The sequence below is a fragment of the Cyclobacterium sp. L-R genome (genome assembly GCF_056859355.1).
Genome location: NZ_JBSXOH010000053.1, coordinates 1 through 57,671 on the forward strand (window position 1 = coordinate 1; position 57,671 = coordinate 57,671).

The 57,671-nt window shown below is 38.7% G+C and carries 52 protein-coding genes, 2 tRNA genes and 1 pseudogene (1 of these 55 running past the window's edge); 29 read left to right on the forward strand and 26 right to left on the reverse strand.

Features of this window, described 5'->3' with window-relative positions; all coding sequences use genetic code 11:
• Positions 1-131: 131 nt before the first annotated feature.
• From AC13EX_RS06615 to AC13EX_RS06710, 20 genes are all read right to left on the reverse strand, one after another.
• Positions 132-206: transfer RNA gene (locus tag AC13EX_RS06615), tRNA-Val, on the reverse strand.
• A gap of 221 nt (positions 207-427) precedes the next feature.
• A tRNA-Val gene (locus tag AC13EX_RS06620) sits at positions 428-502 on the reverse strand.
• Between the two features lie 639 nt (positions 503-1,141).
• Positions 1,142-2,623, reverse strand: coding sequence for a Do family serine endopeptidase (locus AC13EX_RS06625; protein WP_339711051.1), 1,482 nt, complete (start codon positions 2,621-2,623; stop codon positions 1,142-1,144).
• 525 nt (positions 2,624-3,148) lie between these two features.
• Positions 3,149-5,707, reverse strand: coding sequence for a sodium:solute symporter family protein (locus AC13EX_RS06630; RefSeq protein ID WP_482892054.1), 2,559 nt, complete (start codon positions 5,705-5,707; stop codon positions 3,149-3,151).
• 31 nt (positions 5,708-5,738) lie between these two features.
• Entirely contained in the window at positions 5,739-6,725 is a 987-nt protein-coding gene (locus tag AC13EX_RS06635) for a Gfo/Idh/MocA family protein (protein ID WP_482892055.1), read from the reverse strand.
• Positions 6,726-6,745: 20 nt separating this feature from the next.
• On the reverse strand, positions 6,746-7,618 hold the full coding sequence (locus AC13EX_RS06640; RefSeq protein ID WP_482892056.1) for an SMP-30/gluconolactonase/LRE family protein: 873 nt from the start codon (positions 7,616-7,618) through the stop codon (positions 6,746-6,748).
• A 5-nt stretch (positions 7,619-7,623) separates the two neighbouring features.
• Complete coding sequence (locus AC13EX_RS06645) at positions 7,624-9,111, reverse strand: M81 family metallopeptidase (RefSeq protein WP_339711061.1); 1,488 nt, start codon at positions 9,109-9,111, stop codon at positions 7,624-7,626.
• On the reverse strand, positions 9,101-9,481 hold the full coding sequence (locus AC13EX_RS06650; RefSeq protein WP_048642104.1) for a RidA family protein: 381 nt from the start codon (positions 9,479-9,481) through the stop codon (positions 9,101-9,103). Before AC13EX_RS06650 ends, AC13EX_RS06645 begins: the two co-directional genes overlap by 11 nt.
• Before the next feature lie 285 nt (positions 9,482-9,766).
• Positions 9,767-10,678: a dihydrodipicolinate synthase family protein gene (locus AC13EX_RS06655; RefSeq protein WP_048642103.1), complete on the reverse strand. Its 912-nt coding sequence runs from the start codon at positions 10,676-10,678 to the stop codon at positions 9,767-9,769.
• 14 nt (positions 10,679-10,692) lie between these two features.
• A complete protein-coding gene (locus AC13EX_RS06660; protein ID WP_482892057.1) occupies positions 10,693-11,787 on the reverse strand; it encodes a pyridoxal-phosphate dependent enzyme in 1,095 nt (364 codons plus the stop codon).
• On the reverse strand, positions 11,784-12,608 hold the full coding sequence (locus tag AC13EX_RS06665) for an SDR family NAD(P)-dependent oxidoreductase (RefSeq protein WP_482892058.1): 825 nt from the start codon (positions 12,606-12,608) through the stop codon (positions 11,784-11,786). The genes AC13EX_RS06660 and AC13EX_RS06665 overlap by 4 nt, the downstream gene beginning before the upstream one ends.
• 10 nt (positions 12,609-12,618) lie before the next feature.
• The gene (locus AC13EX_RS06670; RefSeq protein WP_482892059.1) at positions 12,619-13,512 is read right to left on the reverse strand and encodes a succinylglutamate desuccinylase/aspartoacylase family protein; all 894 of its coding nucleotides are present in this window, start codon (positions 13,510-13,512) and stop codon (positions 12,619-12,621) included.
• 5 nt (positions 13,513-13,517) lie between these two features.
• Positions 13,518-14,279: an SGNH/GDSL hydrolase family protein gene (locus AC13EX_RS06675; protein WP_482892060.1), complete on the reverse strand. Its 762-nt coding sequence runs from the start codon at positions 14,277-14,279 to the stop codon at positions 13,518-13,520.
• Positions 14,280-14,342: 63 nt separating this feature from the next.
• A complete protein-coding gene (locus tag AC13EX_RS06680; protein ID WP_482892061.1) occupies positions 14,343-15,485 on the reverse strand; it encodes a sialidase family protein in 1,143 nt (380 codons plus the stop codon).
• Between the two features lie 103 nt (positions 15,486-15,588).
• Positions 15,589-16,755, reverse strand: a complete 1,167-nt coding sequence (locus AC13EX_RS06685) for a sialidase family protein (protein WP_482892063.1) — start codon at positions 16,753-16,755, stop codon at positions 15,589-15,591.
• Positions 16,756-16,766: 11 nt separating this feature from the next.
• A complete protein-coding gene (locus tag AC13EX_RS06690) occupies positions 16,767-17,882 on the reverse strand; it encodes a sialidase family protein (RefSeq protein ID WP_482892064.1) in 1,116 nt (371 codons plus the stop codon).
• Between the two features lie 27 nt (positions 17,883-17,909).
• Positions 17,910-18,716, reverse strand: coding sequence for an SGNH/GDSL hydrolase family protein (locus AC13EX_RS06695; RefSeq protein ID WP_482892065.1), 807 nt, complete (start codon positions 18,714-18,716; stop codon positions 17,910-17,912).
• Between the two features lie 124 nt (positions 18,717-18,840).
• Positions 18,841-20,001: a sialidase family protein gene (locus AC13EX_RS06700; protein ID WP_482892066.1), complete on the reverse strand. Its 1,161-nt coding sequence runs from the start codon at positions 19,999-20,001 to the stop codon at positions 18,841-18,843.
• A 36-nt stretch (positions 20,002-20,037) separates the two neighbouring features.
• Complete coding sequence (locus AC13EX_RS06705; RefSeq protein ID WP_482892067.1) at positions 20,038-21,525, reverse strand: RagB/SusD family nutrient uptake outer membrane protein; 1,488 nt, start codon at positions 21,523-21,525, stop codon at positions 20,038-20,040.
• Positions 21,526-21,552: 27 nt separating this feature from the next.
• Positions 21,553-24,774 (reverse strand): SusC/RagA family TonB-linked outer membrane protein, encoded by a 3,222-nt coding sequence (locus AC13EX_RS06710; RefSeq protein ID WP_482892068.1) that lies wholly within the window; start codon positions 24,772-24,774, stop codon positions 21,553-21,555.
• Positions 24,775-25,531: 757 nt separating this feature from the next.
• Between AC13EX_RS06710 and AC13EX_RS06715 the strand changes: the two genes are divergently transcribed.
• Positions 25,532-26,233: a FadR/GntR family transcriptional regulator gene (locus AC13EX_RS06715; protein WP_048642093.1), complete on the forward strand. Its 702-nt coding sequence runs from the start codon at positions 25,532-25,534 to the stop codon at positions 26,231-26,233.
• A gap of 59 nt (positions 26,234-26,292) precedes the next feature.
• Here AC13EX_RS06715 and AC13EX_RS06720 read toward each other — a convergent pair whose 3' ends face one another.
• The 3 genes from AC13EX_RS06720 to AC13EX_RS06730 are packed head-to-tail and all read right to left on the reverse strand — an operon-like array spanning position 26,293 to position 28,854.
• Positions 26,293-27,153 (reverse strand): fumarylacetoacetate hydrolase family protein, encoded by an 861-nt coding sequence (locus AC13EX_RS06720; RefSeq protein WP_482892070.1) that lies wholly within the window; start codon positions 27,151-27,153, stop codon positions 26,293-26,295.
• A 23-nt stretch (positions 27,154-27,176) separates the two neighbouring features.
• A complete protein-coding gene (locus AC13EX_RS06725; RefSeq protein ID WP_482892071.1) occupies positions 27,177-27,935 on the reverse strand; it encodes an SDR family NAD(P)-dependent oxidoreductase in 759 nt (252 codons plus the stop codon).
• 43 nt (positions 27,936-27,978) lie between these two features.
• Complete coding sequence (locus tag AC13EX_RS06730) at positions 27,979-28,854, reverse strand: PIG-L deacetylase family protein (RefSeq protein ID WP_482892072.1); 876 nt, start codon at positions 28,852-28,854, stop codon at positions 27,979-27,981.
• A 166-nt stretch (positions 28,855-29,020) separates the two neighbouring features.
• Between AC13EX_RS06730 and serS the strand changes: the two genes are divergently transcribed.
• Positions 29,021-30,298, forward strand: a complete 1,278-nt coding sequence (gene serS / locus AC13EX_RS06735) for a serine--tRNA ligase (protein WP_482892073.1) — start codon at positions 29,021-29,023, stop codon at positions 30,296-30,298.
• Between the two features lie 87 nt (positions 30,299-30,385).
• Here the strand turns inward: serS and AC13EX_RS06740 are convergent, their stop codons facing one another.
• Positions 30,386-31,411 (reverse strand): dihydrodipicolinate synthase family protein, encoded by a 1,026-nt coding sequence (locus AC13EX_RS06740; RefSeq protein ID WP_482892074.1) that lies wholly within the window; start codon positions 31,409-31,411, stop codon positions 30,386-30,388.
• 180 nt (positions 31,412-31,591) lie between these two features.
• Here AC13EX_RS06740 and AC13EX_RS06745 point away from each other — a divergent pair, with 180 nt between their 5' ends.
• From AC13EX_RS06745 to AC13EX_RS06765, 5 genes and pseudogenes are all read left to right on the forward strand, one after another.
• Positions 31,592-32,257: a heme exporter protein CcmB gene (locus tag AC13EX_RS06745; RefSeq protein WP_048642088.1), complete on the forward strand. Its 666-nt coding sequence runs from the start codon at positions 31,592-31,594 to the stop codon at positions 32,255-32,257.
• 587 nt (positions 32,258-32,844) lie between these two features.
• Positions 32,845-33,009: pseudogene (locus AC13EX_RS06750) on the forward strand (hypothetical protein); the annotation flags it as partial.
• A gap of 93 nt (positions 33,010-33,102) precedes the next feature.
• Positions 33,103-33,684, forward strand: coding sequence for a Crp/Fnr family transcriptional regulator (locus AC13EX_RS06755; protein WP_048642087.1), 582 nt, complete (start codon positions 33,103-33,105; stop codon positions 33,682-33,684).
• Between the two features lie 83 nt (positions 33,685-33,767).
• Positions 33,768-34,658 (forward strand): MBL fold metallo-hydrolase, encoded by an 891-nt coding sequence (locus AC13EX_RS06760; RefSeq protein ID WP_482892075.1) that lies wholly within the window; start codon positions 33,768-33,770, stop codon positions 34,656-34,658.
• A 68-nt stretch (positions 34,659-34,726) separates the two neighbouring features.
• Positions 34,727-35,116: a nuclear transport factor 2 family protein gene (locus tag AC13EX_RS06765; RefSeq protein ID WP_482892076.1), complete on the forward strand. Its 390-nt coding sequence runs from the start codon at positions 34,727-34,729 to the stop codon at positions 35,114-35,116.
• A gap of 300 nt (positions 35,117-35,416) precedes the next feature.
• Here AC13EX_RS06765 and AC13EX_RS06770 read toward each other — a convergent pair whose 3' ends face one another.
• Together AC13EX_RS06770 and AC13EX_RS06775 are read right to left on the reverse strand one after the other, a co-directional pair.
• On the reverse strand, positions 35,417-36,184 hold the full coding sequence (locus AC13EX_RS06770; protein ID WP_482892077.1) for a sialidase family protein: 768 nt from the start codon (positions 36,182-36,184) through the stop codon (positions 35,417-35,419).
• A gap of 30 nt (positions 36,185-36,214) precedes the next feature.
• The gene (locus tag AC13EX_RS06775) at positions 36,215-36,580 is read right to left on the reverse strand and encodes a sialidase family protein (protein WP_482892078.1); all 366 of its coding nucleotides are present in this window, start codon (positions 36,578-36,580) and stop codon (positions 36,215-36,217) included.
• 420 nt (positions 36,581-37,000) lie between these two features.
• Here AC13EX_RS06775 and AC13EX_RS06780 point away from each other — a divergent pair, with 420 nt between their 5' ends.
• The 22 genes from AC13EX_RS06780 to rodA all read left to right on the forward strand — a co-directional run.
• Positions 37,001-37,528: a Crp/Fnr family transcriptional regulator gene (locus tag AC13EX_RS06780; RefSeq protein ID WP_482892079.1), complete on the forward strand. Its 528-nt coding sequence runs from the start codon at positions 37,001-37,003 to the stop codon at positions 37,526-37,528.
• An 83-nt stretch (positions 37,529-37,611) separates the two neighbouring features.
• Positions 37,612-38,019: a DoxX family protein gene (locus AC13EX_RS06785; protein WP_482892080.1), complete on the forward strand. Its 408-nt coding sequence runs from the start codon at positions 37,612-37,614 to the stop codon at positions 38,017-38,019.
• 599 nt (positions 38,020-38,618) lie between these two features.
• Positions 38,619-39,059: a thioredoxin family protein gene (locus AC13EX_RS06790; protein WP_303615122.1), complete on the forward strand. Its 441-nt coding sequence runs from the start codon at positions 38,619-38,621 to the stop codon at positions 39,057-39,059.
• A 1-nt stretch (position 39,060) separates the two neighbouring features.
• Positions 39,061-40,041, forward strand: a complete 981-nt coding sequence (locus AC13EX_RS06795) for an FAD:protein FMN transferase (RefSeq protein WP_482892082.1) — start codon at positions 39,061-39,063, stop codon at positions 40,039-40,041.
• Positions 40,038-40,250, forward strand: a complete 213-nt coding sequence (locus AC13EX_RS06800) for a DUF4266 domain-containing protein (RefSeq protein ID WP_048642079.1) — start codon at positions 40,038-40,040, stop codon at positions 40,248-40,250. Before AC13EX_RS06795 ends, AC13EX_RS06800 begins: the two co-directional genes overlap by 4 nt.
• A 13-nt stretch (positions 40,251-40,263) precedes the next feature.
• Positions 40,264-41,577, forward strand: a complete 1,314-nt coding sequence (locus tag AC13EX_RS06805; RefSeq protein ID WP_482892083.1) for a DUF3570 domain-containing protein — start codon at positions 40,264-40,266, stop codon at positions 41,575-41,577.
• A 101-nt stretch (positions 41,578-41,678) separates the two neighbouring features.
• Positions 41,679-42,602 carry a VOC family protein gene (locus tag AC13EX_RS06810; protein ID WP_482892084.1) on the forward strand — a complete coding sequence of 308 codons (924 nt, stop codon included), beginning with the start codon at positions 41,679-41,681 and terminating at the stop codon, positions 42,600-42,602.
• 79 nt (positions 42,603-42,681) lie between these two features.
• Positions 42,682-42,975, forward strand: a complete 294-nt coding sequence (locus AC13EX_RS06815) for a 4Fe-4S dicluster domain-containing protein (RefSeq protein ID WP_048642076.1) — start codon at positions 42,682-42,684, stop codon at positions 42,973-42,975.
• A 747-nt stretch (positions 42,976-43,722) separates the two neighbouring features.
• On the forward strand, positions 43,723-44,397 hold the full coding sequence (gene ccsA, locus AC13EX_RS06820) for a cytochrome c biogenesis protein CcsA (protein WP_048642075.1): 675 nt from the start codon (positions 43,723-43,725) through the stop codon (positions 44,395-44,397).
• Between the two features lies 1 nt (position 44,398).
• Positions 44,399-44,641, forward strand: coding sequence for a CcmD family protein (locus tag AC13EX_RS06825; RefSeq protein WP_482892085.1), 243 nt, complete (start codon positions 44,399-44,401; stop codon positions 44,639-44,641).
• A 3-nt stretch (positions 44,642-44,644) separates the two neighbouring features.
• Positions 44,645-45,061: a cytochrome c maturation protein CcmE domain-containing protein gene (locus tag AC13EX_RS06830; RefSeq protein WP_048642073.1), complete on the forward strand. Its 417-nt coding sequence runs from the start codon at positions 44,645-44,647 to the stop codon at positions 45,059-45,061.
• 40 nt (positions 45,062-45,101) lie between these two features.
• Positions 45,102-47,630 carry a cytochrome c biogenesis protein CcsA gene (gene ccsA, locus AC13EX_RS06835; RefSeq protein ID WP_482892086.1) on the forward strand — a complete coding sequence of 843 codons (2,529 nt, stop codon included), beginning with the start codon at positions 45,102-45,104 and terminating at the stop codon, positions 47,628-47,630.
• A 74-nt stretch (positions 47,631-47,704) separates the two neighbouring features.
• The gene (locus tag AC13EX_RS06840) at positions 47,705-48,487 is read left to right on the forward strand and encodes a Rossmann-like and DUF2520 domain-containing protein (RefSeq protein WP_048642071.1); all 783 of its coding nucleotides are present in this window, start codon (positions 47,705-47,707) and stop codon (positions 48,485-48,487) included.
• A 92-nt stretch (positions 48,488-48,579) separates the two neighbouring features.
• On the forward strand, positions 48,580-49,452 hold the full coding sequence (locus AC13EX_RS06845) for a geranylgeranylglycerol-phosphate geranylgeranyltransferase (RefSeq protein WP_048642070.1): 873 nt from the start codon (positions 48,580-48,582) through the stop codon (positions 49,450-49,452).
• A gap of 28 nt (positions 49,453-49,480) precedes the next feature.
• Positions 49,481-50,422 (forward strand): glycosylase, encoded by a 942-nt coding sequence (locus AC13EX_RS06850; protein WP_482892087.1) that lies wholly within the window; start codon positions 49,481-49,483, stop codon positions 50,420-50,422.
• A 79-nt stretch (positions 50,423-50,501) separates the two neighbouring features.
• Entirely contained in the window at positions 50,502-51,059 is a 558-nt protein-coding gene (gene purN / locus AC13EX_RS06855; protein WP_482892088.1) for a phosphoribosylglycinamide formyltransferase, read from the forward strand.
• A 133-nt stretch (positions 51,060-51,192) separates the two neighbouring features.
• Positions 51,193-52,719, forward strand: coding sequence for a bifunctional phosphoribosylaminoimidazolecarboxamide formyltransferase/IMP cyclohydrolase (gene purH, locus AC13EX_RS06860; protein WP_482892089.1), 1,527 nt, complete (start codon positions 51,193-51,195; stop codon positions 52,717-52,719).
• Positions 52,720-53,105: 386 nt separating this feature from the next.
• Positions 53,106-54,134 (forward strand): rod shape-determining protein, encoded by a 1,029-nt coding sequence (locus tag AC13EX_RS06865; RefSeq protein ID WP_048642066.1) that lies wholly within the window; start codon positions 53,106-53,108, stop codon positions 54,132-54,134.
• Between the two features lie 7 nt (positions 54,135-54,141).
• The gene (gene mreC, locus AC13EX_RS06870) at positions 54,142-54,975 is read left to right on the forward strand and encodes a rod shape-determining protein MreC (protein WP_482892090.1); all 834 of its coding nucleotides are present in this window, start codon (positions 54,142-54,144) and stop codon (positions 54,973-54,975) included.
• Positions 54,972-55,493: a rod shape-determining protein MreD gene (locus AC13EX_RS06875; RefSeq protein ID WP_482892091.1), complete on the forward strand. Its 522-nt coding sequence runs from the start codon at positions 54,972-54,974 to the stop codon at positions 55,491-55,493. Before mreC ends, AC13EX_RS06875 begins: the two co-directional genes overlap by 4 nt.
• Entirely contained in the window at positions 55,494-57,296 is a 1,803-nt protein-coding gene (gene mrdA, locus AC13EX_RS06880; RefSeq protein WP_482892092.1) for a penicillin-binding protein 2, read from the forward strand.
• Positions 57,297-57,671: the 5' end (the start) of a rod shape-determining protein RodA gene (gene rodA, locus AC13EX_RS06885; protein WP_482892093.1), read on the forward strand. The gene runs 900 nt beyond the window's last position; 375 of the gene's 1,275 nt are visible here — the first part of the coding sequence; it begins with the start codon at positions 57,297-57,299; its stop codon lies off the right edge, out of view.

Genomic DNA, 57,671 nt, shown 5'->3' on the forward strand with positions numbered 1-57,671 from the left:
AGAAAACAATATGTAAAAATGGCATGACATAAAAAAAGCCTTATTGAAAGGCTTTGTCTGGAAGTTGAAGGTCTGATACAGCCTCCCCTTCGGATGATAATCGAAATGCACTGAAGACTTAGGCCTTAATGTGGGAGTTGAGGGATTCGAACCCCCGACCCTCTGCTTGTAAGGCAGATGCTCTGAACCAACTGAGCTAAACTCCCAATATTTTAATGTTTTTATCTTTTGCATTACCGGTTCTTTTACCGGTAATAATTATTACTCTTAAATCTATATATTCTCAAAGAGTTTGCAGCTCGAACCTACGACCCTTCCGATCCAAATCGGAATGCTCTGAACCAACTGAGCTAAACTCCCAATATGCTACTAACAATTTACATTGAAAATCCGGTACTTTTACCAGAAAAATGATTTTTAAATATTGTGGGAGTTGAGGGATTCGAACCCCCGACCCTCTGCTTGTAAGGCAGATGCTCTGAACCAACTGAGCTAAACTCCCAATATTTTAATGTTTTTATCTTTTGCATTACCGGTTCTTTTACCGGAATAATTATTACTCTTAAATCTATATATTTTCAAAGAGTTTGGAGCTCCAGCCTACGACCCTTCCGATGCAAATCGGAATGCTCTGAACCAACTGAGCTAAACTCCCAATATTTTAAAATTCTGTTCGAAGTAACGTTTAACTTCGGTGTAATTCAATACCGGACAAATGAAATTTAAACTAGATTTCAAAAGTACTCGTTAAGCACTTTCTTGTGATAATTCGCCCGATTGGGAATGCAAATGTAGGGTTAAAATTTAATGTTACAAAAATTAGCCAGTGTTTTTTTTCTAATAAAAACAGAAATTAAAGAACTTAAATCAAGATGGAAAAACATATCGTTTTACACCTATTCAAATTAGCATCTATACTTCATAGTATTAAACCCCTAATTCACAATACATAAACAACAAAATCCCCCTAGATTTTTCTTGCAGATTATTGAATTTAATGCCCAAGTCACACCCTTAGAACAAGGGAAGCAGCTGCATAATTAAAAAAAACAAATGGAATAGAAAGCATAACCACCAAAAAAGTTAAGGCCACCCGATGGGTGGCCACAGTTCATATATTGATTATTATATCTTCATGAGATTATAGATCCAGCTCATAGTAAGAGCGCTGTCCATTTGGATAAACTCCCAAAATGATTACCTCTTCGCCTTTATAATTTTTAAGGGCTTTGATCACATCTTCACCACTAAGGATTTTGGTTCTACCTATTTTAGTGATAATAAAGCCTTCCTGAACACCAGCATCTTTCCATAACTTGTTATCTATAGAGGTAATTGTTGCTCCACCCTCCAATTCAAGCCTTTCTTTATAATCCGCTTTTAGGTCTTCAAATACCACACCTTCAAACTCAGTGATTTTAGGGAGTACCTTAACTACCACCTTGGTATCACCAGATACATTCTTAAGTGTAGCCATTGCAGTCATTTCTTTACCGTCACGAAGGAATTTAACATTGATTTTGTCACCAGGTCGCTTCCTTGCTACTCTTTCCTGAAGAGTAGAAGTAGTGTAGGTATCTGCTCCATCAATGCCAATGATAATATCGCCTCTTTGCAAACCAGCTTCTTCTCCTCCACTACCTTCTCTAACTTCCTCAACGAACACTCCTCTGTCTGCTTTGATTTCCTCACCTATTGATTCTTGAAGGTCTGCATTTACATCCCTAATAACCACACCTAATAAGCCTCTTTGAACAGCTCCAAATTCCAAAAGATCATCCATCACCTTTTTAGCAATGCTACTTGGAACTGCAAAAGAATATCCGCTAAAGCCACCAGTTCTGGAGGCTATGGCTGTATTGATACCAATAATTTCACCATTAAGATTTACCAAAGGACCACCTGAGTTGCCAGGGTTTACAGCAGCATCCGTTTGAATAAAGGACTCAACTTGTAAATTACTCTCATCTCTAAGAATTCCAATATTTCTTGATTTTGCACTTATAATACCCGCAGTGACCGTTGAATTCAATTCATATGGATTACCTACTGCCAAAACCCATTCTCCAATTTGAGCCTGATCAGAGGAACCAAAAGGAATAAAAGGTAAATTATTAGCTTCAATCTTTAATAAAGCAAGATCTGTTGTTGGATCTGTACCGATAACCCTGGCCGTAAACCTTCTATTGTCTTCCAATGTAATTTCTACCTTGGAGGCATTCTCAATTACGTGATTATTGGTTACGATATATCCATCTTCAGAGATAATTGCACCAGAACCTGTACTTCTGCCTTCTCTAGGCTTAGACTCGCCTCTAGGGGACCTGAAGCCAAATAACTCCTCCATTGGGTCTACCCCTTGCTGGCTTCTACTCATCGTCACTGTACTCCTGACATGAACAACAGCTGGCGTTACCTGGGCTGCTGAAGCCACAAAATTAATCCCTTCTGGAACCACGAACTTGTCATCATTAAGCCAATTCACCAAACTGGTATTTTGCTTTTCAGTAAAGTTTGTAGATGATTCTTGATTTGTTTGTAAAAACCCAACACCAAGCACAGCTACTAATCCTCCAATTAAAGAAGCTAGCACGATTCCCAGGAAAAACTGTTTTCTATTCATTGTATACCTTTCTTTTAAATTATATCAATTAACACAAATTTTGTTTCTTATGTTACTTCTAAAACGATGCCAATCGGAAATTAGGTTTGCTATTTAACAGCATTTAACAAAAAAAGAAAAATTTCTTTTAATTTATTCTTAAATAAGTACTAATTACCAAATAAACAATACATTCATCGTAACTAAGACTGCTATCCTGTCACTTTTAAACAACAATTTGTCATAAGAAAAAGTTAAATTAATCTGAATTTAATTTCCAAGACCTATTAATAATGCCTCCACAGGTACTCAATGAGGATTTAGACTAGTAAATTCTATTATAGAATTACCATTGTAAATCATTACAAATTAAGTAGCACTCACCAGCTAAACAAAAAAAGCTATTCTGAAAGGCTTCAGAATAGCTTTTTTTAAGTCTGATAAAAGTACCCAGTTCAGGTTAGCCCTTATTATCCATGGATCCAGATCAAAATGCCCGATCAACAACTTTAATATATTAATCGTGCGCCACCAAAACTTAGCTTCTTACTTTTTAATTATTGACTTGAAGGTCAGCCCCTGTGGTTGACTTTTGCTGTTGGGGAAAATCAAACTAAAGAGGAATCCAATTATCACACAACTCAATACTCCTATAGCTCCATAGAGGTATCCATTAACATCTGTGAATTTGCTTACCAGAAAAGTAATACCTGCACCTGAAAGAGTGCCAATAATCACCCCAAGAGAATTGGCCCTTTGACTGAAGATCGCTAGAATAAAAACTCCGGCCAAACAGCCTCCAATCATCCCTAATAACTTCTGAAACAAATCAAAGATAAAACCTACCTCAGTAGCTGCAATCCAGACAGCTGTCAAGGTGCCAAAAACACCCATAATTATGGTTATTGTCTTAGCTAATTTCAAGTATTCTCTGTCTTTGAGTCCAGGTTTTATGTATTTGTGGATATCCGTAATATAGGCAGTAGCGATACTGTTCATGCTACTGTCTAGAGATGACATACTCGCAGCAAAGATCCCGGCTATGACCAAGCCTGCAATTCCTATCGGAAGTTCAGCAACAATATAGTAGGGTAAAAGCTCCTCAGGATTAGCGCTACCTATTTTTTCAGGATTGGTAAGGTAGTAGACGAAGAGAACAGTTCCCAAGCCAAAAAACAAAAATATACCTGGAATAGTAATAAGACCATTTGTCCATAAGCTCTTCTCCGCCTCTTTTTCATCTTTCACGGTCAAATACCTCTGAATCACCACTTGATCTGAAGAATAAGGGATTAAATTTAAAAAGAAAAAGCCTATAATGGCCACCCAAAAAACAAGCTGTGTATAATCCCATGACCAATCTATAAGTTTAAACTTCTCAAATTCCATTCCCACCTCTATCACAGTAGAAAAACCTCCGTCTATATTGGCTATTGCTATGAAAATGGAAAGAAGCGCTCCCCCTAGCAATACCACAACCTGAATAACATCAGTCCAAATTACAGCTTCCATGCCTCCCATTACGGTATAAATGGTACTGAACACGCCCATAATGGCAATACATAGAAAAATATCCATATTGGTAACCGACGAAATTGCAATGGCAGGAAGATAAAGCACTACTCCCATTCGGGCCAATTGAAGCAAAATAAAGGTCAGACTTCCTAACAAACGAACCCTGATATCAAATCGTAATTCCAAGTATTGATAGGCCGTGGTAATGTTTAGTCTTCTAAAAAAAGGTAGATAATATTTAATGATTAAGGGTACGATCGCTAAAATCATAAATGAACCAACTGCCAAGCGCCAATTGGTGGCATATACGATGACAGGTACTGCCATAAAGGTAATGGCACTTAATTGCGTACCATATATACTCAAGCCTGCGGCCCACCATGGAATTCGCTTTCCGGCAAGGAAATATTCCGTGGTCGTATTTTCTCTTTTGGAAAAATAAAAACCAATTCCGAGCATACAGGCCAAATAAGCCCCTAAGGTAGTCCAATTGGCCCATCCAAATGGGTTTTGCGTCTCTAAAGCCATCACCTTAGGCGACCTAACTCCAGGTCCTTTTTCCCCATTTGGAACTACCCAATAACCTTCCCAATAAGTAGAAGGAGCAGTCACTCTGGATGTACCCTCTGGCATATCTCCCATTTCCACCCATTCCTCAGCATTGGTATTGTAAGCCAGCATTTTATCCAAAAAGCCAGGATGGCTTGCAGGATCTGTATGCAATAAGGTTTTTTCATCCAAACCTCCTGCAATTAAAATATGATCTCCTCCCAGACTGAAAGCCGGTGAAGGTGCTGCGGCAACTCCTCTAGGCAAATCTTCTAATTTCTTCCAAGTCCCTTGATTGGGTAGATCTCCGGGTGTAAACTTATAAGCATCCTTTAGCAATGTTCTGCCTAAACTTTCGTCTGCATTTTTAAACAGCCCAAAACCACTAAAAATATAAAAAGCCTCTTTATGTGAAGCGGCCACGGCTTGGATCCTGGCTTCTCCCGGAAATTGAGGCCCTTCTTCCCACTTCATCTCGCTCCTTTTTTTCTTTAAATCAAGAAAATAAAACTTAGCTTCTGCAAGACCGGTAGGCGTTTTCTGTCCCCCCAACACATAAAACACACCATTCACAATAGTGCCCGTCATGCTCGCCAAAGGCACAGGTAGCTGGGGATAATCATTTTCCAAAACTACTTCTCCATTCCTATAAGTCAGGCTAATAACCAAATTAGTGTGCCCCTGAGCATCATTCCCACCTATTACCCAAACCTTATCATTATAACTTCCTGAAACTGAATAAGCGAGAGGTTGAGGTAGCTTTTGCGCGGAAAGTACCCAGCCAGTCTTTTTGCTTTCAATAAAGAAGATCTCCTCATACCATACTTTCTCTCCACCTTCCCAAGGCCTTTTATCTGGAAAGTTAGCTCCTCCACCTACCAATAAGGCACCGTTACTTACTCCGGCAAACATACCCGCAAATCCCTCTTTATCCGGAATGGAAGGCAATTCCTCCCATTTCACTTCTTTACTAACTGCTTGAAAAACTACAAATATTAAAAATAGGCTGACAAATAAGGATTTTTCCAGAGCTGAATTCATTTGACTTTTAATTATTGATTTTTTTTTAAAATTAGTGTAGACTTATTGGGTTCCCTGTAGAAGCAGAGTCAAAAGCAGCAAATACTACTTCCATGACTTTTAAAGTCTGCCTACCAGATGCTGCTGGCTCTCTATTTTCTATGATGGCATTCGAAAACTCCTCCCATTGTTGAACCAATGCTTCATTCATCCAATCCTTGGAAAATGAAGCTGGGAGAAATTGATAATTTTGATCCTTTCCCAAGAAAGCACCTTTGGTATTGTCTATTTTCAAACTCCCTTTATCTCCATTAAAATCAATGCAAATATCATTTACACCATTTTTAAACCCAGAGTAATGCAGAGATGCTTTCTGCCCATTTTTAAAGTCCAGTAAAATTACTCCGCCATCATCTACCTCATCTTCATGAAAAACATTGGTCATTGTAGCGTACACCCGACTAACCTCAGAGGGAATCAATGCACAAAGGGCGTCAAGTTGATGAATGGCTACGGTGAGCAAATACCCGCCCCCGGAGGCCTTCTTCAAATGCCAATCCTTCCGATCTCCATGTTTCCAAAAGGATATTGAGGTCGCTTTGGTCATGAATATTTCACCTATTTCACCTGAAGCGATGCATTTTTTCGCAGCTATAAATGATGGAGAAAATTGGGCTACTTGCCCTATCATTAACTTTACGCCTGATTTTTCACAAGCTTCATAAATGGCTTTACAATCTGAATAGGTTGAAGCCATGGGCTTTTCCAGCAAAATATGCTTACCTGTTGCAGCTGCCTCAAGCGCAATCTGTGTGTGCAAATGGTGAGGAGTAGCTATAAGGACAGCGTCTATTTCTGGGTTATTAATTATCTGATGGTAATCTGTGACTCCCTTGAGTTTGTATTTGTCTGTAAGCAGGGCTAAAGAAGCCGCATCTCTTCTACAAATAACTTTCAAGGACAATGAAGGGATTTTTTCTATGGCCTCAATATGTCTTGAGCTAAAATTCCCTGCGCCTATAATTCCTATACCTATCATTTTCCTTTGGTTCCGTAAATTCAATTCAATGGCATACCTTCTATACCAATATTGATCCTGCTTAACCTACCCGGACCAGGCTCTCCAAAGCCGCCTGTAACCCAAAGATCTCCTCCGCCAAAGCAGAGATTACTGGTAAGAGGAATACCTGAATCATAACTCGCTAACAATACTCCATCTTCCGACAGCACTTGAATGGCCTGCATCCCATAATGAGCAACCCACAGCCTACCGTCTTTATCCATCGCCAAACCGTCCGGAAGATTTCCTATCTCCTTATTGGTGTCGTTATATGGTAGGGTAGCCATCACGGTCAGGTAATCAGCACTTGACGATGGAAGATTTAGGTTGATTTTAAGTATTCTGTTTTTGTAACTTTCAGCGATATACAAAAGATGGTTTTCTATATTGTAAACAATGCCATTGGGGAAATCTATCCCGGTGGCAACAACCTTAGCATCTCCATTCCAAGCTACAAAATACACATGCCCATTGTCTCTTATTGAATCTGTGAAAAAGAAACCTTGGTCCGTATACACTGCAATATCATTCGGACAGGTAATTTTCACCCCATCAATTCGATCAGGGGATACTTCTCCTAACAATTTTCCTTTATGGTCATACCTGACTATCCTTCCCGTTAAACTATCACAGAGTAGGTGATCTCCGTTGGCCATGATTGCTTGTCCATTAGGACGTTTTCCTTTGGCCCACAATTTGGGTTCCCCGTCTTGATAACGGTAGATCCCTTCCCCTGCAAGATCAGTATAATAAAGGAAACCATCTTCGCCAAAGACAGGCCCCTCCGTATAAAAATCCAAGTCCAATATAATTTGCGCTTTGATATTTTTCGGATCAGGGAGTTTATTGTGTAAATGGTTTCCTTCATTCATTAAGCTTATATTTTATCCAATGGAAACAATGGTTTTCTACGATGCTTATACGTTAAGCTAGCCATATCTGCTCTGGTCACACCTGGAGTGTTGGCCCTCAATATGGTTTTACAAACTGACTGATAAGCGGCCAATGGTGCGTTGACTCCTTTGGCGACCAATACATCATAAGATGCTGGATCTATATCAAAATGAAGCAATTGCTGAAGACTGAATGGAACAATACGTAAAGAAGTCAACATAATTGTTTGGCCAGATTTACTGGTAACAATGGCTGTTTCCCCCATATTGAAGTTGACTTGCCCACCATGTCTCGGTTCTTTTTCGGTGAATTTTCCATCAACGATTCGCTCCAATTTAACTTCCAAAGACATGGTTTCACCATGTAGTTTGTCTGTTTTTGCCCCTATATCTATAGCGTAATAGCCTTCTGGATTAACCGATTTTAATTCAGCGACTGCTTCTGGATCATAAATACATACAAAACCTTTAGTACCTGGACAGGATTCCAATACTTGAAGCAAGAAGGTACTGTCTGCAGGTGACCCCCCTCCTACATTATCTCCCATATCCAATATCAATAGCGGTTTTTCGGCCTTATCGATATGTGCCGGCAGCTCTTCCAAACCAATTTTCTTTCCAGAAAAATCTTCGTGGTTTTTAAGCAAATATTCGTTTAATATCGCCGCTTTATTTTCTGCTAGGTATTTATCATTATTGGTAATCACAATAAAGCTGGTTCCCATTTCTGGAACATCAGCATAAGGAAAACCTAACACTACATTCGTTGACAATACCCCTGGATCATCCTGAACCTCTCTTGCAAAGGCAAATAAGGTCTTGCAAGGGTCTGACCCTGTATGCTGCATTTCAATGCTTATTGCCACTTTAGTCTGCAAAAGGACCATTTCTGGCTTGATTTTACCTTTAAGCGTATCCACCATTAGGACAGCCGCAGCTTTTCCTACGTCTCTCTGATCCACATGCGGGTTGGTTTTATAAGCTACAAGCGCATCCACTGCTTTCACCATGGCCTTACTCAAGTTGCAATGTGGGTCTATGGTGCCAATAATAGGCATGTCCTGCCCTAGAATCTCACGAACCATGGTTAACCAATGCCCATCAAAATCCAAATAAGGCACACTTACTCCCGCTCCATGCGGTACAACCATCAAGCCATCTAATGCTGGAGCTTCCTTCACAGTACGCTCCACTTCTTTGATTAAGCGATTAGCTGTTTCTTCCTCAATAATTCCACCTGGAGTGGCTTCCCCATAAAACAAAGGAACAAGTTCTATATCTTCTTCTGCACTTAAGATTTCAACCATTCCTCCAATTTCATGAAAGGCATCTCTATATTCATCAATGAGATCCTGTCCATACATAAGGTGGCCATTTACAAAGTCCTTCCAGGTAGTCTGCTGATCCAAAAAGGTATTGGACTCATGGTAAACACCAACAATACCAATTCGTTTTTTCGAACTATTTGACATAAGCAACTAAGTCTACTTCAAATTTTAAAAGAGTTCCCAAACAACCAATCAAGGTAGTTCTAGCAGGGAAAGGAGCCTGAAAATATTCCTTATAAATGGCGTTAAACTCGGCCAGGTCCTCTTGGTTTCCTACGTAGTTTCTCACCTGAACCACATCACTAAAATCTAACCCAGCTGCAGCTAGAATTTTTTTAGCGTTATCGAATGATCTTCTAACTTCATTTTCAAATGTGTCGTTTACGATTTTTCCATTTTCATCAACAGAAGCCTGGCCAGAAACGAAGACCATATTGTTTACTTTTAATGCTGGAGAAAAAGGCAATGGACTACTTGGAACACCTTCTCCTGAAATAACTTCTTTATTTACCATAATTTCTTAATCGTTTTTCTATGATTTGTTTTACCCTAATTTAACCGGGTGAATTTTAAATACAATTTACAAATCTGATCAGTCATATATTATTTTAAAACCAGATTATACAAATTAATTCTTTATAGGCCTGTCCTGAACTTTTCTCAGGGCCTGCCCTGAACTTTTATCAGGGCATGTCCTGAACTTCTCTCAGGAAAATGATAAAACCACATGAGAACCAGACTATATACCTGATTCTCATGTGATTTTACCATGTATTAGGAGCTATACCCTAATTCGAGTTTAAGCACCTATTTTTGCTGCTTTTACAACTCTATCAATCAATTCTTCCACTTTCTTGTCTTCCCAGACTTTATTGGTATTGCCAACTGGTGCTATAGAAGCCCCAATATCTACCCCATACCTCATTTGAATGGCTTGTCTAAAGAAGGTCCAGATATTTGGTAATGTTTCAGCAATTACCTCCTGAAAAACCAGCATGAAGTCTGTAGCCAATGCCACATCCCCTTTTATAAATGCATCTCGAACATGCTTACACTCAGGTTCGAAAACATTATAATAAGAGCCAATAGCACCATTTGTACCACATAAGACTGCATGGCACATCAATTCATCTGCTCCACTAAAAAGCACCAACTTACCTTTTGAACTGTAAGAGATGGTACTTATCTCCAGAAGGTTATTTGTAGTCAATTTCATACCTACCATATTAGGCATCTTGAGTAATTTATTTACAAAACCACCCAAACCATCTGAAAAGCTGGTAGACCCCAATTGGTAAGGAAAGAAAGGCAAATCCGTAGCCGTAGCAATAGACTCATAATGTGTTAATGCCATCCCTGAGCTTCCGTCAGTAGGACCGTAATATACAGGCGCAACAGAGGAAATACCATCAACTTTACACTGAGCGGCATGCTTGGCTAAACGTACAGACTCTTGTGTGGTCATGGAACCTACTTGTACTATAATCGGCACTCTGCCCGCATTGACATCTGCAGTAATCTCAGTCACTTTGTTTCTATCAGCTTCACTAAGCAAAAATCCTTGACCTGTTGATCCAAGTAAATACAAACCGTCTACACCCTGAGCTATTAAAACATCTACCCACTTCTCTAATTGCTTAAATTCAGGACGACCATTGCCATCCATTGGAGTAAGCATCGCTGGCCATACCCCTTTCAGATTTTCATACATATTGATTTCTTTAACTATTTAATTGCAAAATATTGATCCATTTCTCTATAACTACTTAAATAACTCACTGGGTTTTGGACAATCAAATTGTCAGTGGCTTCGGGATCTTTAAATCCACTTCCAGAAACGATACATACTGCATTGGCATTTTTGTCCAGTTCACCGGAGGCAATGGCCTTCATGCATCCTGCCAAAGCTACCGCACCAGCAGGCTCTGTATATATCCCTTCTTTAATCGCCAATAATCGCTGACATTCAAAGGTTTCTTCATCACTCACCAAGAAACCATTCCCTCCACTTGCCTTACATTCCATTAATGTCTCGGTACCGTCGATTACATTGGCTACCTGAAGCCCACTCACTTTAGTGGTTGCATTTTCTACAGCCTTGGCTTCTTTCAGGCCTTTTCTTAGATTTCCGGCAATCGTATCATTCCCTTCTGGTTGCACACAATGCACTCTCGGAATTTCAAATGCTTCATTTTGGTTTTTCCATGACTGAAAGCCTCTGGCAATGGCCAAAGCCAAACCTCCGCCACCTGAGGGAACAAATACATTGCCCACTCTATCTAGGTCTTTTGCCAACTCAAAGCTAATCGTTTGTACGCCTGTCATTCCCACAGGACTGTACTTAAAAGCACTTACTTGTAAGCAAGTATTGTTTTCGACAGCTACTTCACAAAGCTTCTCAAAAATCTTCTCACTTACATCGCTGTTTTTACCGAAGTCTTTGATCACATACAAGGAGGCACCATAAGCCCTCATTTGTTTTAACTTGCCTTCTGGCGCTCCATCTACTATCGCAATTTTGCAAGGAATACCTGCTGCAGCCGCATAAGCAGCGAGTGCCGCGCCAGTATTCCCACTGGAAGTAGCCAAACACAATTTACCTTGGTTTGCCAAAACATCTGCTATGGCAAAAGCAGCAAAGCGATCTTTGTAGGAGCCTGAAGGATTGGAAGATTCCAGTTTGAAGTAAAGGTTTGGAAAACCCAATTTAGGTCCAATTTGCCTAGATTTAATCAAGGGCGTATTTCCCTCCCCCAATGAAAATGGGACTATTCCTTGGGGTAAATTTAATAACGGTGTGTATTTGCTTATTCCTTTCAAAATTCGTTGGGGAATTGTAGGTTCTTGTTTTTATAACTATTGAAATTATGGGCAAATCCTCCATCGATAACCAATGAAGTCCCATTTACAAATGAGGCATTGTGAGAAGCCAACCAGAAAACGCCGTTGGCGATTTCCTCAGGAGAGGCACTTCGTTGCAATGGTGTCATGTCTTCCATTTCATCCACCAGGCTTTGACTCACATCAATGCCTTCGGTGTCTTTGAAATTACTGCTCATGGCCGTGGTTACATTTCCAGGACAAACCGCTACTACTCTGATACCTGACGGCCCATACAAAGCTGCCATTTCATAGGTTAAGCTCAATAGAGCACCTTTGGCAGCAATATAAGCTGGGCTTGAACCTCCTGCTCTTTCTGCCATAACACTGCTCAGATGGACTATTACTCCTCCTTCTCGCCCAGATGCCATCTTTTTTGCAGCCAATTTTGACAGAAATACCGGAGAGGTGAGACAAATCTTTAAGGTCTTTTCCCAATTTTCTCTGGAAATAGTATTCAAAGTCTCGATGGTTCTCCAAGCTGCATTGTTAATTAATACATCTATTTTGCCCCATTTACTATATGTCGCTTCCACGATTTCATCCACAAAATCATCTATGGCCAGATCTCCATCCAACAACAATACATTCTTTGGTTTAGAAAGAGAAGCCGCTGCGGCCTGTAATTCATCTTTGTTTTCTGAAACCATGGCAACAAAATCGCCATTGGCAATAAAAGCTTCTGTAATCGCTTTGCCAATGCCTCTGGATGCTCCGGTAACTATTACTACTCTTGGCTTATTTTCCACTTCACTTTTCATTGATTCCTTTTTATTCTATGGGTAAAATACCAGCAAGGGCATCCCCTGCTTTGGCCATGGGTACGGCCCGTTTTAAAAATACCAACCCGGATTTTTGTGCCAGTATAGCTGCTCCTTTTTCCCCACTCTCTCTTAAAAGGTAACCCAACTTGTCACCTTTGGTAACAAGGTCTCCTAGATTAACAGTGGCGACAAATAAACCTTCTTCAGGGGCAGGATGCATCACCTGCAAATGCCCACTCCCCGGCTTATCGTCTTCAACAAAATATTTAGGTTTATCGGGGGTGACTTGATTTTCCAACATGCCAAAGTACTTTAAAACATTCAAGCACCCAGACACCAGACTATCCACACCTTCAGTACGGTAGTCACCACCTCTATATTCACTATAAATCGCCGGCACATTGGCATCTCTAGCCACTGACAAGGTTCTACCCTCCAATTCAGGACTTGTCCCCCAAACAATCGGCAAATTAAAAGCCTTTGCCATCGCTCTCTGCTTTTCCAAAACTGCGGAATCCTGATGCAGCATATATCCAGAAAGAGGAGAAATATCAAACAAGTTGCCTCCCGTATGCATATCAATAAAGAAATCTGCTTCTCTTATCAGCTCACTAATTTCGGCAGCAACTTTTTCAGTAACCGTCCCTTCTGTATTTCCAGGACAAGTCCTGGCAAGATCCAGGTTGTCTTCGCCTACACGTGCTCCTGAAAAATAAGCATTTCTATTGGTAATGGGCACAAGGGTAACGGTGCCTGCAATTAGACTCCCCTGCAGCTGATCGATTAATTTCATCACCGCCAATACCGGTTGGTATTCATCCCCATGGACTCCAGCAATTATAAGCCCATTTGGACCTTTTGAAGCCGACTTGATCACATGCGTCGAAAATAATTCAGCCATCCTTTTTATTGATTTTTTAACTTTCTAATTCTAACTATTTCTTGGCTAATTTCCTCCGCCATAAGTGCATGCCCCTTATCATTGGGATGCACCCCGTCCAATAATATTTCTTCCGCTCTATTTTCCTTAGTTTCATAATAGTCGGAAAACAGCTTGAAATTATCCACCAGACCTGTATGGTATCGTTTAGCCAATTTTTTAACTACTTCTACATATTGTTTCAACCTAACATTCTGGTATTCCGGATATTTTCCTCTTAGTCCATTTGGTGCTATTAAAATCACATCTGCCCCTTGGGCCTGAAGCTCCTTTATCATGAATTTAAGGTTCCGCTTGTACTGCTTTAATGGGATTCTTGATTCTCCATCAGGCCCGGCATCATCTATATGGGCATCATTGGTACCAAAACCTATGATCACCAAGTCTGGATTGTGTACCATAACATCCGTTTTGAATCTGTCCATACCATGTTTAATTTTGAATAAATCATGGTCCTCAATACTGCCAGTATGACTTCCAGGAATCCCGGAATTGATCACTTCTACTTCAATTCCCTGCTCTAGGAGAAGTGAAGGCAATCTTTGAGCAAAAACCTGATCTATGGTACTTCGCGTTGCTGTAATTGAGTTCCCAAAAGCGACAATTTTTAGCTTATCTCCCATCGAGGAAATGGTTTCAGTTTCCTTTCCGGAATTGGCATTAAAAACAGTCTCCACTACCGTCAATGGCAATAACTTTAATAAAAACAGTACAACTAATAGGTTCATCTCTGCATTAAATTTATGCTGGCCAGCTATAATATTTCAAGCCTCAATAACATATCGAGTTTCTTAGTCTCCGTAAACCCAATCCAAATCTAAAAGCGTCAATCTGGTCACGGAAAGTCCAGTTCCTGCAGGTCTATCCCCCGCACAATAAGAGAGTAAGACTTCATCATCATTTACGAAATGAATGGCGGTATAGCAATACCAACCATCAGGATCATCCTCCAAAACTTTTTCGCTTTCCCAGGTTTTGCCTTCATCTTTAGAAATGGCAATATTCAGTGGGGTCCTTTTCCCTTTGTACATTCCTTCCTTTACACCATTGTTATTCCAGACCATTAACAGATCCCCTGTTGATGGGATCCTTGCTATGGTAGCTGGAGAGACCGGAGATGAAATATTTGTAGGTTTTGCGGGAGTCCATTTCTTTCCTAAGTTTTTAGAATAGGAGGAATATTGCACACCATCATCAGTACGAATGATCATCATCAGTTTCCCGTTTTTCAGGGCAACCAATCCAGGCTCTTGGAAGACGATATCATTTTGGTTTTTCACCTCTTTTCCTGACTTCCAGGTTGCTCCATTGTCATCTGAAAAGTAAGTGAATAACCGTCCCTTTTCGTTGAAATCTTCTCCTTCGGAAGTCCTGTGTAAGGCCAAAGGCATTATCAACCTGCCATTTTCCAATTGGAGTACCCTGTTATTATTGAGGACGAAGTATCCTTCTCTATCTGTAATACAGGATGTAGGTGCTGACCAGGTTTGCCCTTCATCTTTAGAAATTCGCATCAAGGGTTTACAATCGCTTATTCCATTTTTACGCGCATAGAAAAGGGCGATATTTCCATCCTGAAGCCTAAGTAAAGAAACGGACATGACATTCATTTTCCCATCATTTGGAACGATGGTCTTGTCCTCATCAGTCCATGTTTGACCATCATCTTCAGAATACCTGGCTGCTAAAAAAGCACTGCCAAAATCACTGGCAGAATTGCCCGTAAAATGGGTATATATAAACATGATTCGCCCATCTTTTAAGCGAATAAAATCTCCTTCACTGTTTCGGGGATTGTTCTCCCCTGGATCCAACTGCAAAACAGTTTTTTTATCCTGGGCTTTTAACTCTTCTAAGGTGGAAAAACTAAAAAAGAGGAACAAAATCATAAACCCCTGAACTAATCTTGAACTTAAATCGCCTTTGCTCATCATTTTTTATTTTGCCTTATCCTTCATGATACTCTTTTTACAAAGAAGAAAAATGAATTGTTTGAATAAAAGATCACTCCAGTAATCTTAGAATTTTTAAAATCAATTAATCTTTGTAAAACCAATCCGTACCAAGCTTGGTTATCTTGGTAACTGAAAGGCCCGTTCCAGCTGGCCTGTTACCCGCACAATAGCCCAATAATACATCATCACCTACAAAATCCATGGCAATATAGCAGTACCAACCATCAGGGTCGTTCTCCAAAGTCTTGTAATTGCTCCATGTTTTACCTTCGTCTTTAGAAATGGCCGCGCTCAATGGTGTCCTAAGCTTTGCTACATCCGGATCTTTTGATAGGTTGTTGTTCCAAACAGCCAATAAGTCTCCTGTACCAGGAATTCTTTCAATTGTGGCAGGAGAAACAGGTGATACCAAGTTGCTTTTTTCCACCTCTGACCAGGTTTTACCTTTGTCCGTGGAATAAGAATAGCATTGAACCCCAGCATCGGTTCTAATTACCATCAAAAGTGAACCATCATTAAGTTCAACCAAACCAGGCTCTTGCAAAACAATTTCTTTTGGGTTAGGTACCAATTCGCTACTTTTCCATGTTTTTCCATTGTCGGTGGAAGAATATGCAAAAAGGTCAGCTCTACCTCTCCATTCCATTCCAGGGCCGGCATGTTTGGCTACGGCCAAAACTAAAGTCCCATCTTCAAGTTGAATAACCCTGTCATTGTTAAGCACAAAATAACCTTCATTGTCAGTAATGCATGCAATAGGGTCTGACCAGGTTTTGGCCTCATCCTTCGAAATTCTCATGTATGGAATACAATCGTCCGTATTGTTTTTCCTCAAATAAAACAGGGCGATATCACCATTTTGCAATCGCAACAAGGAAACTGACATCACATTCATTCCTCCTTCATTTGGTAAAACTTCCACATCCTCTGATGTCCAGGTCTGTCCCTTGTCATCTGAAAAACGTCCAGCCAAATAAGCTGTCGCATGATCACTGGAAGACTCTCCATAATAATGTGAATAGACGAAGAGCATTCTTCCGTCTTTCAACTCAATGAAATCACCTTCACTGTTTCTTGGGTTATTGTCTCCAGGATTGAGGACCAAACTTCCAGGAACGCTTACAATTTCATTTTCAGCCTCATTGGCTTCAGCCGTCTGATCTTCTACAGGCTTACCGCCACAACCATAAGTTACCAAAGCTGCTAAACCCAGCATTTTGATGGCACCACTCAACTTGTTCATCGTCATATTCATATCATTTAGTCGTAAAATTCATCCAAACTTAATTTCCGCACTACTAAAGGTATTTTGTCTTTCAACCCCAATCTTTCTGCCGCCATATAGGCTAGTAATACTTCATTGTCCACAAAAGAGATCGCTGTGTAGCAGAAGAAACCTTCGGGATCATTTTCAAGTACTTTTAGGTGTATCCAACTTTTGCCCTCATCCTTAGATATAGCTGCAGTCAGTGGAGTTCTGAAAGTGGCTGTCTTTTTATCTAAACTTTTATTGTTGTTCCATATCAACAATAGGTCTCCGGTTTTAGAGATTCTTTTTAGAGAGGCCGGAGCTCTCGGGGAGACAATTTTTGATGGTTGCACTTCTTCCCAGCTAAGTCCACTGTCTTTAGATTTACTCATATATTGTACACCTTGATCTGTTCTTAACCACATCATAATGTCTCCATTTTTTAGCCGTACTACTCCCGGTTCTTGAACTACCACCTCGCCTTTATTGGGCATTTCCTTGCTGCTTTTCCAAGTTATACCATTGTCGTCAGAGTAATAGCAATAAATACTACCACGCATGCTAAAATCAACTCCAGCTGTTTTATGCAAAGAAACAGGTGCCAGAAGTCTTCCGCTAGGAAGCTGAATCACCCTGTCATTGTTCAACACGAAATAACCATCCTTGTCACTGATTACAGAGATAGGTTCTGACCAAGTTTGTGCCTCGTTATTTGAGATTCTAAGTATGGGTTTACAGTCATCCAATGAGTTTTTCCTAGCATAAAAAAGGGCAATTGAACCATTGGCTAACCTTACAAATGAAACAGACATAACATTCATTCCCCCTTCATTGGAAACGATTACCTCATCATTTTTTGTCCAGGTTTTCCCTCCATCTGAGGAATAACGTCCAGCGATTGATCCATTAGCATGGTCACCTGATCCTCCTTCAAATTTAGAATAGGCAAATAAAATCCTTCCGTCTTTCAATTGAATAAAGGCTCCTTCACTATTTCTAGGTGGAAGCCCATCTTTCCCTATATGGAGAACCACTTCTGAAGGGTCCAATAGAACCTGAGCTTCAGAAAAATTCATGAAACTCAGAAGAATAATACCCGCTAATACCAAAAATCTAATTTCTTTCATCAATATTGTTTTGCACTTAGGTCCCATTTAATGTTCCCCTTCATAATAAGATCCACCACAGGTAGGTGCTTCAGGATCAAAAATGGAGAGCTCCTTGAACATCAGTCGTGCTATTTCCGAATGGCCTTCGCCATCTGGATGAAGGGGATCATTCAACCACTCTTTATTAACATTTATACCGTCAGCCTTTTCGGCTGTCTCAAGCCAATGCCCATAATTATCAACCAGGATTATGTTTTCTTCTAATGCGACCTTCCTTATTACGGCAACATATTTATCCAAGCTTGCTCTAGAAGTATCCAATTCTTTGATAATTAGGTTTGGAGTATGAAGAATTGGGATGGCGCCAAGCCCTCTGAATTTTTCAACCAATAGGTTAAGGTTCTCTTCATAAGCTTCTATCGAAACCTTCTCATTGAAACAATCATTTGTGCCAATCATCAAGGACACAACATTGGGCTTGAACTGTTTGATTCTCCAGTCAAAATCCTGAAGGATGGTTTCCGTTGTATTTCCGCTGATTCCAGTATTTATAATTACGTCTCTTACTCTGCCCAATTCCCATCTAATGCGCTCCCCAAAAACTTCGGGATAAGAGCGGTATCCATGGGTGTGTTTTGCTCCATGGGTGATGCTGTCTCCAGTAAAAGTCCATATCATTGGCGCTTTATCCTTTAATAAGGTAACAATCCGTTCCTTGTCACTTTCACCTGAAAGTGGGGGGATAGAGGTATCCTCCAAGCTTATAGGTTTATTGGTAAAGGAAAAAATCGCCGGTAACGGAAGCAGAAATAAAGATTTTTCAAAAAACCTTCTTCTAGAGAGTTTATTCATTTTCTTTATTTAGGTAAACATTTTAAACTCGAAACAGGTAGATAAACACTTATTTTAACCGGGTTTGCCACTTGAAAAAAAATTTGATTTTCTCATCAAGTTTGCTTTTCCTCCAATGGTCCAATTAATGTGTAAAATCCTTCTCATTAAATTTAACTCTAAGACCTCCTTGCATGGTGGTCACCCACAATTCTCCAGGATTTCGTTCAAAAACATAAGGATAAGAAACCCACTTATAGGTTGGATCAGCTTTTTGGTTTTCACCAACTTTAGCAATTACTATTGGATCTGACCAGGTATTTCCATCGTTTTCAGAAAAGGAGATGGACAATTCTTCCCTATGATTACTTGCTGCTACTTCCGACCATTGTCGGTCTCCACCTCGAAAAGGATATTGGTCGGTTCCTTCTGGGAACCTTCTATTCCACACCAAAATCAACCTACCACTTTCAAGTCTTTTAAGAAGTCCTGGGGCGGAACTTGCCTCAATGTCTGTTGGCCGTATATTCTCCCAAGTTTTACCATCGTCCACAGAGAATGCCTCCCAAAATGTTCCCCAATTGGTTCGCATCAATAGCCATAATTTCCCAAATTTAATCTCCTCAAGGGTTGCCTCTGTCACACCGCTATGGTGTCCAATGCCGCCAAGGTCAATAATATTAGATCTTTCCCATGTTTTTCCTTCATTGCCCGACTTATAAGTCAATACCGTATGGTGTCCTGGGTGGTGTCTCATCATCATTGAAGTGAAGACTATATTCCCATTTTCAGTTTCTATCATGTCGCGAACAGCACCGGTCCATTCATTATGAAGTTTTTGCACATCTTGCCAGGTTTTACCACCGTCTAAACTTCTCACGGTATAGGTAGGCAGTCTGGCTCCCGGGGAGTCCGAAATATCCTCTTGCCAGTTCCAGTTGGCTCTTTCCTGTAAATTCATAAAGGCCAGGATAATCACACCATTGCTGGTCTTAAGAATGGCCCGTTCATTTGAAATTAGGTAATTTTCCGCATCTTCAAATACAGGATAGTTTTCCCATGAATTCCCATTGTCACTACTAATTAAACAATCTGTTCCCTCTACTGTCAGAATTTCCCCATTGTCCAATTTAACAAAAGGCCCCATCTTAAGGGCTTTAATTTCTACTACATCAGGGTGTACCAAAGCTCCGGTGGAGATGGATTTTCCATTGTCGGCATTTAAATGAGCATGCTGCGCCTTCCCCGAAAGGGAAAGGGCAGCCATGATCAAGGTTAGGGTTAAAAATTGGTGAATTTTAAACATGGTTGTTAGGGTTATTATAGGTTTACGTTTGCATTTTTATTGCTGCTCGTAACCTGAATTTTGAGTTATTTTAGAATTTAAACTTATGGTTTCCAAAGTTATAGGCCAAACTAATAAATGATTTTGACCTTCTTTCCCTTGTAAGGAAGGTACTTTTTCAAATGCTTTATCGAAACGAATCAGATCCCACCATCTTTTTCCCTCAAATGCCAATTCAAATAATCTTTCCTGTAATATTGTTTCATCATTTTCAGCTTGAGAACCACTAGTAAATGCATAACTAGAGAAATTCTCTCCATAAGCTCTTGCTCTTACCTCATTTATCTCAGCAGAAGGATCCTGACCAAGGGCATTTTTTGCCTCTGCAATAAGTAATAGCAATTCAGCATACCTATAAATCACAATATCATCAAGAAAAATTCTGGAGCCTGCTTCAGTATAGCCGCTTCCTTTTACTACAATTGAAGTTATAAAAGGATTTTCCGCTTCGTAATCGTAGATTTCATAGAAACTACCATCCTTACGACTATCTTCATCCATAAACTGATCTCTCATTAAAGCAGAGGGAGCCCACCAGTTAAATCCCCCTGGAGTACCAATCGCGTCCAAGGTCTCGGGAGTATAGGTTTCCCTTAAATCAAGCGCATTGATGTACATATCAGAAAACATATTGTTAGAAACCTCAAAATCATTGAAATGAACAGAGAAAATTATTTCATTATTTCTTTTATTGTCGAAGTCAAAAACCCTAGAGTAATCATCCAAAAGAGTTAAATCAGCTGTTTTAGCATCATTCAAGGCACTCAAAGCAATCGTGATATCAGCATCTCCACCACCCATGGTTTTTCCTGTCCACAAATAAACATCTCCTTTAAGGGTATTGACTGCAGGCTTGGACCACATGGAGCGGCCATTTTCAAATTCATTGTTTGGAAACAAACTTACCGCCATATCCAAATCTGCCTTAATCAGATCAAATACAGTAGAAACTGCTGCTCTTTCCTGAAAAGTAGTTTCGGCATCATAGCCTTCTACAGGTTCTGTTATCAAAGGAACATCTCCCCAAGTTTTCGCAAGAACAAAATAAACAAATGCTCTCATGCTGTAAGCCTGAGCTAATAAGTCTTTCTTCTTCCCTTCATTTGGAAATGTAATATTGGGAACATTTTTAATTACCAGGTTGGCATAATTAATCACCCTATAGGATTGCAACCAATCCAAATCAGCATTACCTTCATTCATGTCGTTTTCAAAATACTTTTGCCTATAATCCGCATTTTGAAGGCCATGGCCCATTACTTCACTTCTAGCCTCTCCCATTAGGTAAAGGGTCCTGTTGGACAAGTCCCTAAACTGGTTGTACATTCCTATTACTCCTCCAGTAGCATCCTGCTCTGATTGCCAAAAAGAGTTGGCACTTATTGAACTGATAGGGGCTAATTCCAAAGGCGTAATGCAGGAATAATTAAAAAGGAATACTATAATTCCGAGAAGGTATATCTTTTTATTAACTAATTTTTTCATTACATTTTCTGTTTAATCAGGACTTAATTAAAGGGAAAGGTTAATACCTAACATAATGTTACGAGGAACAGGGAAACGTCCTCTATTCATCCCTCCGTCTTCCGGAGAAAGTCCACTGAAATTGGTGAAATACATCAAGTTATTGCCAGTAAGATTTAGTCTAAAATTCTCTATCCCTATCTTCCTGTACCATTCTGCAGTGTAATCATAGCTTATAGTAAGCTCTCTAAGCGCCAGGTAATCTCCTTTTTCATAATGTATTGAGCTTCCTCCTCCATTGTTTACATTTCTAGGATCTCCTCTCCAATAATTACTTTGAGCAACTTGGTCTGCCCAGTAAAATTTAGGAACATCTGTCACATCACCCTGATTTTCCCAAGACCTCGTGATATTCGAACTCATATTTGTATTTCCTACAAACTGTCCATCAAGATTTGCTCTTACATAGTTATAAATGGTATGACCTGTGGTATAATCCATTCTTAGGTAAAGATTGACTCCTTTATAATTTACATTATTAGAAAATCCACCAGTCCATTTAGGGAAAATATTCCCCATATAAACTCTATCTCTTGTGTCAATTACACCATTTGCATCAACATCTAGCCAATCAACATCACCACCAAGTCTAGTACGATCTGGTCCGGCCATGATTACATCCTGAGGTGCTGCAGCCGCTGCTTCGTCAGTAGGGAATACAGACTGGTATTTGTAGCCGTACATCTCACCGATTTGACCGCCTTCTTGCAAACCGCCTTTCCAAGCATAATCTTCAAGTTCTTGATCATAAAGGAATAAGCCACCAATCCTATTGTTTTCATTGTCATTTTCAGGCAGTTCCAATATCTTGTTCTTTACAAAAGAAGTATTGAATCCAATATTCCACAACCAGTCTTTGGTCTCTAGGGCATTAAAATTGACTTCAAGCTCTACACCACTGTTTTCCAAACTACCCAGGTTGGTTAAAATGCTGGTGAAACCAGTCAATTTAGGCATGGCCAAGGTGGTGATAAGATTAGAAGTTACCCTTTGATAATAATCAAACAAAACTGTAACTCTATTATTGAATAGACCTGCATCAAATCCAACATCAAAGGTTCTGGATTGCTCCCATTTAAGATTTGGGTTGGCAATGGTAGTGTATTCAACTGCAGCATTCCCTTGATAAATACCTCCTACACCATAGGCTCCTTGAGCTTGGAAATCACCTAAGTTACCAAGGTTACCATTGAGACCATAACTTGCTCTCAACTTGAACTTATCGATAGCTACTGGTGAATCCCAAAATGATTCATTGTGTAAGTTCCAACCTGCAGATACCCCTGGGAAGAAACCCCACTTGTATTCAGAACCCAAATTAGAGGCGCCATCATACCTGGCACTCACTGACACAAGGTATTTATTGTCAAAATCATAATTTGCTCTGCCAAAATAACCCAAGATCAATTGCTTCCCTTTTGAACTGGAAACCTGCACAGGTTCACCTGAAGCATTTAAGGTTGGGATTAAGTCTGTAGCAGCTCCTCTACCTTCAGCATAAAGACTGTAATTGTCTCTCTGGTACATTGAATAGCCAAGGGTGGCAGTGAAATTATGTTGCTGAGCGAAGCTTTTTTCATAGTTTAAAACTGCATCCAACTGTAATTGCTCCCAGTTTGTTTGACTTCCTGTTGCATTCCTGCTCTCCACCAACTGCGTAGGAGAATTAAGGTAAGACATCAAAAAGGTATTGGCAGTATTTGTTTTGGAAAATAAGGAAACTGAAGGCTCAAAGCTCAAACCAGGGGCAATTTCCCAATTGGCACCACCACTCAAGGTCATAAGAGTTAGTGTATTGTCATTGGTACTGCGACTTAAATGATAAGCCGGGTTACCCAAAGAACGATTTACACCAGGCGATAATGTGCCATCTTCAAATGTATATTTTGCAGTGGGAGGAGTAGCGATAGATCTTTCAAACAAGCTATTTTCACTGTAAACCAAATTATCAGAAGACCTGGTAAAATTTAAACCTGCAAAAACAAATAATCTATCATTTACTTTTAGCCTACCATTCATATTGGTAGTAAATCTTTTATAATTGGTAGTAATAGCTGTACCATCCATATCAGCATAACCTACTCCTATATTAAAGGTCGCTTTTTCAGTACCTCCGGATAAATTCAAATAGTGATCTTGAGTCACTGCAGTTCTGAACAATACATCATGCCAATCTACCCCATCAAAAATGATGGTTTTGCTAGGATCTAGTGGGTCTGGCATGCTTTCCCATCCTTCACTGAGTTTGTACTCATTTTCTGGAGTCAAATACTGAGTAGTATAAGCAGTATTATTGGTAAGGTCATTGCCCGTCCCAAAACCAAAAGAACCACTTAACATGGCAAGTCGTGAGGGTGATTTCTCACCTGTGGCTGCCACACCTAATCTACCATAGTAGATATAATCCCTAGCCGATAATAGATCGTATTTTTTTCTTAATTGTGAGGTGCCAATCGTATACCTATAGGTAACCTTGGTATCACCAGCCTTACCTGTTTTGGTCGTTAAAATAACAACACCATTAGAAGCTCTAGATCCATAAATAGCTGTAGAAGCAGCATCCTTTAAGACCTGCATGGATTCGATATCCATAGGGTTGATCCCCTGAATATCATCCCTAATTACACCATCGACCACATATAAAGGCTGAGCACCATTTGGGTCGTTTATAGAAGTTCCACCTCTTACGATTATTCTTGGTGCAGCACCAGGCTGACCACTCAAAGTTTGCACCCGAACACCGGATACAGTACCCTGCAAAGCTGAAGCAGCATTACCTAAAGGTACATTTTCAAGGACCTTGGTATCTACTGTACTTACTGCAGTGGTTAATTTTTCCCTGGACTGCTCACCGTAACCTACAACGATGATTTCGTCCAAGGCACCAAGTGCTGTTTCTAAGTTTACATCGATATTGGTCTGATTACCAATGCTAATTTCTTGAGGTTTAAAACCAATAGCAGAAAATTTCAAAACGGTATTGTTACCGGAAAGGCTAATGGAAAACTTCCCATCCATATCGGTAACAGTCCCCGTTGCCGTGCCCAGGTTTATAATGTTAACACCAGGAATAGTACTTCCATCTTCTTTGGAATATACTGTCCCCGTTACATCTTTTGACTGTGCCCATGACTTCTCTGTTGAGAAGGATACTAGCAGCAACACCATAAAAACGGATTGCCACCATTGTGCGTAGAGTTTCTCGATCATATTTGTCCTATTTATACTATGTACCAATGATTCCCCCCTACAAATGACTTATTTATAGGGATTAAAGTTAAATTGTAATATGTATTATTTATTCAAATATAATCAATAAATCCAGCCCTCAAAATCCGGTCATCTAAAAGTTTAAAATTTGTAATGCTTTTTTTCTACCCCAAATCAAATTTGGAAAGTCGGGATCATTTTCATTCAAAGTATTTAATTTTAATTAATGGAACTACACAAAACTTTACACTTTCATAGAAAATTAGAATAAATGAAACCAAATAAAATACCAAGAAAATTCAATTCATGCTTAACCTTAAACAATCACTTTCAAACCATTCAAAAATTATAAACCAGAAGCAATTTTTTGGCAATTTAAGCTCCTTAATAAAACTAAAATTCAAACTAATGCCATAATATTTTTAAAATTAATAAGAAATATTAAATTAAATCATCAATTAAAACCATTAATATTGAATTGTAAATTGAAGAACCTATAGGTCTAAACCAACAACAATTAGCCTCAAATTGGCAAAAAAGCTACATTCTTACAGTTATTTATGTATTATTTATTAAGGAAAATCAATTTTTATATTAAATCCCCAAAGCAATCTTCTTCGCAATTAGCCATTAGGAGATTTAAAAGGCATATTTATGGAATATCATGGTATTTAGAACAAGTGGTCAACACCCATTTGCAGGGCAGGTTTAATAATACTTATTATATTTGCAGGAATAAATAAACCAAAAAGCATCCGTGAGCAAATTCAATGTCAAGCCAAAACCGGTTTTGGACACCAACCTATCTTTGGTAGACAGGGTTGAGCAAAATCTTAGAGAATACTTCGCAGAAGCCAATCTCCAGCCTGGTGATGCCATTCCAAAGGAATCGGAATTGGCATTGTCAATGGGTGTTAGCAGGACAGCTTTAAGAGAGGCACTTTCCAGACTTAGAACCCTGGGTTTAATAGAGTCCAAAAGGAATAGGGGAATCATTTTAACCCAACCCGATATTTTAGGTAGCTTTGAACGGGTCTTGAACCCAATGCTATTGGACAGTGCCACACTTCAAGATATTTTTGAGTTGCGATTGGTTTTGGAAATGGGGATTACAGATTTTCTTTTTATGAGAAAATCTAAAGCCAACCTGGAAAAACTTGAGCAGCTTGTAAAAAAAGAAGAGCAAACAAAAGACCGGTTTCTAAAAAACAGGTATGATGTAGAGTTTCATTCCATGCTGTATGAGATCTCAGGAAATCAAACACTTTTGAGGTTTCAGAAAATGCTTCTACCCATATTCAACCTTGTTCACAGCGGACAAATCATCAGCAAATCTGAGGTCAAGAATGCCGTCACACACAGAGACCTACTCGTAGATCTTCAAAAGGGAACTCCCAAATCCTTTAGAGAAAAAATGAGCATACATTTGAAAGTGTATTTGGACACTGTAGAAGAATAAAAAAAACGGAAAGATAAATTTCTGCCCGTTTCATTCAATAAATATTATAAGTTGACTTTTTAGCCTTTGTAATCTTCAGCAACTTGCCTAGAAACACCTAAACCGTCAATACCTAGCTCTACAACATCACCTGCTTTCAAGTACCTCGGTGGTTTCAATCCCATTCCTACTCCTGCTGGTGTACCAGTACTGATAACATCACCAGGTAATAAACTCATGTATTGACTGATATGACTCACTAGTTGAGGAATATTAAATACCAAATCAGAAGTATTGCTGTCTTGCAACATTTCATCATTTACCTTAAGCCATAATCTCAAATTGTGAGGGTCAGCGATTTCATCTTTGCTCACCAAGTTAGGTCCTAGTGGAGCAAATGAATCAGCACTTTTACCTTTTACCCACTGTCCACCATGCCTTAACTGAAAATCTCTCTCACTTACATCATTGTGAACTACATAGCCAAACACATGATCCATGGCATCTTCTTCCGATACATAAGTAGCTTTTTTGCCTATTACTATCGCCAACTCCACTTCCCAATCCGTGGCTTGGGAATTCTTTGGAATCACAATTGGATCGAAAGGTCCTGAAAGCGCGGAGGTTGCTTTCATAAATAAAACAGGCTGCTCAGGAACAGCCATCCCACTTTCTTTTGCGTGTAAAGAATAGTTCAACCCTACACAAATAATTTTGGATGGAAAAGGAACTGGAGAACCTAATCTTGCATCAGCAGGGATTTCGGGGCAACTTGCTACATTTGCTTCCAGCCAGGTCGCTAATTTTGTCAGGTTACTTTCATCACCTAAAAAATCGGCAGTCCAGTCTAAACCAAAAGCCGAACAATCAATTTTTTTACCTTCTGCGGTTATAACTCCAGGCTTTTCCTGCCCTACATTTCCAAATCTTATTAGTTTCATTTTTTAATTATAGTTTAAAGTAATTACATTTTTAAATTAGAAAACCCTCCGTCAACCAAATAATCAGCCCCAGTCAAAAATTTGGCCTCATCAGAAGCAAGGAAAAAAGCCATGCTGGCTATTTCTTCTGGCGCTGCCATTCTTCCAATAGGTTGAGTTGCCGACAATAGTTCAAACATTTCTTTTTCTTTTCCCGGATAGGTTTTGGAAATATAATTGTCTACAAATGGAGTATGCACTCGCGCTGGTGAGATCGCATTGCAACGAATATTGTCCTTGACATAATCCCTGGCAATGGTAAGTGTCATGTTGAGTACTGCTCCCTTGCTCATGGAATAAGCAAAACGATCAGGAATACCCACTGTAGCCGCAATAGAGGCCATATTGATAATGACTCCACCACCGTTGGCTTTCATTCTTCCGATCACAGCTTTTGAACAGTGGAATACACCTTTTATATTTACTGCAAACAAACGGTCCAAATCAGCCCCTTCCGTAGATTCAAGGTTTCCAATATGAGAGATTCCTGCATTGTTGATCAACACATCTATTTCACCGGATATTCCTCCTATTACTTCATTTACTTGAGCCTGATTAGAAACATCAGTTTGCTTAAAAATCACATCATGGTTTTCAGCCTTAAGTTTTTCCGTAATTTCATGTCCATTTTCCTGATTAAAATCTAACACATAGACTGTGGCACCTTCGGCCGCGAATTTTTCTACTATTGCCAATCCTATTCCGCTTGCCCCACCGGTGACCAAAACATTTTTCCCCTTCATTTACTATGAAATTTTCTAATTAGTTAATACCCTTATTTTAATATCATTTACCCAACATAGGAAACAGTCGCTTCAACTCTTCGTCTGATGGCTGAGAACCATATTCACAAACTTCGAAGGCCTCTGCGTACTGGGCTTTTGCCGCCTTAGCAGGTCCATACCATTTCTCTAGGCTCTTCCGCACTTCATCATTTATTCCTCCTCCTCTTTTTTCTTTTAACCAAGCTATTCTTTCCTCTTTACCTTCAAGCACCTCGTCAGCATAACCTGCTATCCATGGCAACCACTCATAAAACTGAGAAACATGCGCATCCAAGCCATGAATTTTCTTGTCGATTACAGGGGTAATATCGATCGCTACATGAGGTTCAAATGGGTTTGGTTTTTGAAAATGATCTTGAAAGTACAAAAATACAGGGTTTTTACTAAGCGGCGGTGTATCTGGAGCCACATTAGGCACACCTACCATATAGGCAGCATCTTGCACCAAAACGCCAGTATAACGGTGATCAGGATGGTAGTCATTTGGTCTTGGCGCAATGACCACATCCGCGTCCCATTCCCTTATCTTCCTGATGATCTGAAGCCTTATCTCTAATGTAGGCAACAATTCTCCATCATGGTTATCCAATACATCATAAGCAACCCCAAGTCTTCTGGCTACTTCCTGGGTTTCAGCTATGCGTCTTTTTGCAAGCATACCTCCACCTTCTTCCATATGTCCAGCATCACCATTGGTAACAGAGACAAATTTCACCTTGTGACCCATCTCCACAAAAAGTGAAGCTGTACCACCACTTTTTATATCGCAATCATCAGGATGGGCACCTATCATAATGATTCTTAATGGTCTTTCCTGGGCTTCAACTATTGAAACAGCGAAAAAACAAAACAAAATTGCAATAAAACTTGATTTCATAGTCAATTTTTCGGTTGTTGAAAATTCAAGGTTGAAGATAGGCATTTAGGCCTGTTTTGCCAATCCGTTAATCCAAATTATCAGTCAATTGCCCACTTTACTCAGAACTTATTCCTTATCTTTGCAACCTGAAATTTAATTACGGGAATCAAAGTACAACAACAATATGCTTCAGGTAAATGAAATAAGAGCAAACTTTGCGCATGCCTGCGAAAGGCTTCGCGCCAGGAATTTTGAAAATCCTGAAGAATTGCTCGGAAATGTAATAAGGCTAGAAGACCTCAGAAAACAAATTCAGCTAGACAGAGATACTCTTCAGGCTGAATCAAATACAATTTCGAAGCAAATCGGCCAAATGATGAAGGCTGGCAATAAGGAAGAGGCAGAAAAGGTGAAACTGAGAACTACTGAGATAAAAACGCAAGTAAAATCTTTGGAAGACAGCTATACGCAGACAGAAACAGAGCTAACCCAAATTCTCTACACAATACCAAATATTCCGCATGCCTCTGTCCCGGCTGGCAAGTCTTCAGAAGACAATGAGATTGTTTTAGAAAAGGGAGAAATTCCTCAATTGGAAGCAGAGAACAAAAGCCCTCATTGGGAATTGATTAAGAAATACGATATCGTTGATTTTGAACTGGGAGTAAAAATTACCGGGGCAGGTTTTCCTGTTTATAAGGGCAAAGGAGCCAAAATGCAAAGGGCTTTGATCAACTTTTTCCTGGACGAGGCAGACAAAGCGGGTTATACAGAAGTACAGCCACCCATATTGATCAATGAAGAAAGCGGCTACGCTACAGGGCAACTTCCTGACAAGGAAGGACAAATGTACTTCGCTGGAGAAGATGGACTTTACCTGATACCTACCGCTGAAGTCCCTATCACAAATATGTACCGAGATGTCATCCTACAAGAAGATGAATTACCCAAAAAGAATACAGGCTACACACCTTGTTTTAGACGGGAAGCCGGTAGTTGGGGAGCTCATGTAAGGGGATTGAACCGATTACATCAATTTGACAAGGTGGAAATTGTACAGGTAACGCATCCTGATAATTCCTACAAAACCTTAGATGAAATGAGCTTACATGTTCAGGGCTTGTTACAAAAGCTTGAATTGCCCTACAGGGTATTAAGGCTTTGTGGAGGAGACATGGGCTTCACTTCTGCACTTACATTTGATATGGAAGTTTATTCAGCTGCCCAAGAAAGATGGCTGGAAGTAAGTTCAGTTAGTAACTTCGAAACCTACCAATCCAATCGATTGAAATTGCGTTTTAAGAACAAAGACAAGAAAACCGTTTTAGCACACACCTTGAATGGAAGTGCCTTGGCCCTACCAAGAATCATGGCTGCTATTTTGGAAAACAACCAAACTGCAGAAGGCATTAAAATGCCAAAAGTATTGGTTCCTTATCTGGGGTTTGATACCATTGATTAATCAATATCAGTTTTGAGCTAAAACATAAGGAAATAAAAAGGGGCTTCTTTAAAACAAGAAGCCCCTTTTTATTATTAAAAGAGATTATTATATGGATAATTTCTGTTTCCAACCTTGCACTTCAGCATAACATTTGTCAACAACTGCTTGCTGATCTGCGGTAAGTGGATTTTTAGCCCTACGGCTTACAATTTCCAAACCCAAGCCTTCTTTGTTAAGGTAATACCTAGAGGAAAGCATATAATTGGCGGTAATCCTTCTTTCCATGTCTCTTACCTTTTCTTGTAACCAATCTACCTGTTCTTTCTTTCCAGAATCACCTGCATTGTCACAAATCCAAGCGATTACTTCTGGATAATAATTACCTGCAATTGGAGACAATCCAGCACCTCCATTTCGAAGAGAGGCTACAGCACTACCCATGTGGGCATTGTAAAAGCCCATTTTAGTACCTTTAGCCGTTTTAAGTTTTTCTTTAATATTGTCTATATCTTCAGAGGTATCCTTATGGTACACCAACCTGTCAGAATCCAATAAAAACTTAAGAACCTTTTGAGAAAGTATTCTTTTATAAGGGGTAGGACATTCGTAAGTTCCTAATGGAATATCTCCAGTCAGAGACAGGTATTCTTCCAGATTTTTGATCACAACATCATCAGATTCCCCTTTTTCTGCAAAGTGGGAAGTAATCATAATAACTGCGTCAACACCAGTATCAGCTATCTTTTTGGTGAAATCTGCTTTTTCTTGGGCAGTATTCCCAAAAGATCCTGTAGCTACAACAGGGAATTCCCCATTGACTTTCTTTACTACGGTCTTGGTCACTTTCAGCCTTTCCTCCGGACTCAAGTCATACATCTCACTACTCAGGCAATTGGCAAATAAACCACGTGCTCCAGATTCAAGATAGTAATCTGTTAGTTTTTTTAGCCCTTTATAATCTACAGACATATCTGCTTTATAAGGGGTCAGCATTACAGGTACAAAAGCCTTTTGAATAGCCTTTGCCTCTATTGGCGTATTTGCCAATAGACTATTCCAGGGGGTAAGTCCCGCCAAAGTTCCTAAGGCCATTTTTCCTATAAATTTTCTCCTGTCGTTTTCAAAACTCATGATAAAATAAAATTGTATTGATTCCGTTTTTTCGGTTTCAAATGGGTTGTAAATTCAATAGTTAATATTTTTATATACTTTATATAACCCTGTAAAATAGCAAACAGACCAGTAACAATCAATAAAATTATGACTAGACGGGGAAGTTATTCTGATTAGGTGCCTATATTTGCGAACAATATGTGGAAGGAAATAGCTTTGTTGATAAAAAAAGAGGCCTTATTGGAGTGGCGACAAAAGTACGCCATCAATGGTATACTTCTATATGTCACCAGCGCAGTATTTATTGCTTACCTCAGTATTGGGGCTGGTCAAGGTGAATTACAAGTCCCTTTTTGGAACTCCCTTTATTGGATCATTATACTTTTTTCGGCAGTCAATGCCGTAGCTAAAAGTTTTGTGCAAGAACACCAGGGAAGGCAACTCTATTATTTTATGATTGCATCACCTCAAGCAATCATTTTGTCCAAAACCATTTACAATACTGCACTCACTCTTGTATTGGCCCTATTGGGTTATTTGGTTTTTAGCGTTGTTTTCGGTAATCCCGTAGCTGACCATCCATTGTTTCTTTTGAACCTTTTGCTAGGAGCCATTGGTTTTTCCGCAGCGCTGACCATGGTATCAGCCATTGCCTCCAAGGCAGGAAATAATGGCACCTTGATGGCCATTTTAAGCTTCCCCGTAATGATCCCAATTCTACTGATGACCATTCAGGTTTCCAAAAGCGCAATCGATGGATTGGACAGGGGCATAAGCGCAGAAAAGATCATCACCTTAATGGCCATCAATGCAATTGTTCTAGCCACCTCCTACCTGCTTTTCCCTTATCTTTGGAGGAGCTAGGAGCTAGTCCTACCGAGATTCGGTGGTTGAGCCTGTCGAGGCCATAGGTTTCCAGAAGTGGTATTTAATGACCCATTTTCTCACCAAATTTTGGCTGAAGCCGGGTGATATGGGGTACCCCCTTTATAAAAGGGCTGAAACCCGTTCTTATTGAGGTGGTATTTTAATTAAATGATTACGGTATTTCAAAAGAAAGGGTTAATGACTAAATTATCCAATCGAGTAAATTCACCAATTTCAATTGTTCCTAACCTCATCTGGGAATCGCAAAAGAATATCTCTATTATGTTCTAGCCCAAATATTCACCTGTATAGGTTAAAAAAGGATACTTATACTTTGAATTAAAACCGAAGATATATTAAATAAATAAAAATTTTATTTGATCAAGGATTTTTTCCTTCTCCAATATCCTTGATTTAAGTAAAGAATGTAAGCTAAGTAGAGAGGCTAATAGTTTGGATGGACTATACTCTTATTCTACTATACTCTTATTCTAAAACATTAATATAAAATAAACGAGACAGAAAGCATATTAGGTAAACTAATTACCTTGTTAATGGAAGACAATTAGAAAAACTGGAAAGAAGGGTTTCTTAAAGCAAAAACCCTATTAATCGAAGCCATAGAAAGATCGATTTCGAAGATTCTTTTGGCATATGGCGGCATGGGTTCATTCAATTACACTTACTTAACAAAAGTACTCTCGACAATGAAAATTTTTCAAAACTCAAATCTCAATTATGGGAAATAGCAATGGTAGGTAAAATCGAATTAAGAAAAATATAAAAAAGCACAAAAAGGATTTTCCACTAACTATTGGGCAAAATTTAGAAGCTCCTCGAATATGACAGCCATACTAAAACAAAACATATTAAACCATATTATTCTTTCAAACAAAGAGATAGAAAATTTTTGCGACTTATTTCACAATAAAAAGGTCCTAAAAAAACATTTCCTTTTGCGAGAAGGAGAGGTTTGCAAGTTTGAAGGATTTGTTACCAAAGGACTCTTCAGAGTATATCACATAGACAATAATGGTTTTGAACAAGTACTCTATTTTGCTCAAGAAAATTGGTGGATTGCAGATATTGACAGTTTCACTAATGAAAAGCCTTCACAACTTTATATTCAAGCCTTAGAAGATAGTGAAGTATTATTAATTTCAAAAAAAGATAAAGAATTTGCTTTTAATAACATTCCTAAGATTGAAAAATTATTCAGAATAATGACTCAAAAAACGCATATCGCGTTGCAAAGAAGAATGATTGATAATTTGAGTAAAACAGCAAACCAAAGGTACATTGACTTTATAGAAAAATATCCTAAGCTCTTTCAACGATTAACCAATGTTCAAATAGCAGCTTACTTGGGCATAAGTCATGAGTTTTTGAGTAAAATTAGACGAAAAATTGCTATTAAAAAATAGTTGAAAATTCAATTATTGAACTTGTTCAATGTTTTGAGACAGGTGGTATCGCATCTTTGTAACATAATTTAAAACAAGCAAAAATGAGATCGATTATTTCAACAGTATTTTTAACAATTTTAATTTTATTCAAAATGGAAGCACAAGCTCAAAATTTCAAAACAATAGAAACAAGCAAATTTAAATTTCAAGTTTACAACGCCTCAGAAAATAGTTTTGGTGTTGCATCAGTAATAATTTCGGGCATGCATGATGCAGTATTAATTGACACCCAATTTACATTGGCAGATGCCGAAAAAGTTGCACAAGAAATAATAAACTCTGGAAAAAAATTGACTACAATATATGTTTCCCATGGAGATCCTGATTTTTATTTCGGATTAGAAGTATTTAAAAAATATTTCCCAAAAGTTACAGCTTATGCAACGCCTGCAACAGTAGAACATTTAAAAGCTACAGCTCAAAAGAAATTGGAAGTTTGGGGCGAAAAATTAGGTGATAAAATCACATCTAATGTTGTTTTACCTCAAGTTTTAAAAGGAAATGCTATTGAGTTAGAAGGCGAAAAGTTTGAAATTATTGGGTTAGATGATTTCCCTAAAAGAACTTTTGTGTGGATTCCTTCAATAAGAACAGCTCTAGGTGGTATTAATGTTTTTGGCACAACATTTAATGTATGGATGGCAGATGCACAAACAACAGAGGCACGTAACAATTGGATCTCAATCTTAAATACGATCAGCGAATTAAAACCTGAAATAGTAATCCCTGCACACGCAAATACGAGTTCAGATTTCATTATTGATGCTGTAAACCACACTAAAAATTACATTCAATTTTATGAAGAGGCTTTGAAAAGCAATAAAACTTCTGAAGCGTTAATAGCAACTATAAAAGCAAAATATCCAAATTTAACTTTTGAAACAGCTTTAATACTAGGAGCAAAAGTGAACACAGGAGAAATGAAATGGTAAAATCCACAATAATTATCAACTTGACAATACTTTTAGTATTGTCAAGTTGATGTATTAAACAAGAAGTTATGACAAATTTAGAAATAATAAAAAGTACCTATGAAGGCAAAACTTCAGAAGAGAACGGTAAGAATTTAGCCAAATATGTAGCCGAAAATATCAGTTGGACAGAAGCTAAAGGCTTTCCGTATGCAGGAACTTATATTGGTTTAGAGCGTGTTACTGAAAATGTTTTTAAGCGCTTGGGTAGCGAGTGGATCGATTATAAATTTTCACCCGAAGATTATATTGCAAATGAAGACAAAGTAGTTGCTTATGGCACCTATTCAGGTACTTATAAAAAAACAAACAAGTATTTTGGAGCACGGGTTGCCCATAAATGGAAACTAAACAATGGCAAAATTATCAGTTTTGAGCAGTTTGTGGACAGTAAATCGGTTGACGAAGCAATACGTTAAAACTATACCCTCAATAAGCCCGGTGACCAAACCTATCTATGTCATAGGTAAATGCATTCTTACTAATAACCCCTTTGTTATTTGAATTTTGGCTGAAGCCCACTAGAGAGAGATTCACTTTCTAAAAAATAATTATCCTCATAATAGGTTCAATCTTTATAACCCCTATTAAGTAAAAGGGTTCGTATAGCTTTTCCCGATTTATCAAGAAGAGGGGTATTCGCAAGAAATTCTAGTTATTTTAAAGTGGTTTCAACACGTAATATGAGATACCTTTTTATTTAATGGGTTTATCCATCATTAATTTTCCAGCCATTCATCCGAGAAAACCCTATATCCGATACCTAATCTACCATGACCTCCACGACTGAAGAAAGTAATCATTGATGTATTGTTTAATTTCCCTAAGGTGCTGTAAGAAAAATAGGAAGGTTCAATAACCTTTGATTTCCAAGTAATCCCCTCATCATCACTGTAAAATACCGCACCTCTGATACGGTCATCATCCCAATCTATTTTCTGTTGATTATTATCCTGAAGTCCGAGCGGAATTGAGAAATACAATCGATTATTCCTTCTTGTCAAAGTTCCATGACAGGCTATTTCGCTAATGTCAATTAAAAATGGATCCGACCAGGATTTCCCACCATCGCCACTTAGATTGGCTATTCGCTGATTTCGCCCTAAACTCATCTTTTCTACAGAATTATATTCCTTGTAATTTTCAAAATTATTTATTCTCCGAACCATAAGGATTTCTTTTCCTCCCTTAATAGAAACTACGGAAACCTCATTTGCCAGATAATCAGTGATCATCCCATCCATTTTCCATGTTTCTCCAAAATCATCACTATAAATAATTCCTGAGCCTGAACATTTATAATCCCTAAAATTAATTGTGACTTCCTTCCCAGAAGGTACTGAGTAAATTGGAGCAGCAATGATCATCCTCCCCTTGTTTGGACCCATTGGTATTTGATGAACTTGTCCAATTGTATTCATGATAATAGGAACGTACCCATTGTATTCTTTAAAAAGTGGTGTATTGTCTCCATTGAGATACTCCATTGTCCAAGATTTACCATCATCCAAAGAGGTTTACTTGACCAATACAGAAGCTTTATCCTTTCCTATGTCCTCGATATCAATACCAGTAGCTTCCTTTAATTTGGAAAAATCATCCTTATAAAACTCTTTTGTTACCTTTAATCCAACACAGGTTAGGAAAGAAATTTTTTCTTCTCCTACCATACTTGCGGAATAGGGAGATATGGTAAAAAAGTTCATTGGTGAAGAAATCACTTCCACTCCTTCCCATGACTTTCCAAAATCATAACTTTTATTCATGAGGATCACTTTGGGTTCATTGTCTTCACCATCAAATAGTCGACCCTGACAAAACACCAATAATGTTCCTTTTTCCGTAACTACAAACGAAGGCTGAAATGTTTTGCTAACTGTCAAGCCCCTTACCTTCAGCCCGGGCTCAAAAACCATCAATTGCAGCAATTCCCAGCCCTACTTGAGAATTTGCATTACACTGTATGAGGACAACTATAACCCAAGTCAATACTTTTTTCATGTGATTGGTAATAAAATTTTTCATTACTACAAAAGCTATATCCTATTAAAATCACCCTATATACCCGCGTTGGACGTAAATGACTATTGACATAAACAGGAATCGTATTATCAGGGATATCAAATCAGTCAAATTAGATAAATTTGTCCATACCTTCAATAAACAAAAATCCGAATTGTAAAAAGATCAAAAAACAAATTGATAAATTCGTCCTGAAGGCTAACACAAACAGAAAAGAAAATTTTCATTTCTTTAGCCAAAAGACTTAATTTAAGCCTAACAATTGACCAACCTAATTTAAGATGAAAAGCATAAAAATCAACTCCTTAAAAACTTACAAGAAAGGTGAAATCCTTTTAAAACAGGGAGAAATTGCTAAATATGGGTACTTGGTAAAAAAAGGTTGCTTAAAAAGTTACACAGTAGACAATGTCGGCAAAGAGCATATTATGCAGTTTGCACCCGAAAATTGGATGATTTCAGATTTGGATAGCTTTACCAACCAGGTACCTTCCTCAGTCTCTATTGAGACGATTGAGGATTGCGAGATATCTCTGATTTCCAAATCAGACTTTATAGATATCGATAGCTTTGATAAAGAGGTAGTAGTAGACATCGCCAATAAGTTCAGAAACAACCTTATTGCATCCAACAAAAGAATTCTAGGACTGCTAAGTGCGACATCTGAACAGCGCTACATCGATTTTACAGAAACATATCCTACACTAGTGCAAAGGCTTCCTCTCAAACTAATAGCAGCCTATATTGGGGTTACACCGGAATACTTAAGTGATATTAGAAGGAGAATGGCTAAAAAAAGTGAGCATTAAATACCTTTCTTAAGGTATCTTATTTTTTACCGATTCACTTTGCCGCAACTTTGTGCCATTATCAATTAAAAACATTTAAAAAAATGGCAAATCAAAAAAACAACAAAGCAATACATATCTCTCTTTGGATTGCACAAGTACTATTGGCAGTTATTTTTATAATGGCAGGCTTAATGAAAGCTACACAGCCTATTGAAGCATTGGCAGAATCACTCCCATGGGTTTCATCAACTTCCTTAGGATTGGTTAGGTTTATTGGTGTTAGTGAATTATTAGGCGGTATAGGTCTAATCCTTCCTGCCTTGCTTCGTATCAAACCTTTTTTAACGGTATGGGCAGCAATCGGACTTGCAGTAGTTATGGTATTGGCAGCGATTTTTCATGCTTCCCGAGGTGAATACTCAGGTATTGGAGCGAATTTGGTATTTATGGCAATTGCTTTATTTGTAGCTTGGGGAAGAACAAAAAAAGCACCTATTCTCGCAAAATAAATTCCCAACAAATTGATCCGCGAATCATCATTAGCCCCCAGCTGAAGCTGGGGGATTAGATTGGAATATGTCGCCTAGTGGCTTTAGCCCAATAATTCAGCTAAGCAGGTCATCAAATAATTTTGAAGCCATACCCAAGGGATAAGCATAATTGAAAGGACTCCCTTCTCCTTTCTAAATCTTGACTAAAGCCGGATAAAATGGTATGGCTTTTATAAATAGGCTGAAGCTGATTCCTATTGAATTGTTTTTATTAATCAATTTATTTGTGAGGAAAACTGAGCTATTAAATGAATTTGGTAAGATTCGACGTTCTAGGTCTAAGCTATGCTTTGACCATATCGAGACCCAAGATGACCAAGTTGCTTTCATTGACAAGGAATATGCCAAATAAGCAAAGATACATTCTGGTAGTTAATTCATGACTTTGGTCATGTTGTCTCCTTTTTCAGCAACTATATGACCAAATTATTGGCCTAAATTATTTGCAAAACGTTACTTATCAATGTCTTCGAATCTGAGTTAAAATACAAGAACCTTGATAGTTGACCCTTTATGAATTAAGGACATCTAAGAACATTAAATAATTTCAAGCGACCATGAAAAAAAGCATCATCATTTTAATCATTGCATTTATCGGTATTAGTTCAGGCTTCGCTCAGGATTGGCAGACTGATTTCTCAAAAGCGAAAGAATTGGCCACTAAAGAAAAAAAGCCCATTATTTTGGTATTCCAAGGATCGGACTGGTGTGCGCCTTGCATTAAATTAAGTCGGGAAATTTGGAGTACCGAAACATTTATAACCTACGCTAAAGACAACTACATTATGTTTCAGGCCGATTTCCCTCGTAAAAAGAAAAATGCTCTTCCGGAAAAACAAGCTGCTGCCAACGCAAAGTTGGCTGAGATTTATGATAAAAATGGCGTTTTCCCATTGGTAGTTGTACTGGACAATAGAGGAAACTTATTGGGAGAAACGGGCTATAAGAAAACCACACCAAAAGCTTATATTCAGGAATTGGACAGTTTTATCAAGTAAAATGAGACTCATTATTACGCTCATTGTAATTTCACTGTCATTTACATCTCAGGCACAACAAGCTCACAAACGCACCCTGAAATTAATGGGGAGCAGATTTGATATCACGGTCGTTGCCGAAGATTCTATTACAGCAAAAAATCATATAGAAAGCGGAATAGAAGAAATCGACAGAATAGAAAAATTAATCTCTTCCTGGGATGAAAATTCTCAAACTTCAGAAATAAATAAATACGCTGGAATCAAACCAGTCAAAGTTGAGGCTGAACTATTCAACCTTATTGAGCGGGCCATGATGATTTCGAAATTGACGGATGGCGCGTTTGATATAACTTATGCCTCAATGGATAAAATCTGGAAGTTTGATGGCAGTATGAGAAAAATGCCTTCAGAGGAAGACATACGTGCTTCAGTAACCAAAGTTGGTTATAATAATATTTTGCTAGACAAAGAAAAGCTTACTGTGTTTCTCAAAATTAAGGGAATGAAAATAGGTTTTGGGGCCATTGGGAAGGGTTATGCAGCAGATATGGCAAAGAAATTACTTTTAGCTAAAGGAGTTACTTCTGGCATTATCAATGCTTCGGGCGATATGAATTCCTGGGGCAAGCAAGTAGATGGCAACGAATGGAAAGTGGCCATTACCAACCCACTCAATAAGAACAAGGTTTTTGCTTTGTTACCAATCAGCAATGGTGCAGTTGTCACCTCAGGAGACTACGAGAAATATGTTGAATTTAACGGCAAAAGGTATTCACACATTATTGACCCAAGAACAGGATATCCTTCAACTGGAATAATTAGTGTAACAGTTTTTGCGCCAAAGGCAGAACTCGCAGATGCCCTTGCTACTTCAGTATTTGTAATGGGCAAAGAAGCAGGATTGGACCGCATCAATCAACTTCCCAACATAGAATGCATCATTATAGATGACAAGGGAAACATTTCAAAATCGAATAACATAGCCATCGATAAATTATGAAAAAAATAATTTTAATATTCTCCATCATCACTTGTCTTTCAAATAGCTGTATGGTTGTAAAAGGATATGAGAAAATAAACATCAATGATCCGGACATGGGGCTTTCTGAAAAGAAGTTTGACCGAAATGTAACCACTATGCATTCATACAGAGAAGCTGCAGTTGGTGCTAACGGTGGAAAAACTGGTGGTGGATGTGGCTGTAATTAATTAAACAAGAAATATGCATACCTTAAAATATATCATACTCCTTTGCTTGGTTACAACATCATTTGCAGGTTTTGCTCAAGATACTACCCAGGTATATAAAAAACGGGTATTAGAAAGCGCGGAAGTCGATATTCTATCGAGTTATTATAGTCAGGACGGTGAAAATGCCGCTGTAAGTGGTGGCATTGGAACCGAAGCTTTAACCGATTTCACTACCTCATTTATAATTTCTATCCCTTTAAACGATGATGACATTTTAACCATTGACGCAGGAATATCTGCATATACCTCTGCTTCATCCAGTAATATAGATCCATTTGATGGCGGAAATGCAGATGCTTTTCAGGCCTCCTCTGGCGCTTCCAAAAGTGATGTTTGGACAAATTTCACAGGAAGCTATAGCCATAGTTCTGACGACCGCAATTCCATTTGGTCTACAAGCATATCCTTCGCCAATGAATATGACTATTTTTCAATAGGTGCAGGAGGCGCTTATACCAAACTCTTCAATGAGCAAAATACAGAACTTAGTGTAAAAGGGAATGTGTTTTTTGATTCCTGGACTACAATTTACCCAATAGAATTAAGACCTTTTTCGGGCGGAGAAAATGGTTTAACAAACAACTTATTTACTAACAATACCCTTACAGGCAACCTTAATTACAGTCCTATTTTTAATGAATATGCTACCAAAGGACGAAATTCTTATTCGATGGGATTAGGAATTTCTCAAATCCTTCACAAGAATGTTCAAGGATCAATGGCCTTGGATTTTGTACAACAGCAAGGCTTACTCTCTACTCCATTTCAAAGGGTCTACTTCAGTGATGTAGCAGACTCATTTATAGATGATTTTCAATTGGCAGACGCCAATGAGCGGCTTCCTGACAATAGGTTTAAAGTGGCGATTGGTGGGCGACTTAATTGGTACTTAAATGAGAGGCTTGCACTCAGAACATTTTACAGGTATTATTTCGATAACTGGGGAATTACTTCCTATACAGCCAGTATCGAGATCCCAATCAAAGTTAGTAGTAAGTTTACTTTATATCCATCTTACAGATTTTATAACCAAACTGCTGCTGATTATTTTAATCCCTATGAAGGAGCAATGTCAACAAATGAATTTTACACTTCTGACTATGATTTGTCTGAATTCTCTGCCAATCAGTTCGGGTTTGGGGTCTCCTATACTGATATTTTCACCCAAGCCCATATTGCGAAATGGGGATTGAAAAGTATTGACCTTAAATTCTATCGGTACGACCGGAATACTTCATTTCGCTCCAATATGATTTCAGTGGGATTTAAATTCGTAAGGGATTAAGTGGAATAAAATATAAACCCAATTGATCCAACAAAATACTTAGTACTGTGCAGCAAAAAGAATCAATTAAAAAGAAATGGCACTTTGATTTTAGAAAAAATATGGACACATTTTCAACCTTGGCTAAAGCCAATCCGATAAAAAATCAAATAAATAAAACCTCAGAAGAATTTGCTTCTTTTGGAGCAATACACCTGAACAATACTAGTCTGGAAAAGTCTACTAATTTTTGGACCAAAATAGTAGGTATGAAACTAAGGAAAAGTACTGAAAATAGTGCTGAATTTGGCACTGAAACCAAGACGTTGGTAGTCGTACACCAAACTGCCAAGACTCCTTTTAAAAAAGGCTATAGCGGGATTTACCACTTTGCTATTCATGCGCCAAACATGGGTGAATTTGCCAGAATGTTGCATCGTTTACATGACAACAACTATCCCTACTCCCCTGTAGATCACACTATGTCAAAGTCACTGTATTTAGACGATCCAGATGGAATCAACGTGGAATTCACCCTAGAAACTCCTGAAAGGTTCAAAAGAGTGATAAGTGACGGAGGAATCAAAATTGAAGATGCTACCGGTAACATCCGAGGTGCTTCGGTCTACCTCGAAGTAGACAAGATACTGGAAAATTTGGAGAACAAAGATCTAGATAAACCGCTTTCAAAGCATACCTATATTGGCCATTTACACCTTTACGCCAACAATGTTCAAAAAGCCAATGCTTTTTATAAAAAATTAGGTTTTACTCAATTTAATAACTTTCCAGAATTTATGTTTGCCGATTTGGGTGCAGGAGGTCCTTACCAACACCGTTTGGCGATGAATTCCTGGCATGGAATGGGAAAACCATTGGCCCCAGCTGATCATGCTGGAATGGCTCATTTTCAACTTAACTATAGCACCAAAGAAAAACTAAGCGAGGCCTTAAATAACGTGACTGTATTTGAAGAAAAAAATGGATACTATTGTGTCTATGATCCTACAGGTAACAAGCTGCTTTTAACAATTGAAAAAGGGTAAAACCTGTAAAAAAGAACGTTGCTTTACATTTAAAGAACAAGATCTATGGTGAATAGCACTTCTGAAAACTCCTCTTTATATGAATAAAGACAAATCAAAATGCGACGAAACAAGTGGGAAGTTAGTCCCCATTATCAACCTTAGTAATTGTGGTGATAAGGAAGATTGTATCCCTGCTTGTCCCTATGATGTATTGGAAATTCGTACAATTACTGCCGAAGATCGATTAACGCTAAATTTCAAAGGTAAATTAAAAACATTTTTCAAACCAAAAAAAGCCTATGTAAAAGCCCCAGATTTGTGTTATGCCTGTGGTATATGTGTTCAGGTTTGCCCAGAAAAAGCTATCAAACTTGCGCGAAGAAGCCTTTAAACTTTTATCCTATAATGGATTGCTCTTTCTCTCCAGTCTCAATTGTAGGATAGGCTACTGAAATCGTTAAATGGCCCTTATAAGATGGTTTTGAAAATACTTACCGATTAACCTTATTTTTGGGGCTTTAGAGGCATCCATTTCCCCTCCAAATTTTGGCTAAAGCCAGATGAAATGATATTGTCCTTTATAAATGGGCTCAAGCCCATTGCTATTGAGGGGTTTTCATTTATCAATTTGTATGGAGGGAAAGCTGGGCTATAGAACGCAAGTTGGGAACTTTTGGCATTTTAGGTCTAAGTTACCCTTCGCTAAATTTAGATCAGTACATCCCAATGCAGCTCTGCAGACATAAGTATTTCCTTTAGAGGACAGACGGGTCAAACTATCTGAAAGAAAACCAATCATTTCCACTTTTTAAAGAAATTTCCGAAACCAAATTAAATATCAGTATCCAACACTTTAACTAAAAAAAGCAACCTTTCTAATGCTTCGAAAAAGCAGTTTATATGCTTTCTTAAAGCTGCACTAAAAACAGTAATATCATTTCCACTTACCGGTAAGCAAATAAACGGGATAAAAGTAAATAAATCACTTAATATGCCCTATTTTTGCGTGTTGATTCAATGAGGTCATAAATAATTTCCCCAACTGTACCCACTGTTGATGTAAATGCAGGCATTCAAAGACATATATCTATGGATGAAAGCAATGGGGAGGTCTTGACCCACTAAAACACTATCGAATATGAAGGCTTATTGGTGGAAAATATTAGCCATATTATTGCTGGCTTATACCATAATTGCAGGTTTATTGATTGATGTTCCCAGACTTCCCATTCTGAATGAAACCATCAGAGGATTGTTCTTTCATGTGACCATGTGGTTTGGGATGTTAATTATGCTGGTCGTGGCTGTAGTATATGGTGTAAGACATTTGAGAACGGGGAGCCTTGCTGACGATGACATGGCCGTTGAATTCACCAATGGGGCCATACTTTTTGGAGTCATTGGCATAACAACAGGCATGGTTTGGGCCAAATTTACCTGGGGTGATTTTTGGACCAACGACCCTAAGCTCAATGCTTCGGCAATAGGATTGCTAATGTATTTCGCCTACCTAGTTCTTCGAAACTCCCTTACAGATGTTTACCAAAGAGCCAAAATCAGTGCTGTTTACAGTATTTTTGCTTTTGCCGTATTCATCCCTTTGATATTTATCCTCCCTAGGCTTACAGACAGCCTTCATCCCGGCAATGGTGGCAACCCTGGGTTCAACGCCTATGATATGGACAGTAATCTGAGAACGGTGTTCTATCCGGCCATTATTGGATGGACCCTCCTTGGCACCTGGATAGCCACGGTAAGGGTAAGGTTAAGGCGTTTGGAAAGAAAATTAGAAGACAAATTGATCAATCAATAATATGAAAAAGTTCATTATCATTTTCCTGTTATTTATCAGCTTTTTAGCCAAAGCTCAGGATAAAATTGGCATTACAGATGAGGATTACCAGAATTCAGGTGTCGAAATGGCCGACAATATGCGTTCCGAAGGAAAAATCTACGTATTAGTCAGCATTATTGGAATTGTTTTAGGGGGTATTCTCGTTTATGTGATACAAACAGATCGTAAGATTAGTGGGTTGGAAAAAAAATATAACGATTAAATCATGAAAAGAGGACATATATTAGGCTTGGGCATTATAGCGGTAGCTATAGTAATCATAATCACTTCCATAGGTGATGCCAGTACTTACGAAAGCTTTTCTACGGCCAAAAAAATGGCTATCAATGGAAAGACAGAAGCCATTCACGTGGTAGGCCAACTTAAAAAAGGGGCTAATGGTGAGGTAGAAGGAATAGAAGTAGGGGAAGACAAGACCTCTTTTATCTTTGTAATGGTAGACAATGATGGCACGGAACAACAAGTATATTACAATGAACCCGTTCCTGCTGACTTTACCAGATCAGAGCAGGTTGTGGTCATAGGCACTTATAAGACTGATGAGATGTTTGTAGCTGAAAAAATTCTAATGAAGTGCCCTTCAAAATACCAGGAAACGGATGTAAAACCTACTGCATCCTGAATACCTCTGGTCTTATTATACACGCAAAAAGAACCTTATAATGATGAATACCTTTATGGGTAATCTGGGTCATTTCATGGTAATTCTGGCTTTTGTCAGTGCCTTGGTCTCAGCTGTCTCCTACTTCTACTACACCCGTGCTAGCGAGTTGGACAAACCTTCCTGGAAAAATTTCAGCAGAATTACTTTTTATATTCATGGTTTTGCTGCTGTTTCTATAGCAGCTTGCCTCTTCGAAATCATTTACAATCATAGATTTGAGTATTTTTACGCCTACTCACATTCTTCCAAAGGCCTACCTGTTCATTACATGATCTCCAGCTTTTGGGAAGGTCAGGAAGGGGCTTTCATCCTTTGGATTTTCTGGGATGTGGTATTAGGCTTAATTATTATTCACACCAATAAATTCTGGGAAGGCCCTGTAATGCTGGTATTTGCACTTGTGCAAGCATTTCTGGTTTCCATGATTCTGGGCGTTGTAATAGGTGATTTAAAAATCGGTAGTTCTCCTTTCATGTTACTCCGAGATGTATCTGAAGCACCAATATTTCAAATCAACCCTGAATATGTTCCAGAGGATGGCACAGGCCTGAACCCCTTATTGCAAAATATTTGGATGGTTATTCACCCTCCTACTCTTTTTCTAGGCTATGCCTCTACCCTTGTTCCTTTTGCCTTTTTAATGGCTGGACTGACACTGAAAAGGTATTCCGAATGGATCAGACCTGCTCTTCCTTGGGCTATCTTCTCTGCCATGATTTTAGGCATGGGAATCATAATGGGGGCCTATTGGGCTTATGTGACCTTGAATTTCGGCGGCTATTGGAATTGGGATCCAGTTGAAAATGCGGTATACGTGCCATGGTTAATCATGGTAGCAGCTATACATACCATGATCACCTTCAAAAAAAGCAGCACTGCACTGAAAACATCCATGATACTGGTCATTAGCTCCTTTATTCTGGTATTGTATGCTACATTCTTGGTAAGAAGTGGGGTATTAGGAGATTCTTCCGTCCATTCTTTTACTGATTTGGGCTTATCAGGGCAGCTACTTATTTACATGTTGTTCTTTTTGGCAATTGCCATTTTCCTTACCATAAAAGAATGGAAGCATATTCCTACATCGGAAAGGGAAGCCTCTATATACTCTAGAGAATTTTGGATTTTCATAGGTGCCACCACCCTAGCCTTGATGGCTTTTCAGGTGATTGTACCTACTTCCATCCCGGCCTACAATGCGTTGGTAGAAATATTTGGCGGACTATCCAACTTAGCACCTCCAGCTGACCAAATCGGATTCTACACTAAATTCCAACTTTGGTTTGCGGTCGCACTGGCACTACTAACTGGTGTGGGACAGTATTTCTGGTGGAACAAAATGTCAAAAGAAGACCTTAAAAATGCTTTGGTGACGCCATATATTATTTCAATGGTATTGGCCGCCATAATCATTACAGTAGGTAAAGTTTATGACGTCACCTATATCGTAATCGTCCTTTCCGGAGCTTTTACCATTGTAGCCAATAGCAGCATTATGATAAAGTTATTGAAGAAAAAAACCTTTAAATTGGCAGGAGGCTCACTGGCTCATATTGGTTTAGGAATGATGCTAATAGGTATTATGTTTTCTTCAGGTTACTCAGACACCATCTCTATCAACATGTCAGGCCTTACCTACAAGAAGGATTGGGAAGATGACCTGAACAAAGAAAATGTATTGCTTTGGATCAACAAGCCTTTACAAATGAAAGATTACGATGTAATCTATAGAGGTAGGTACAAAAAGGTAGTAGGTGTACCGGGTTATGTAAAAGCAGACGCCATGGAATCACTGGATGGTATAAATGAAGCCTTGGCACTGGAAGATGTCAAAGTAGATGGAAAAGTATATTTTGAAAAAGGAGACACGCTTAATTTGGTTCTAGAGGAAAACTCCTACTTCAAGGTTGAGTATTTTCAGGAGGATGATCTAAAATTCACGCTCTACCCTATGTCTCAACCAAACCCAACTATGGGCTTGATTTCCTCTCCCGATTCAAAGAAATACTTAACAAAAGATCTTTACACCCACGTTTCTGCGATAAACGATTACGAAGAGCCTGAGTGGAATGACGATCAATTTATCAATGCTGCTCCCGGAGAGCAGTTCTTTATCAATGACTTCGTTACTCAATTTGAGAGTGCGGATGTTGTCAGTGAAATAGATGGCATTCCCTTAGAGGAGGGCGACATTGCGGTGAAGGCAGTGTTAACCATAATGGATTACGATGTAAAGAAAGTACTGAGTCCAGTATTCTTGATTCGAGGAAATCAGGTTGGTAAAGTTGATTTCATTGACCATGATTTGGGCATAAAAGTGGAAGTTGATAATATTGTTCCTGAAGAAAACAAATTTGTATTTAAGGTCAATACCTATCAAAAAGATTATGTAGTAATGAAAGCCGCCGTTAAACCCATGATTAATCTTCTATGGCTTGGCACTGTCATTATGCTGATAGGTTTTTCAGTAGCGATTTTCCGAAGGTTTGATGAATTTCAAAAAATGAAAGCCAAAGGCCTGGAATAAAATAATAAAAAGTAAATCTCTAAGTTTTAACCCCTAAGTAACATTAGGGGTTATTTTTTTATAAATTTATGAACATGAAGTTGACTATCGCGATTATCGGAACAGGGAACGTAGCCTGGCATCTGTCATCGGCTTTGGAGAATGCTGGGCATGAAATATTAGAAGTTTACGGAAGAGACATTGAGAAAGCCCAGCAGCTTTCCTCCAGATTATATGCAACTGAGGCTCAAGATCATTTGGACTTCACAGAAAGCAAGGCCAATCTATTCATTATTGCGGTTAGTGATCAAGCCATTGCCCCTATTGCAGAAGCCATTCTATTGCCAGAGCAAAGCATACTTGTCCATACAAGCGGCACCATGACCTTGGATGTATTGTCTTATAGTTCTGCAGATTATACGGGCATACTTTACCCATTACAAGGTTTCACCAAAAGTAGAGACTTGTCTTTTGAGGAAGTTCCTTTTCTATTGGAAGCTGAGGACAAGGGAACCTTGAAAACCTTAAAAAAACTATGCAAAAGTCTCAAATCACCTAGCTATGAGATTAAGTCTAGGGACCGTAGGTCCATCCATGTTGCGGCGGTATTTGCAGCGAACTTCACCAACCATATGGTGTATTTGGCTGAATCGATCATGCACCGACAGGGCTTGGATTTCAACATCCTAAAACCGCTCATCATTGAGCAAATGAATAAAACACTACAGTTAGGGCCGAGTGAAGCCCAAACCGGACCTGCTATAAGAGAAGATATCAATACCTTGGAAAATCATCACGATTACCTCAGTTATAATGAGCAACTTGCAGAAATATATAGAAATATTTCCCAAGACATTATGGACACTCAAAAACCCTAATTGTTGGTTCACAAAAGGTTAACATTATTAATAATACGTATTATATTAAATTATAATGTCCAGATTGCCCTAAATCTAACTATTTTTGTATCATGAAAAATCCAAAGGCTTCTCCTGTATTTACTTTTGGTGGGTTTATAAAGATCATTCGTCCGGAAAACCTACTATTGGTTGCCTTTGCGCAATTGATGACCGCCTTCTTTCTAGTCGGTACCACCAATGCAGGATTACCCGTTTTGAAGGATTACCATCTCTATCTTTTAATCATTTCTACAGTTATACTCACAGCCTCAGGCTACATGATTAATGACTACTATGATGTGAAAATTGATTATGTCAATAGGCCAAAGGCAGTGGTTATTGGAAAAGGTATGAAAAGGCGGATGGTGATGATCCTACATACAGTAATGAATGTTGTCGGGATTTTAGTTGGACTATTGGTCCATCCAAAAATTGGTGCCATCACCTTTGTAGCTGCCTTTCTATTGTGGCTTTACAGTAATACCCTCAAACGGCTGCCTTTTATTGGAAACTTAACAGTTGCATCCTTAACTGGCCTAGCCATATGGATAGTGGGTATTTATTATCAAAAATCGGAACTTTTGATCATTACCTATGCCATATTTGCCTTTTTCATCAATTTGATAAGGGAGATATTAAAGGATATTGAGGACCGTAATGGGGACCGTAAACACGGCTGTAAGACCTTGCCCATTGTTTTGGGATTCAGGAAAACCAAAAACATAATATTTATAATTGCCTTTTTATTTGTCGCATCGATTTTATTTGTCACTTTCAAAATAAATGAGCCACTACTCTTTCTATATTTTGGTGGGCTTAGTCTGTTTTTCATCGCTTTTATGGTGAAAATTTACAAGGCCGATCGCAAGTCTCATTTCTCAGAATTGAGCACCATATCCAAATTACTTATGCTTACAGGCATATTAAGTATGGGTTTCCTTTAATAAATTTTCAAAAAAAACACTTTTAACCATGAAAACCAATACCATTGCTTTAGTCCTCTTGATACTTCAAACCCTCCTTTTCTCCTGCTCAGGAAAAGAACAGCAGGCAAATAATACGGCAACAGAAGAGCCAGAATTGTTTCCCGATGAAATCACAAAATTCACTCCCCAAGCAGACAATCCTATTTTCACTGCAGCAGAAGAAGGTGACTGGGACAGTGGAATAAGGGAAAGAGGTTTTATAATGAAAGAAGAGGATGGTTACCACATGTGGTATACAGGATTTGATAAATATGATGAAAATAGGTTTCTAAATTTAGGCTATGCTTTTTCTGAAGATGGCATAGCATGGACTAGGTATGAAGGCAATCCTGTTTTTAGCGAAAGTTGGGTAGAAGACATGATGGTCTGGAAGCATGAAGGGGTTTATTATATGTTTGCTGAAGGAAGAGGAGACATTGCGAAGATGTTAACTTCCACAGACCGCATCCACTGGGAAAATCAAGGCGATATAGACATCAGGAAGGTCGATGGCTCTCCAATAAGTGATGGTCCTTATGGAACACCTACTGTTTGGGTAGAAGATGGAATTTGGTATTTATTTTACGAAAGAGGGGATCTTGGTATTTGGCTTGCCACCTCCAAAGACAGAAAGATATGGACAAATATGCAAGATGATCCTGTGATCAAAATCGGTCCAGAAGCTTACGATAAATATGGCGTGGCAGTAAATAAAATCATCAAACATAAAGGATATTATTATGCTTACTACCATGCCACATCCCTAGAAGACTGGAGTGATTGGACAATGAATATGGCTGTTTCAAAAGACTTATTGACTTGGACCAAATATTCAGAAAACCCTATCATGGGAGATAATAAATCCAGCGGTTTCCCAGTTTATGATGGTAAACAATACAGGTTCTACACCATGCATCCGGAGGTAGTATTACACTTCCCAAGCAAATAATCTGGATTTAAGAATTCGCATTTAAGCTAGCAAAAGGGATTACTTAGTATTTTTACAAAAAGATTAAAACATATAAACATTGAAAAACATAGCCATACTCGCTTCGGGAAGCGGCTCAAATGCAGAAAAAATAGTAAATCATTTCCTAGGATCTACAAAAGCACGTATTTCTTTAATTGCTTCGAACAAAAAAGGGGCATATGTACTGGAAAGAGCCAAAAAGCTAGGTGTTCCTAGCCATGTTTTTTCTAAGGCAGCTTTGGAAAGTGGAGAACTTACAGCCTACCTAAAAAATCTTGAGATAGACTTTGTAGTACTGGCAGGTTTTTTGCTTCAAATTCCCGATAATCTGATTGCGGCCTTCCCGGGAAAGATGGTTAATATTCACCCAGCATTATTGCCAAATTACGGGGGCAAAGGAATGTACGGAAACCATGTACACCGAGCTGTAAAAGCTTCCGGTGACAAAGAAACAGGCATCACCATTCACCTTGTAAATGAAAATTATGACGAGGGAAAAATCATCTTTCAAACAGCTGTAGGGATCGACGAAAATGACAGCCCTGAACAAATCGCCGAGAAAGTTCATGTACTAGAGCATAAATACTATCCAAAAATCATTGAAAGTCTGATTTAATGCCTTGATTTTCCTAACTTTGTCTCTTCGTAAAGTTCTATTCAAAAGTAAACACCAAACAATTCCCTATCTGACAGGACAATTCCCAATCAAAATTCTCCTTTAGATTTAAATGTGATAAATTACAATCGTAATGGCTGAAAAAAAAATACAATCTGCGCTTATCTCGGTATATTATAAAGACAACCTGGAACCCATCATTGAACAATTAAAAAATCAGGGAGTAACCATCTATTCTACAGGTGGCACTCAGAAATTTATCGAAGAATTGGGAGCAGATGTAGTTCCAGTGGAGGAACTTACTGGCTACCCATCTATATTTGGAGGCCGAGTAAAAACGCTACATCCCAAAGTTTTCGGAGGCATTCTTCATAGAAGGGAAAACGAAAGTGACATCAACCAAGCAAGTGAATATGGTATTCCGGCTATAGATTTGGTAATTGTAGACCTTTATCCTTTTGAAGAGACTGTTGCTTCAGGTGCTTCTGAAGTTGATATTATAGAGAAGATAGACATTGGCGGAATTGCTTTGATCAGAGCTGCTGCTAAAAATTATAAAGACGTAACCATTATCGCTTCTAAAGCGCAATATGGTGAGCTAGAAGAAAAATTAAAAAGTCAAAATGGAGCGTTAAACCTGAATGACCGTAGGTACTTCGCCGCTCAAGCTTTCAAAGTTTCTTCTAACTACGACACTCATATTTTCAATTATTTTAATCAGGAAGAGAATATTCCTGCATTAAAAATCAGTGAAGAAAAAGCCACTGATTTAAGGTATGGAGAAAACCCACACCAGGATGCCCGTTTTTACGGAAACATTGAAGACCTCTTTGATCAACTCAATGGAAAAGAATTGTCTTTCAATAATCTGGTAGATGTAGATGCAGCGGTTTCTTTAATCGCAGAATTCTCTAAAGAAACAGCATTTGCAATCCTCAAACATACTAATGCCTGTGGGGTTGCTTTAGGTAAAACCGTTAAGGATGCCTATGACAAAGCCTTTGCAGCAGATACTATCTCCGCTTTTGGGGGTGTTTTAATCACCAACAAAAAGGTAGACCTTGCTGCTGCTGAAGCCATGCATGGATTGTTCTTTGAAGTGCTGATTGCGCCAGACTTTGATCAGGATGCTTTGGACTTGCTTAAAGGAAAGAAAAAGAGAATCCTCTTAAAGCAAAAAATGAACCTAACAGGTACCAAGCAGGTCAAGACCCTATTGAATGGCTTCGTAGAACAGGACAAGGATCTTAAAACTGAAACCAAAGAACAATTTGAGGTAGTGACCAAACTGTCTCCAAGTGAAGCTGAAAAAGATGCTTTGGTATTTGCATTGAAAATCTGTAAACATACTAAATCAAACACCATTATCCTCAGCAATCATGACCAACTCTTCTCGAGTGGAGTAGGACAAACTAGCCGGGTAGATGCACTTAAACAAGCAATAGAAAAAGCAAAAGCTTTCGGCTTTGATCTGAAAGGTGCTGTCATGGCTTCGGATGCATTTTTCCCTTTCCCTGATTGTGTGGAAATTGCAGGAAACGAAGGAATATCTGCGGTAGTTCAACCTGGAGGTTCTATTAAGGACAAAGACAGCATTGCTTATTGTGATGACAATGGTATGAGTATGGTGATGACAGGCGTCAGACATTTTAAGCATTAAACAATAATATTGCTCGCTTTATTTACCTTATTAATATTTATATAATTCATCTGGAGAAAACATCGATTTCCAAGAATATTCCTTTTACATTGCCGACAAATTAAAGCCTATTTATGTAATCGGTAATTGCACATGAAATGAGTATTGAAACCACCTAAAATTAGGTTATATTGAGATTGGGTGCCGCCACCAGTTTAAGAGGGTAGATAAACGCGATTTTCCTGATTAACCCTAATAAAGCAATTGCATATTTGGGTCAATTCTAGCAAGATCGCTTCAGAAGCAGCATGGGAAGTTAGAATACTGGGCTAGGCTTGATTATTCATACGGATTTAATTGTGTTAATTTTAAAGAAACAATAATCATTTAATTTAGAACATATCAAAATGGGATTATTCGACTTTTTCTCAAGTGACATCGCCATTGACTTAGGTACAGCCAATACGCTGATTATACATAAAGAAAAAATAATTGTGGATGAGCCATCCATAATCGCAATAGATAAAACAACCAATAAAGTATTGGCTGTTGGCCGCGAAGCCATGAACATGCATGAGAAAACCCATGAAAACATCAAAACAATTCGCCCTCTAAAGGACGGAGTGATTGCAGATTTTTATGCGGCTGAACAAATGATCAGAGGATTGATCAAAATGATCCCCGGACATAACAAAGGCATGTTTCCCCAATCACATAGAATGGTGATCTGTATCCCTTCAGGCATTACTGAAGTGGAAAAGAGAGCCGTTAGGGATTCTGCCGAACATGCTGGTGGCAAAGAAGTATACATGATCTACGAACCAATAGCTGCTGCTATAGGTATAGGTATAGATATAGAAAAACCGATGGGATCTATGATAGTGGATATTGGAGGTGGAACTACTGAAATTGCACTAATCGCACTTTCAGGAATAGTCGCAGACCAATCTATAAGGGTTGCAGGTGATACATTCACCAAAGATATACTGGATTATATGCGTAGGCAACACAACCTGCTTATTGGAGAGCGATCTGCTGAAAAAGTAAAAATAGCCATTGGCTCAGCATTGACTGAACTTGATGATCCACCGGAAGATTATGAAATTAGAGGTAGAGATTTGATGACAGGTATTCCAAAGGTCATTAAAGTTTCTTATTCAGAAATTGCTTTTGCATTGGACAAATCGGTTTCCAAAATTGAAGAGGCTGTTCTCAAAGCGCTTGAAATTGCTCCACCGGAGCTTTCTGCGGATATCTATGACAATGGCATTCACCTTACAGGCGGAGGTGCATTGCTAAAAGGCTTGGACAAAAGATTGCATCAAAAGACCAAGTTGCCAATACACATTGCAGAAGATCCGCTTAGAGCAGTGGTTAGAGGCACCGGAAACGCCTTGAAAAATATCAACCAATTCAGAACCGTTCTCATGACTTAAAAGGAAAATGCAGCAAATCTTTCTATTTTTATATAGACTAAGGGCATTTATTCTTTTTCTGATTCTGGAATTACTTGCATTAGGGATTATTTTCACACATAATTCACCACAGGGAGCTGTCTTTTTTAATAGTAGCAATAAGTTTACAGGGCGATTGTTGTCTTCAAAAAACAACTTCGTCTCTTATTTTACGCTTTATTCTACTAATAAAGCCTTGGCTGAAAAAAATGCATCCTTACTTAATAGGCTGGATAAAATGACTCCTGTTGTAGATTCTGCCTATTTCGATCTGGACAGTACCCTTAGCAATAATTTCAACTTCTGGTCAGCCAGGGTGATCAATAATTCTATCAATTTGAGTCAGAATTACATTACCCTGGACAAAGGAAGTGTGGATGGTGTAGTAGAAGGAATGGGCGTGTTCAATGAACAAGGAATCATTGGCAGGGTAAAAGGAACAAGTAATCATTTTTCTTCTGTGATCTCATTATTGCATACAGATCTTTTGATTTCATCAAAAATTAAAAAAACCGAGGTGTTTGGCTCCACCAAATGGGATGGCATCAATTCCAATGAAGCCAAATTGCTCTATGTGCCTCGCCATGTAATGGTAGAGCCTGGACAAGAAATTGTGACCTCTGGATACAATGCAGTCTTTCCCGAAGGTATTCCAATAGGCAAGGTCAAAGAAGTCTCTCAAGGAAATGAGACCAATTACCTTGACATTACGATTACCTTAGGTGCAGATTTTAGCAAGCTCAATTTCGTATATCTGGTAAAAAATGATCTGCGTGAAGAAATAGACAGTTTGGAAACAGTAATGGTGAATCCCTCTCAATGACAACAGTTAAATTACTCAAGTATAGCTTTAGCTTTTGCATTTACTTTCTAATTCAGGTATTTATCCTGAAGGATTTGGTTTTGTTTGGCTACTCCTTTTGCTTTTTGTACGTGTTTTTTCTTTTGAGTCTGCCCAATGAAGTACCTACCATACCATTATTATTGATTGGTTTTTTCTTCGGCCTATTTATCGATCTGTTTTACGATAGCTTTGGGATTCATGCAGCAAGTACAGTATTTCTGGCCTTTGTTCGCAATACCTGGATCAAGGTCATTATGCCTACAGGGGGCTATGATGACAATGTCCCTCCCACCTTATTGAACATGGGATTAGGTTGGTATTTATTTTATAGCCTTCCCCTTATCCTTTTACATCATTTTATATTTTTTTATATTGACAGTTTAGGAACGCATTTGTATCTCCCACTCGTTATTAGAGTATTGAGCAGCATGGCTTTCACATTTCTTTTAGGAACAATTGTGCAAGCTATATTTTACAAAAAAGAAAGGGTAGCATAAATGTATACAGGTAGATCTTTAGTCGTTGCCATTACTATTGGGGTAATTGCTTTGATTTTATTGGGTAAATTGTTCTTAATTCAGGTCACTGATGACAGTTATTTAAGAAAAGCAGAACGGAACGCCATACAAAGGGTGGTAGACCACCCATATAGGGGCCTGGTTTATGACAGGAATAACTCCCTAATGGTTTTTAACGATCCCGTTTTTGACCTGATGGTTATTCCTAAAGACTTTAGCCTTAAAGACACAAGCAGGTTTTGCGATTTGTTTGGCATAGAAAAAGACTATTTAATAGAAAATTTCACTGCTGCAAAAAACTACTCCTGGGTAAAACCTTACCCTCTAATCAAACAAATATCCAAGGAAGAGTTTGCCAAGGTGCAAGATTTTCTCATCGATTATAAAGGACTCTTTGTAATGACGAGATCAGTCCGCTCCTATCCCAGATCTTCCGCCGCCAATGCATTAGGTTATATTGGAGAGATAAGCAGTTCCCAACTTTCACGCGACAGCACCCGCTACTATGTTCAGGGCGACTATGTAGGCCATAGTGGAATTGAAGCTTATTATGAGCCTGAGTTACGTGGTAAAAAAGGAGTCAAATACAAATTGGTCAATGTCCGAGGAATCGAAAAAGGGGCCTTTAAAAATGGAGACCTCGATACACTATCTATGCCAGGTGAGAACCTCCAATCTACTATTGATTTGAATCTGCAGCTTTATGGTGAGCACCTGATGGACGGAAAACGTGGATCGGTGGTGGCCATTGAGCCCAAAACCGGAGAAATACTAACCATCATTTCAGCACCAACTTATGACCCCAATGTACTGACTGGTGCTAAATTTGGAGAGAGTTATACGGTTTTAAATAACGATCCTGAAAAACCATTGTTTAACAGGCCCATTATGGCGACTTATCCTCCTGGATCAATTTTTAAAATTGTCCAGTCGCTTATAGGCCTACAGGAAGGAATCCTTACTCCAAACACAACTTTTGTTTGTAATAAGGCCTTGGTTAATTGTCATAACCACCCTTCCCCAGTAAACCTTTTTGGAGCGATCAGAAACTCCTGTAATCCATATTATCATCAAGCTTTCAGGCAAGTCATCAACCGAGAAGTATCTTCCAATACCTATACGGACACTCAAATCGGATTAGATAAATGGAGAGAAGCCGTCTTAAAATTTGGCTTAAGTAATCGATTAGGAGTCGACATGCACGGTGAAAAGGGCGGATCCATTCCTTCAAGTGCACTTTATGACAAGATATATGGCAAAGGAAGATGGAAATATTCTACTATTTACTCCTTATCAATAGGTCAGGGCGAGATGTTGGTTACCCCATTACAAATGGCAAATCTTGCTGCCATATTTGCCAACAAAGGGTATTTCTATACCCCTCACCTCATAAAAGCTATCAATGATGACCCTTCCAGAATTCCAGATCGGTTTAAAGAAAAAAAGGATTCAGGCATTGATCCCAAGCATTTTGATTTGATACAAGATGCGATGGTAGAGGCATTATCCGGTACAGCCACAAGGGCAATAATGAAAGACATTGTAATAGCCGGTAAAACAGGTACTGCACAAAACCCTGCTGGTGAAGATCATTCAGTATTTATTGCTTTCGCTCCTAAAGAAAATCCTAAAATAGCCATTGCGGTATATGTGGAGAATGCCGGATGGGGAGGAAGAGCTGCAGCAAGTACTGCGAGTCTTTTGATAGAAAAATACCTTACGGGAGAAATCAAAAGGCCGGAATTGGAAGAATATGTGTTAAAAGGAGATTTTATTTATTAGGTGAGACAAAAAGATACCAATTTTCATAAAATAGACTGGGTAACAATAGGGCTATATTTCGCACTTGTTTTTATAGGTTGGCTGAATATCTATGCGGCAGTTTATGATGAACAAAATGCCACCTCCATTTTTGATTTCTCCATCAACTCGGGAAAGCAGTTGGTATGGATAGGCACCGCCATATTGCTGATCATTATCATTATGGTCGCCGATTACAGGCTTTTTCATAACCTCAGCCTTGTACTGTACGCGATATTTGTTCTTATTTTGTTTTTAACCCCGTTTATTGGCAAGGAAATCAATGGCCAAAGGGCTTGGTTCGAAATTGGGGCTTTCAGATTACAACCAGCAGAATTTACCAAGTTTGCCACGGCC

Bases quoted from the DNA above. Each gene is read 5' to 3' on its own strand.
- AC13EX_RS06760 (WP_482892075.1), top strand. From the start codon at position 33,768: ATGAGATCGATTATTTCAACAGTATTTTTAACAATTTTAATTTTATTC.
- AC13EX_RS06655 (WP_048642103.1), bottom strand. From the start codon at position 10,678: ATGTATGAAAATCTGAAAGGGGTATGGCCAGCGATGCTTACTCCAATG.
- mreC (WP_482892090.1), top strand. From the start codon at position 54,142: ATGCAGCAAATCTTTCTATTTTTATATAGACTAAGGGCATTTATTCTT.
- AC13EX_RS06790 (WP_303615122.1), top strand. From the start codon at position 38,619: ATGAAAAAAAGCATCATCATTTTAATCATTGCATTTATCGGTATTAGT.
- AC13EX_RS06845 (WP_048642070.1), top strand. From the start codon at position 48,580: ATGAAAAATCCAAAGGCTTCTCCTGTATTTACTTTTGGTGGGTTTATA.
- AC13EX_RS06710 (WP_482892068.1), bottom strand. From the start codon at position 24,774: ATGATCGAGAAACTCTACGCACAATGGTGGCAATCCGTTTTTATGGTG.
- AC13EX_RS06685 (WP_482892063.1), bottom strand. From the start codon at position 16,755: ATGACGATGAACAAGTTGAGTGGTGCCATCAAAATGCTGGGTTTAGCA.
- AC13EX_RS06865 (WP_048642066.1), top strand. From the start codon at position 53,106: ATGGGATTATTCGACTTTTTCTCAAGTGACATCGCCATTGACTTAGGT.
- AC13EX_RS06635 (WP_482892055.1), bottom strand. From the start codon at position 6,725: ATGATAGGTATAGGAATTATAGGCGCAGGGAATTTTAGCTCAAGACAT.
- AC13EX_RS06800 (WP_048642079.1), top strand. From the start codon at position 40,038: ATGAAAAAAATAATTTTAATATTCTCCATCATCACTTGTCTTTCAAAT.
- AC13EX_RS06815 (WP_048642076.1), top strand. From the start codon at position 42,682: ATGAATAAAGACAAATCAAAATGCGACGAAACAAGTGGGAAGTTAGTC.
- AC13EX_RS06730 (WP_482892072.1), bottom strand. From the start codon at position 28,854: ATGAAATCAAGTTTTATTGCAATTTTGTTTTGTTTTTTCGCTGTTTCA.
- AC13EX_RS06740 (WP_482892074.1), bottom strand. From the start codon at position 31,411: ATGAGTTTTGAAAACGACAGGAGAAAATTTATAGGAAAAATGGCCTTA.
- AC13EX_RS06625 (WP_339711051.1), bottom strand. From the start codon at position 2,623: ATGAATAGAAAACAGTTTTTCCTGGGAATCGTGCTAGCTTCTTTAATT.
- AC13EX_RS06725 (WP_482892071.1), bottom strand. From the start codon at position 27,935: ATGAAGGGGAAAAATGTTTTGGTCACCGGTGGGGCAAGCGGAATAGGA.
- AC13EX_RS06785 (WP_482892080.1), top strand. From the start codon at position 37,612: ATGGCAAATCAAAAAAACAACAAAGCAATACATATCTCTCTTTGGATT.
- AC13EX_RS06875 (WP_482892091.1), top strand. From the start codon at position 54,972: ATGACAACAGTTAAATTACTCAAGTATAGCTTTAGCTTTTGCATTTAC.
- AC13EX_RS06700 (WP_482892066.1), bottom strand. From the start codon at position 20,001: ATGTTTAAAATTCACCAATTTTTAACCCTAACCTTGATCATGGCTGCC.
- AC13EX_RS06675 (WP_482892060.1), bottom strand. From the start codon at position 14,279: ATGAACCTATTAGTTGTACTGTTTTTATTAAAGTTATTGCCATTGACG.
- mrdA (WP_482892092.1), top strand. From the start codon at position 55,494: ATGTATACAGGTAGATCTTTAGTCGTTGCCATTACTATTGGGGTAATT.
- AC13EX_RS06650 (WP_048642104.1), bottom strand. From the start codon at position 9,481: ATGGTAAATAAAGAAGTTATTTCAGGAGAAGGTGTTCCAAGTAGTCCA.
- AC13EX_RS06780 (WP_482892079.1), top strand. From the start codon at position 37,001: ATGAAAAGCATAAAAATCAACTCCTTAAAAACTTACAAGAAAGGTGAA.
- AC13EX_RS06850 (WP_482892087.1), top strand. From the start codon at position 49,481: ATGAAAACCAATACCATTGCTTTAGTCCTCTTGATACTTCAAACCCTC.
- AC13EX_RS06805 (WP_482892083.1), top strand. From the start codon at position 40,264: ATGCATACCTTAAAATATATCATACTCCTTTGCTTGGTTACAACATCA.
- AC13EX_RS06755 (WP_048642087.1), top strand. From the start codon at position 33,103: ATGACAGCCATACTAAAACAAAACATATTAAACCATATTATTCTTTCA.
- AC13EX_RS06765 (WP_482892076.1), top strand. From the start codon at position 34,727: ATGACAAATTTAGAAATAATAAAAAGTACCTATGAAGGCAAAACTTCA.
- AC13EX_RS06705 (WP_482892067.1), bottom strand. From the start codon at position 21,525: ATGAAAAAATTAGTTAATAAAAAGATATACCTTCTCGGAATTATAGTA.
- AC13EX_RS06665 (WP_482892058.1), bottom strand. From the start codon at position 12,608: ATGAAAAGTGAAGTGGAAAATAAGCCAAGAGTAGTAATAGTTACCGGA.
- AC13EX_RS06825 (WP_482892085.1), top strand. From the start codon at position 44,399: ATGAAAAAGTTCATTATCATTTTCCTGTTATTTATCAGCTTTTTAGCC.
- AC13EX_RS06745 (WP_048642088.1), top strand. From the start codon at position 31,592: ATGTGGAAGGAAATAGCTTTGTTGATAAAAAAAGAGGCCTTATTGGAG.
- AC13EX_RS06795 (WP_482892082.1), top strand. From the start codon at position 39,061: ATGAGACTCATTATTACGCTCATTGTAATTTCACTGTCATTTACATCT.
- AC13EX_RS06640 (WP_482892056.1), bottom strand. From the start codon at position 7,618: ATGAATGAAGGAAACCATTTACACAATAAACTCCCTGATCCGAAAAAT.
- serS (WP_482892073.1), top strand. From the start codon at position 29,021: ATGCTTCAGGTAAATGAAATAAGAGCAAACTTTGCGCATGCCTGCGAA.
- AC13EX_RS06840 (WP_048642071.1), top strand. From the start codon at position 47,705: ATGAAGTTGACTATCGCGATTATCGGAACAGGGAACGTAGCCTGGCAT.
- AC13EX_RS06720 (WP_482892070.1), bottom strand. From the start codon at position 27,153: ATGAAACTAATAAGATTTGGAAATGTAGGGCAGGAAAAGCCTGGAGTT.
- ccsA (WP_482892086.1), top strand. From the start codon at position 45,102: ATGATGAATACCTTTATGGGTAATCTGGGTCATTTCATGGTAATTCTG.
- AC13EX_RS06695 (WP_482892065.1), bottom strand. From the start codon at position 18,716: ATGAATAAACTCTCTAGAAGAAGGTTTTTTGAAAAATCTTTATTTCTG.
- AC13EX_RS06630 (WP_482892054.1), bottom strand. From the start codon at position 5,707: ATGAATTCAGCTCTGGAAAAATCCTTATTTGTCAGCCTATTTTTAATA.
- AC13EX_RS06670 (WP_482892059.1), bottom strand. From the start codon at position 13,512: ATGGCTGAATTATTTTCGACGCATGTGATCAAGTCGGCTTCAAAAGGT.
- AC13EX_RS06645 (WP_339711061.1), bottom strand. From the start codon at position 9,111: ATGTCAAATAGTTCGAAAAAACGAATTGGTATTGTTGGTGTTTACCAT.
- ccsA (WP_048642075.1), top strand. From the start codon at position 43,723: ATGAAGGCTTATTGGTGGAAAATATTAGCCATATTATTGCTGGCTTAT.
- AC13EX_RS06690 (WP_482892064.1), bottom strand. From the start codon at position 17,882: ATGAAAGAAATTAGATTTTTGGTATTAGCGGGTATTATTCTTCTGAGT.
- AC13EX_RS06770 (WP_482892077.1), bottom strand. From the start codon at position 36,184: ATGGAGTATCTCAATGGAGACAATACACCACTTTTTAAAGAATACAAT.
- AC13EX_RS06830 (WP_048642073.1), top strand. From the start codon at position 44,645: ATGAAAAGAGGACATATATTAGGCTTGGGCATTATAGCGGTAGCTATA.
- purH (WP_482892089.1), top strand. From the start codon at position 51,193: ATGGCTGAAAAAAAAATACAATCTGCGCTTATCTCGGTATATTATAAA.
- AC13EX_RS06680 (WP_482892061.1), bottom strand. From the start codon at position 15,485: ATGATGAGCAAAGGCGATTTAAGTTCAAGATTAGTTCAGGGGTTTATG.
- AC13EX_RS06810 (WP_482892084.1), top strand. From the start codon at position 41,679: ATGGACACATTTTCAACCTTGGCTAAAGCCAATCCGATAAAAAATCAA.